49 protein-coding genes and 8 tRNA genes (2 of these 57 running past the window's edge) are annotated in these 56,676 nt (G+C 73.0%); 19 read left to right on the top strand and 38 right to left on the bottom strand.

What is annotated here, in order from left to right; all coding sequences use genetic code 11:
* Together BLU95_RS30730 and ppk2 are read right to left on the bottom strand one after the other, a co-directional pair.
* Positions 1-1,324, bottom strand: the 5' portion of a protein-coding gene (locus BLU95_RS30730; RefSeq protein ID WP_231977898.1) for a replication-associated recombination protein A. Its footprint begins 236 nt before the window's first position; only the first 1,324 of its 1,560 coding nucleotides appear in the window; it begins with the start codon at positions 1,322-1,324; its stop codon lies off the left edge, out of view.
* 58 nt (positions 1,325-1,382) lie between these two features.
* Entirely contained in the window at positions 1,383-2,168 is a 786-nt protein-coding gene (gene ppk2, locus BLU95_RS30725) for a polyphosphate kinase 2 (RefSeq protein ID WP_093865245.1), read from the bottom strand.
* A 336-nt stretch (positions 2,169-2,504) separates the two neighbouring features.
* Here ppk2 and BLU95_RS30720 point away from each other — a divergent pair, with 336 nt between their 5' ends.
* Positions 2,505-3,467, top strand: a complete 963-nt coding sequence (locus BLU95_RS30720; RefSeq protein ID WP_093862840.1) for a LysR family transcriptional regulator — start codon at positions 2,505-2,507, stop codon at positions 3,465-3,467.
* Here BLU95_RS30720 and BLU95_RS30715 read toward each other — a convergent pair.
* The 4 genes from BLU95_RS30715 to BLU95_RS30700 all read right to left on the bottom strand — a co-directional run bounded on the left by BLU95_RS30715 (position 3,464) and on the right by BLU95_RS30700 (position 7,841).
* On the bottom strand, positions 3,464-3,970 hold the full coding sequence (locus BLU95_RS30715) for a GNAT family N-acetyltransferase (RefSeq protein WP_502689753.1): 507 nt from the start codon (positions 3,968-3,970) through the stop codon (positions 3,464-3,466). The genes BLU95_RS30720 and BLU95_RS30715 overlap by 4 nt on opposite strands.
* Before the next feature lie 102 nt (positions 3,971-4,072).
* Entirely contained in the window at positions 4,073-5,863 is a 1,791-nt protein-coding gene (gene aspS, locus BLU95_RS30710; protein WP_093862838.1) for an aspartate--tRNA ligase, read from the bottom strand.
* Positions 5,860-7,122 carry a histidine--tRNA ligase gene (gene hisS / locus BLU95_RS30705; RefSeq protein ID WP_093862837.1) on the bottom strand — a complete coding sequence of 421 codons (1,263 nt, stop codon included), beginning with the start codon at positions 7,120-7,122 and terminating at the stop codon, positions 5,860-5,862. Before hisS ends, aspS begins: the two co-directional genes overlap by 4 nt.
* An 11-nt stretch (positions 7,123-7,133) precedes the next feature.
* Positions 7,134-7,841, bottom strand: a complete 708-nt coding sequence (locus BLU95_RS30700; RefSeq protein WP_093862836.1) for an MBL fold metallo-hydrolase — start codon at positions 7,839-7,841, stop codon at positions 7,134-7,136.
* Positions 7,842-8,120: 279 nt separating this feature from the next.
* On the opposite strand from BLU95_RS30700, the gene BLU95_RS30695 reads away from it, so the two are divergent.
* From BLU95_RS30695 to BLU95_RS42535, 4 genes are all read left to right on the top strand, one after another.
* Entirely contained in the window at positions 8,121-8,954 is an 834-nt protein-coding gene (locus tag BLU95_RS30695) for a peptidylprolyl isomerase (protein WP_093862835.1), read from the top strand.
* Between the two features lie 265 nt (positions 8,955-9,219).
* On the top strand, positions 9,220-10,449 hold the full coding sequence (locus BLU95_RS30690) for a DUF349 domain-containing protein (RefSeq protein WP_093862834.1): 1,230 nt from the start codon (positions 9,220-9,222) through the stop codon (positions 10,447-10,449).
* Positions 10,450-10,910: 461 nt separating this feature from the next.
* Positions 10,911-11,225 carry a ricin-type beta-trefoil lectin domain protein gene (locus BLU95_RS30685; protein ID WP_093862833.1) on the top strand — a complete coding sequence of 105 codons (315 nt, stop codon included), beginning with the start codon at positions 10,911-10,913 and terminating at the stop codon, positions 11,223-11,225.
* Between the two features lie 75 nt (positions 11,226-11,300).
* Positions 11,301-12,275: a hypothetical protein gene (locus BLU95_RS42535; protein WP_159425044.1), complete on the top strand. Its 975-nt coding sequence runs from the start codon at positions 11,301-11,303 to the stop codon at positions 12,273-12,275.
* A 51-nt stretch (positions 12,276-12,326) separates the two neighbouring features.
* Here the strand turns inward: BLU95_RS42535 and BLU95_RS30680 are convergent, their stop codons facing one another.
* The 16 genes from BLU95_RS30680 to pgsA form a co-directional block, all read right to left on the bottom strand.
* Entirely contained in the window at positions 12,327-14,768 is a 2,442-nt protein-coding gene (locus tag BLU95_RS30680; RefSeq protein ID WP_173862169.1) for a RelA/SpoT family protein, read from the bottom strand.
* 228 nt (positions 14,769-14,996) lie between these two features.
* A complete protein-coding gene (locus tag BLU95_RS30675; protein WP_093862832.1) occupies positions 14,997-15,581 on the bottom strand; it encodes an adenine phosphoribosyltransferase in 585 nt (194 codons plus the stop codon).
* A 25-nt stretch (positions 15,582-15,606) separates the two neighbouring features.
* A complete protein-coding gene (gene secF / locus BLU95_RS30670) occupies positions 15,607-16,707 on the bottom strand; it encodes a protein translocase subunit SecF (RefSeq protein ID WP_093862831.1) in 1,101 nt (366 codons plus the stop codon).
* 4 nt (positions 16,708-16,711) lie between these two features.
* Positions 16,712-18,556: a protein translocase subunit SecD gene (gene secD, locus BLU95_RS30665; protein WP_400746564.1), complete on the bottom strand. Its 1,845-nt coding sequence runs from the start codon at positions 18,554-18,556 to the stop codon at positions 16,712-16,714.
* Positions 18,557-18,701: 145 nt separating this feature from the next.
* Positions 18,702-19,124, bottom strand: a complete 423-nt coding sequence (gene yajC, locus BLU95_RS30660) for a preprotein translocase subunit YajC (protein ID WP_093862830.1) — start codon at positions 19,122-19,124, stop codon at positions 18,702-18,704.
* 259 nt (positions 19,125-19,383) lie between these two features.
* A complete protein-coding gene (gene ruvB / locus BLU95_RS30655; protein WP_093862829.1) occupies positions 19,384-20,475 on the bottom strand; it encodes a Holliday junction branch migration DNA helicase RuvB in 1,092 nt (363 codons plus the stop codon).
* 87 nt (positions 20,476-20,562) lie between these two features.
* Positions 20,563-21,174, bottom strand: a complete 612-nt coding sequence (gene ruvA / locus BLU95_RS30650; protein ID WP_093862828.1) for a Holliday junction branch migration protein RuvA — start codon at positions 21,172-21,174, stop codon at positions 20,563-20,565.
* Positions 21,171-21,725 carry a crossover junction endodeoxyribonuclease RuvC gene (gene ruvC, locus BLU95_RS30645; protein ID WP_093862827.1) on the bottom strand — a complete coding sequence of 185 codons (555 nt, stop codon included), beginning with the start codon at positions 21,723-21,725 and terminating at the stop codon, positions 21,171-21,173. The genes ruvA and ruvC overlap by 4 nt, the downstream gene beginning before the upstream one ends.
* Before the next feature lie 119 nt (positions 21,726-21,844).
* Entirely contained in the window at positions 21,845-22,603 is a 759-nt protein-coding gene (locus BLU95_RS30640; protein ID WP_093862826.1) for a YebC/PmpR family DNA-binding transcriptional regulator, read from the bottom strand.
* Positions 22,604-22,695: 92 nt separating this feature from the next.
* A complete protein-coding gene (pdxT, locus tag BLU95_RS30635; RefSeq protein ID WP_093862825.1) occupies positions 22,696-23,313 on the bottom strand; it encodes a pyridoxal 5'-phosphate synthase glutaminase subunit PdxT in 618 nt (205 codons plus the stop codon).
* 88 nt (positions 23,314-23,401) lie between these two features.
* Positions 23,402-24,313, bottom strand: coding sequence for a pyridoxal 5'-phosphate synthase lyase subunit PdxS (pdxS, locus tag BLU95_RS30630; RefSeq protein ID WP_030300161.1), 912 nt, complete (start codon positions 24,311-24,313; stop codon positions 23,402-23,404).
* Between the two features lie 235 nt (positions 24,314-24,548).
* Positions 24,549-25,049 (bottom strand): hypothetical protein, encoded by a 501-nt coding sequence (locus BLU95_RS30625; protein WP_045938307.1) that lies wholly within the window; start codon positions 25,047-25,049, stop codon positions 24,549-24,551.
* 74 nt (positions 25,050-25,123) lie between these two features.
* Positions 25,124-25,492 (bottom strand): 5-carboxymethyl-2-hydroxymuconate Delta-isomerase, encoded by a 369-nt coding sequence (locus tag BLU95_RS30620; RefSeq protein WP_093862824.1) that lies wholly within the window; start codon positions 25,490-25,492, stop codon positions 25,124-25,126.
* A 144-nt stretch (positions 25,493-25,636) separates the two neighbouring features.
* Positions 25,637-26,821 carry a glycosyltransferase family 4 protein gene (locus BLU95_RS30615; RefSeq protein WP_093862823.1) on the bottom strand — a complete coding sequence of 395 codons (1,185 nt, stop codon included), beginning with the start codon at positions 26,819-26,821 and terminating at the stop codon, positions 25,637-25,639.
* 142 nt (positions 26,822-26,963) lie between these two features.
* On the bottom strand, positions 26,964-27,989 hold the full coding sequence (locus BLU95_RS30610) for a phosphatidylinositol mannoside acyltransferase (protein ID WP_093862822.1): 1,026 nt from the start codon (positions 27,987-27,989) through the stop codon (positions 26,964-26,966).
* Between the two features lie 16 nt (positions 27,990-28,005).
* The gene (pgsA, locus tag BLU95_RS30605; protein ID WP_030396022.1) at positions 28,006-28,653 is read right to left on the bottom strand and encodes a phosphatidylinositol phosphate synthase; all 648 of its coding nucleotides are present in this window, start codon (positions 28,651-28,653) and stop codon (positions 28,006-28,008) included.
* A 225-nt stretch (positions 28,654-28,878) separates the two neighbouring features.
* On the opposite strand from pgsA, the gene BLU95_RS30600 reads away from it, so the two are divergent.
* Entirely contained in the window at positions 28,879-30,936 is a 2,058-nt protein-coding gene (locus BLU95_RS30600) for an elongation factor G-like protein EF-G2 (protein WP_093862821.1), read from the top strand.
* Positions 30,937-30,981: 45 nt separating this feature from the next.
* Here BLU95_RS30600 and BLU95_RS30595 read toward each other — a convergent pair whose 3' ends face one another.
* Positions 30,982-31,407 carry a thiol-disulfide oxidoreductase DCC family protein gene (locus BLU95_RS30595; RefSeq protein WP_093865242.1) on the bottom strand — a complete coding sequence of 142 codons (426 nt, stop codon included), beginning with the start codon at positions 31,405-31,407 and terminating at the stop codon, positions 30,982-30,984.
* A gap of 186 nt (positions 31,408-31,593) precedes the next feature.
* Between BLU95_RS30595 and BLU95_RS30590 the strand changes: the two genes are divergently transcribed.
* Complete coding sequence (locus BLU95_RS30590; RefSeq protein ID WP_093862820.1) at positions 31,594-33,237, top strand: AbeC-like domain-containing protein; 1,644 nt, start codon at positions 31,594-31,596, stop codon at positions 33,235-33,237.
* Between the two features lie 78 nt (positions 33,238-33,315).
* On the opposite strand, the gene BLU95_RS30585 is transcribed toward BLU95_RS30590, so the two are convergent.
* From BLU95_RS30585 to BLU95_RS30570, 4 genes are all read right to left on the bottom strand, one after another.
* Positions 33,316-33,876 carry an HIT family protein gene (locus BLU95_RS30585; protein WP_093862819.1) on the bottom strand — a complete coding sequence of 187 codons (561 nt, stop codon included), beginning with the start codon at positions 33,874-33,876 and terminating at the stop codon, positions 33,316-33,318.
* Positions 33,877-33,948: 72 nt separating this feature from the next.
* Positions 33,949-35,928, bottom strand: a complete 1,980-nt coding sequence (gene thrS, locus BLU95_RS30580; RefSeq protein ID WP_093862818.1) for a threonine--tRNA ligase — start codon at positions 35,926-35,928, stop codon at positions 33,949-33,951.
* Between the two features lie 99 nt (positions 35,929-36,027).
* Positions 36,028-37,215, bottom strand: a complete 1,188-nt coding sequence (locus tag BLU95_RS30575) for a hypothetical protein (RefSeq protein ID WP_159425043.1) — start codon at positions 37,213-37,215, stop codon at positions 36,028-36,030.
* A gap of 32 nt (positions 37,216-37,247) precedes the next feature.
* Complete coding sequence (locus tag BLU95_RS30570) at positions 37,248-37,802, bottom strand: DUF4365 domain-containing protein (protein ID WP_053646753.1); 555 nt, start codon at positions 37,800-37,802, stop codon at positions 37,248-37,250.
* Between the two features lie 154 nt (positions 37,803-37,956).
* On the opposite strand from BLU95_RS30570, the gene BLU95_RS30565 reads away from it, so the two are divergent.
* The gene (locus BLU95_RS30565) at positions 37,957-38,724 is read left to right on the top strand and encodes an exonuclease domain-containing protein (protein ID WP_093862817.1); all 768 of its coding nucleotides are present in this window, start codon (positions 37,957-37,959) and stop codon (positions 38,722-38,724) included.
* A 121-nt stretch (positions 38,725-38,845) separates the two neighbouring features.
* On the opposite strand, the gene BLU95_RS30560 is transcribed toward BLU95_RS30565, so the two are convergent.
* The 3 genes from BLU95_RS30560 to BLU95_RS30550 all read right to left on the bottom strand — a co-directional run bounded on the left by BLU95_RS30560 (position 38,846) and on the right by BLU95_RS30550 (position 39,853).
* Positions 38,846-38,917 (bottom strand) — tRNA-Val (locus BLU95_RS30560).
* Positions 38,918-39,125: 208 nt separating this feature from the next.
* Positions 39,126-39,197: transfer RNA gene (locus BLU95_RS30555), tRNA-Val, on the bottom strand.
* Positions 39,198-39,319: 122 nt separating this feature from the next.
* Positions 39,320-39,853, bottom strand: coding sequence for a TIGR02611 family protein (locus BLU95_RS30550; protein WP_093862816.1), 534 nt, complete (start codon positions 39,851-39,853; stop codon positions 39,320-39,322).
* Between the two features lie 194 nt (positions 39,854-40,047).
* On the opposite strand from BLU95_RS30550, the gene BLU95_RS30545 reads away from it, so the two are divergent.
* Both BLU95_RS30545 and BLU95_RS30540 read left to right on the top strand, forming a co-directional pair.
* Positions 40,048-40,461 (top strand): SsgA family sporulation/cell division regulator, encoded by a 414-nt coding sequence (locus BLU95_RS30545; RefSeq protein ID WP_030056266.1) that lies wholly within the window; start codon positions 40,048-40,050, stop codon positions 40,459-40,461.
* 574 nt (positions 40,462-41,035) lie between these two features.
* Positions 41,036-41,605 (top strand): CGNR zinc finger domain-containing protein, encoded by a 570-nt coding sequence (locus BLU95_RS30540; RefSeq protein WP_093862815.1) that lies wholly within the window; start codon positions 41,036-41,038, stop codon positions 41,603-41,605.
* 48 nt (positions 41,606-41,653) lie between these two features.
* Here BLU95_RS30540 and BLU95_RS30535 read toward each other — a convergent pair whose 3' ends face one another.
* Complete coding sequence (locus BLU95_RS30535; protein ID WP_093862814.1) at positions 41,654-42,175, bottom strand: hypothetical protein; 522 nt, start codon at positions 42,173-42,175, stop codon at positions 41,654-41,656.
* 212 nt (positions 42,176-42,387) lie between these two features.
* Between BLU95_RS30535 and BLU95_RS30530 the strand changes: the two genes are divergently transcribed.
* Positions 42,388-42,897 (top strand): DsbA family protein, encoded by a 510-nt coding sequence (locus tag BLU95_RS30530; protein WP_093862813.1) that lies wholly within the window; start codon positions 42,388-42,390, stop codon positions 42,895-42,897.
* 66 nt (positions 42,898-42,963) lie between these two features.
* On the opposite strand, the gene BLU95_RS30525 is transcribed toward BLU95_RS30530, so the two are convergent.
* From BLU95_RS30525 to BLU95_RS30515, 3 genes are all read right to left on the bottom strand, one after another.
* On the bottom strand, positions 42,964-43,806 hold the full coding sequence (locus BLU95_RS30525; RefSeq protein WP_093862812.1) for a GNAT family N-acetyltransferase: 843 nt from the start codon (positions 43,804-43,806) through the stop codon (positions 42,964-42,966).
* A gap of 115 nt (positions 43,807-43,921) precedes the next feature.
* Positions 43,922-44,752 (bottom strand): aminotransferase class IV, encoded by an 831-nt coding sequence (locus BLU95_RS30520; protein ID WP_093862811.1) that lies wholly within the window; start codon positions 44,750-44,752, stop codon positions 43,922-43,924.
* A 74-nt stretch (positions 44,753-44,826) separates the two neighbouring features.
* Positions 44,827-45,888 carry a chorismate-binding protein gene (locus BLU95_RS30515; RefSeq protein WP_093862810.1) on the bottom strand — a complete coding sequence of 354 codons (1,062 nt, stop codon included), beginning with the start codon at positions 45,886-45,888 and terminating at the stop codon, positions 44,827-44,829.
* A gap of 301 nt (positions 45,889-46,189) precedes the next feature.
* On the opposite strand from BLU95_RS30515, the gene BLU95_RS30510 reads away from it, so the two are divergent.
* The 6 genes from BLU95_RS30510 to BLU95_RS30485 all read left to right on the top strand — a co-directional run bounded on the left by BLU95_RS30510 (position 46,190) and on the right by BLU95_RS30485 (position 46,809).
* Positions 46,190-46,262, top strand: a tRNA-Gly gene (locus BLU95_RS30510).
* Between the two features lie 40 nt (positions 46,263-46,302).
* A tRNA-Cys gene (locus BLU95_RS30505) sits at positions 46,303-46,376 on the top strand.
* Positions 46,377-46,409: 33 nt separating this feature from the next.
* Positions 46,410-46,484, top strand: a tRNA-Val gene (locus BLU95_RS30500).
* Between the two features lie 28 nt (positions 46,485-46,512).
* Positions 46,513-46,584, top strand: a tRNA-Val gene (locus BLU95_RS30495).
* Positions 46,585-46,624: 40 nt separating this feature from the next.
* A tRNA-Val gene (locus BLU95_RS30490) sits at positions 46,625-46,696 on the top strand.
* Positions 46,697-46,737: 41 nt separating this feature from the next.
* Positions 46,738-46,809 (top strand) — tRNA-Val (locus BLU95_RS30485).
* A 256-nt stretch (positions 46,810-47,065) separates the two neighbouring features.
* Here the strand turns inward: BLU95_RS30485 and BLU95_RS30480 are convergent.
* On the bottom strand, positions 47,066-47,266 hold the full coding sequence (locus BLU95_RS30480) for a hypothetical protein (protein ID WP_093862809.1): 201 nt from the start codon (positions 47,264-47,266) through the stop codon (positions 47,066-47,068).
* Between the two features lie 438 nt (positions 47,267-47,704).
* Between BLU95_RS30480 and BLU95_RS45875 the strand changes: the two genes are divergently transcribed.
* Positions 47,705-49,849, top strand: a complete 2,145-nt coding sequence (locus tag BLU95_RS45875; RefSeq protein WP_093862808.1) for a serine/threonine-protein kinase — start codon at positions 47,705-47,707, stop codon at positions 49,847-49,849.
* Positions 49,850-49,985: 136 nt separating this feature from the next.
* Here BLU95_RS45875 and BLU95_RS30470 read toward each other — a convergent pair whose 3' ends face one another.
* Complete coding sequence (locus BLU95_RS30470; protein ID WP_093862807.1) at positions 49,986-50,795, bottom strand: TrmH family RNA methyltransferase; 810 nt, start codon at positions 50,793-50,795, stop codon at positions 49,986-49,988.
* A gap of 98 nt (positions 50,796-50,893) precedes the next feature.
* Here BLU95_RS30470 and BLU95_RS30465 point away from each other — a divergent pair, with 98 nt between their 5' ends.
* Positions 50,894-53,668, top strand: a complete 2,775-nt coding sequence (locus BLU95_RS30465) for a SpoIIE family protein phosphatase (RefSeq protein ID WP_093862806.1) — start codon at positions 50,894-50,896, stop codon at positions 53,666-53,668.
* Between the two features lie 318 nt (positions 53,669-53,986).
* Here the strand turns inward: BLU95_RS30465 and cobA are convergent, their stop codons facing one another.
* The gene (cobA, locus tag BLU95_RS30460; RefSeq protein ID WP_093862805.1) at positions 53,987-55,231 is read right to left on the bottom strand and encodes a uroporphyrinogen-III C-methyltransferase; all 1,245 of its coding nucleotides are present in this window, start codon (positions 55,229-55,231) and stop codon (positions 53,987-53,989) included.
* A 100-nt stretch (positions 55,232-55,331) separates the two neighbouring features.
* Positions 55,332-56,676 carry the 3' end of a nicotinate-nucleotide--dimethylbenzimidazole phosphoribosyltransferase gene (gene cobT / locus BLU95_RS30455; protein WP_093862804.1) on the bottom strand. 2,498 nt of this gene lie beyond the right edge of the window, so only the last 1,345 of its 3,843 coding nucleotides appear in the window; the start codon falls outside the window, past its right edge; its stop codon occupies positions 55,332-55,334.

The following is a 56,676-nucleotide window of genomic DNA, read 5'->3' as shown; positions in this document are numbered from 1 at the left end:
TCCACTCCACGACGTCCGCGTACCGCGCCTCCCCGCCGCGCCGGGTCGGCCGGTAGTACGCCCGCCCGTGCACCGCGTCCGGCGCGTACTGCTGGCTCGCGATGCCCTCCGGCAGGTCGTGCGGGTACTGGTAGCCCTTGCCGTGCCCCAGCTTGCCCGCGCCCCCGTAGTGCGCGTCCCGCAGATGCGGCGGCACCGGCCCGGCGAGGCCCTGCCGGACGTCCGCGAGCGCCGCGTCGATCGCCAGGTAGGCGGCGTTGGACTTGGGCGCCAGGGCGAGCGCGATGGCCGCCTGGGAGAGGATGATCCGCGCCTCCGGGAAGCCGATCAGCGCCACCGCCTGGGCCGCCGCCACCGCCGTCGGCAGCGCCGTGGGATCGGCCAGGCCGATGTCCTCGCTCGCCGAGATCATCAGCCGGCGGGCGATGAAGCGAGGGTCCTCCCCCGCCTCGATCATCCGGGCCAGGTAGTGCAGCGTGGCGTCGACGTCACTGCCGCGGATCGACTTGATCAGCGCGCTGGCCACGTCGTAGTGCTGGTCGCCGTCCCGGTCGTAGCGGACGGCGGCCTGGTTGACGGCGGTCTCGGTGCTGGCGAGGGTGATCTCCGCCTCCCCCTGCTCCAGCGCCGCCCCGGCCGCCGCCTCCAGCGTGGTGAGCGCCTTGCGGGCGTCGCCGCCGGCCAGCCGGACCAGGTGGTCCTCGGCCTCCGCGGCCAGCTCCACCGCGCCGCCCAGACCGCGCTCGTCCACGACCGCGCGGCGCAGCAGCGCCCGGACGTCGTCGTCGGTCAGCGACTCCAGGGTGAGCAGCAGCGAGCGGGAGAGCAGCGGGGAGATCACCGAGAAGTACGGGTTCTCCGTGGTCGCGGCGATCAGGGTCACCCAGCGGTTCTCCACCGCCGGGAGCAGGGAGTCCTGCTGGGCCTTGGAGAAGCGGTGGATCTCGTCGAGGAAGAGCACCGTCTCCCGGCCGGTCATGCCGACCGCGCGCCGGGCGCCGTCGATGACCGCGCGGACCTCCTTGACCCCGGCGGTGATCGCGGACAGCTCGACGAAGCGGCCCTCGACGGCCTGGCTGATGACGTGCGCGAGCGTGGTCTTCCCGGTGCCGGGCGGGCCCCAGAGGATCACCGAACTGGTCGCCGCCGGGCCGCGCGACCCCGACACCAGCCGGCGCAGCGGGGAGCCGTCCTTGAGCAGTTTCCGCTGCCCGGCCACCTCGTCGACGGTGCGCGGGCGCATCCGCACGGCGAGCGGGGCCCGGCCGGGCTCCTTGGCCTGGCGTTCCTCGGCGGCGGCGGTGAAGAGGTCCGGTTCGTCCACACCGGAAGCCTATGCGAGGCCTCCGACAGCCCGCCCCGGCCACGGCTGCCGGAGGGCGCTACCCGTCGAGCCGGGCCGCGTGGTCCGGCACGTACTTCTGGAGGTCCCGCGGCGGCCGCCGGTAGCCCTGCGAGGCCGGGCGCTCCGGCAGCTCGATCGGCCGCGGGCCCACCTCGCGGTACGGGACGGTGGAGAGCAGGTGGGCGATCATGTTGATCCGGGCCCGCCGCTTGTCGTCGCTCTCCACCACGTGCCAGGGCGACTCCGGGGTGTCGGTGTGCAGGAACATCTCGTCCTTGGCCCGCGAGTAGTCCTCCCAGCGGGTGATCGACTCGACGTCCATCGGCGAGAGCTTCCAGCGCTTCATCGGGTCCGCCAGCCGGTCCCGGAAGCGGCGCTCCTGCTCGGTGTCGCTGACCGAGAACCAGTACTTGCGCAGCAGCAGGCCGGACTCGGCGAGCATCCGCTCGAAGATCGGGGCCTGGTGCAGGAACTGCCAGTACTCCTCCTCGCCGCAGAAGCCCATCACCCGCTCGACCCCGGCGCGGTTGTACCAGCTGCGGTCGAACAGCACGATCTCCCCGGCGGCCGGCAGGTGCTCGACGTAGCGCTGGAAGTACCACTGGGTGCGCTGGCGCTCGGTCGGCGCGGGCAGTGCGGCGACCCTGGCGATCCGCGGGTTCAGATACTCCGTCACCCGCTTGATCGCGCCGCCCTTGCCGGCCGCGTCGCGCCCCTCGAACACCACCACCAGCCGGGCGCCCTCGGCACGCACCCATTCCTGGAGCTTCACCAGCTCGTGCTGGAGCCGGAGCAGTTCGCGCTCGTACGGCTTCCTCGCCAGCCGCCCGACCGGACCCTCCGGCCGGTCCGGACCGGCCGGCCCGTCCTGGGCGGCGCCGCCCCTCCCGGGGCCGCTCTGCTCGTGCTCGGCCTTGGCTGCCACCTGGGCGCCTCCGTTCGGCGGGGTGCTGATGATCCCTCACCGTACGTCCTGGGGCCGGTTCCCGCAGGTCCCGGCCGGGCCGCGGCGGCACCCCGGGAGTGTTCCGGCCCGGCACCGGCGGCCCCCTGAACCGTCGCTGCCGGGCTCCCCCGTCGACCGGCCCGAGGACCGAACGACCCACGATGACCCAGACCTGCCGAACGGGTCCAATTCCCGGTTCCATAACCTAGGGGCATGGATGTCGACACCCGTCTGCTGCGCGGCTTCGCCGCGGTCTGCGAGGAGGGGCAGCTGACCGCGGCGGCGGCCCGGCTGCTGGTCTCCCAGCCGGCGCTGACCAAGCGGATCCGGCAGCTGGAGACCCTGCTCGGGGTCGAGCTGTTCGAACGCTCGCGGCACGGTATGACCCCGACCCGGGCCGGTCTGGCGCTGGCCGCGCACACCGACGCGCTGATGGCCGGCTGGGAGGAGGCGCTTCGCGCCACCCGGGCGGCCGCGGCCGAGCACGGCTCGACGCTCCGGGTGGGCTTCGAGGGCGGCATCATCAACCTGATGACCCGGCGCACGGTCGCGGACTTCGCCCGCCGGATGCCGGGCTGGCAGGTGGAGCTGAGGCAGAACAACTGGTTCGACCCGACCTCCGGGCTGGCCACCGGCGAGATCGACCTCACCCTCTGGCACGCGCCGCCCTCACTGGCCCGGCGCTACGGCGTGGCCGTGCTGGGCGAGGAGCCGCGCTGCGCGGCGCTGCCGGCCGGACACCGGCTGGCCGGCCGTGCGGTGATCGACTTCGAGGAGCTGCTCGACGAGCCCTTCGTGGCGATCCCGCACGAGTCCGGGCACTGGCGGGACTACTGGCTGGCGGTCCGGGAGCGGGGCGGGCGACCGGTGCGGATCGGCGCGGTGGCGCACAACACCGACGAGTGGCTGGCCGCGGTGGTGTGCGGCCAGGGCGTCGGCTTCGCCCCGGAGACCATGAGCCGGCTGGCACCGCGCGAGGATGTCGCGTACCGGCCGGTGCGGGGGTTGAGCCCGTGCCAGGTCGGGCTGTACTGGCCCAAGGACCGGACGCCGACACCTGCCATGGCCGCGTTCGTGCGCAGCTGCCGGGCCACGGTGGGTCTCGGGAACCGGATCGACGAGCGAGGGGCTCGGGACGCGCCCCGGGGCGCCCCGGAGGGCCCCGGAACGCCCTAGACGGCCTCGAAGGGCTCCGGGTAACGGCACAGGCCCCTCGGGGAGCCGTCGTACCCGGGCAGGGCGAGCGTCTGGAAGTACCCCTCGGGCACCTCGAACGGGCCGCTCACTTCGTGCCGCTGGGCCGGGATGAAGCCGAAACGGCCGTAGTAGTCCGGGTCGCCGAGCACGACGACGAGCTTCTCGCCGGCCTCCTCGGCGGCCGCCAGCGCGGCCCGGACCACCAGCTCGCCGACGCCCTTGCGCTGCCACTCGGGCGCGACGGCGACCGGCGCGAGCGCCAGCCCGCTGCCCTCGCCGACCCGCAGCCGGGAGAGCAGCGCGTGGCCGACGACCAGCCCGGTGTCGTCGACGGCGACCACCGACAGCTCCGGCAGCCAGGCCCGGTCGCGGCGCAGCGCGTCGACCAGGTCGGCCTCGTCGGGGCCGGGGAAGGCCGCCATGTGGACTCGTCTGGTGGCCGGAGCGTCCTCGGGACACTCGATTCTGGTACTGACCTTCACAGGGGATCCCTCTCTCTGTCGCACGCCGTTGTGGACCGGCCCCGGACAGCACGGTTGCTGTCCGGGGCCGTGAAAGGTTAGCCGACTCCGGCCGACGTACTGTCAGGCCTTCGGCTGCGCCTCGGACTTGGCGTCCTCGCGGACCTTCGGCTGGGCGTCCACGCCGGCCTCGCGGCGCTGCGCCGGGGTGATCGGGGTGGGAGCACCGGTCAGCGGGTCGCCACCGGTGGACGTCTTCGGGAAGGCGATGACGTCACGGATGGTGTCGTACCCGCCGAGCAGGGTGACGATCCGGTCGAGGCCGAAGGCGACGCCACCGTGCGGCGGCGGGCCGTAGTTGAAGGCGTCCAGCAGGAAGCCGAACTGCGAGGCGGCCTCCTCCTCGGAGAGCCCGATCGCGTCGAACGCCCGCTTCTGCACGTCCCGCTGGTGGATACGGATCGAACCGCCGCCCAGCTCCGAGCCGTTGAGCACGAGGTCGTAGGCGTTGGACAGGGCGCTGCCCGGGTCGGTGTCGAAGGTCGCCAGCGACTCGGCGGTGGGGGCGGTGAAGGGGTGGTGCACCGCGTGCCAGCCCTGGAAGGCGCCCTTGTCGTCCTCGATCGGCTCGAACATCGGGAAGTCGACGACCCAGAGGAAGGCCCACTGGGACTCGTCGATGAGCTCGCAGCGGCGGCCGATCTCCAGTCGGGCGGCGCCGAGCAGCTCCTGCGAGGGGCGCTCCTTGCCGGCCGCGAAGAAGACCGCGTCGCCGTTCTTGGCACCGGCGGCGGCGGCGAGGCCGGCCAGGTGCTCCTCGGAGAGGTTCTTGGCGACCGGGCCGCGCAGCTCGCCGGTCTCGGCGTCGATGAGCACGTAGGCGAGGCCCTTGGCGCCGCGCGCCTTGGCCCAGTCCTGCCAGGCGTCGAGCTGCTTGCGCGGCTGCGAGGCACCGCCGGGCATGACCACGGCGCCGACGTACGGGGCCTGGAAGACCCGGAACTCGGTGCCGCGGAAGTACTCGGTGAGGTCGGTGAGTTCCTGGCCGAAGCGGACGTCCGGCTTGTCCGAGCCGTAGCGGCCCATGGCGTCGGCGTAGGTCATCCGCGGCAGCGGGTTCGGGACCTCGTAGCCGTGGACCTCGCGCCAGATCGAGCCGATGATCTTCTCGCCGAGGGCCAGGATGTCCTCCTGGTCGACGAAGGAGGCCTCGATGTCGAGCTGGGTGAACTCCGGCTGGCGGTCGGCGCGGAAGTCCTCGTCGCGGAAGCAGCGGGCGATCTGGTAGTAGCGCTCCATGCCGGCCACCATCAGCAGCTGCTTGAACAGCTGGGGCGACTGCGGCAGGGCGTACCAGTGACCGGGCTGGAGGCGCACCGGGACCAGGAAGTCGCGGGCGCCCTCGGGGGTGGAGCGGGTGAGGTACGGCGTCTCGATGTCGAGGTAGTCGTTGTCCTCCATCACCCGGCGGATGATGTTGTTGACCTTGGAGCGCAGGCGCAGGCCCTTGGCCGGGCCCTCGCGGCGCAGGTCGAGGTAGCGGTAGCGGAGGCGGACCTCCTCGTTGACCGTGCCGGGCTCGTACTCGGCGACCGGGAACGGCAGCGGCGCGGCCTCGGAGAGGACCTCGATCCCGCTGACCACGACCTCGACGGCGCCGGTCGGGATGTCGGGGTTCTCGTTGCCCTCGGGGCGGACCCGGACGTCGCCGACCACCTTGACGCAGTACTCGGCGCGCAGGCCGTGCACCGAGTCGAGGTCGCGGACCACGATCTGCACGGTGCCGGAGGCGTCGCGCAGGTCGATGAAGGCGACGCCGCCGTGGTCGCGGCGGCGGGCGACCCAGCCGGCCAGGGTGACGGTGGTGCCTGCGTGCTCCGGGCGGAGCGTGCCCGCGTCGTGCGTGCGGATCACAGCTGCTTCTCCTTCAGGGTGGTGACGAGTGCGTCGAGGGCGACCGGGTTCTGCTCGCCGGTGGTGAGGTCCTTGAGCTGGACGACCCCCTCGGCGAGGTCCCGGTCGCCGGCGACGAGGGCGAAGCGGGCGCCGGATCGGTCGGCGGACTTCATGGCGTTCTTGATGCTCTTGACGCCGAAGGCGAGGTCGGTGGCGACGCCGGCCCGGCGCAGCTCGACCACCTTGGCGAACAGGACGTTCTTGGCCTCCTCGCCGAGCGCGACGGCGTAGACGGAGGTGGCGGCCGGCAGGTCGAGGGCGACGCCCTCGGCCTCCAGGGCCAGGAAGGTGCGGTCCACGCCGAGCGCCCAGCCGACCGAGGGCAGCGCGGGGCCGCCGATCATCTCGGACAGGCCGTCGTAGCGGCCGCCGCCGCCGATGGCGGACTGGGCGCCGAGGCCGTTGTGCACGAACTCGAAGGTGGTGCGGGTGTAGTAGTCCAGCCCGCGGACCAGCTTGGGGACGTCGACGAAGGCCACGCCGTTGGCGGTGAGCAGCTCGCGGACCTTCTCGTCGTAGGCCTTGCAGTCCTCGCAGAGGTAGTCGCGCAGCATCGGGGCGCCGACGAGCTGGGCCTGCACGGACTCGCGCTTGTCGTCGAGCACGCGCAGCGGGTTGATCTCCGCGCGGCGGCGGGTGTCCTCGTCGAGGTCCAGCCCGGCCAGGAACTCGATCAGGGCGGCGCGGTAGACCGGGCGGCACTGCTTGTCGCCGAGGCTGTTGAGCAGCAGCGAGTAGTCGCTCAGGCCGAGCGCGCGGAAGGCGTCGTCGGCGAGGACGATCAGCTCGGCGTCCAGCGCCGGGTCCTCCGCGCCGATCGCCTCGGCGCCGACCTGCGAGAACTGGCGGTAGCGGCCCTTCTGGGCGCGCTCGTAGCGGTAGTACGAGCCGGAGTACCAGAGCTTGACCGGCAGGTTGCCCTGCTTGTGCAGGTTGGCCTGGAGCGCGGCGCGCAGCACCGAGGCGGTGCCCTCGGGGCGCAGCGCGAGCTCGTCGCCGCCCTTGGTGGTGAGGGTGTACATCTCCTTGGAGACGATGTCGGTGGACTCGCCGACACCGCGGGAGAACAGCTTGACGTCCTCGAAGACCGGGGTCTCGATGTACCCGTAGCCGGCCCGGCGGGCGGGGGCGGCGATGGCCTCGCGGATCGCCAGGAAGGTCGCGGAGCTGGGCGGCAGCAGGTCGTAGGTGCCCTTGGGGGCGGTGAAGGTGCTCAACTTCTCTTCCGTCACATTCCTCGTCGCGGGAAAGCCGGGGCGCCGTCCGCCCCCGCTGCCTGTCGGAGGTAGGGGTTGGTGGCGCGCTCGCGGCCGATGGTGGTCTGTCCGCCGTGGCCGGAGAGGACCACGGTGGCGTCGTCGAGGGGCAGGCACACCCGGGCCAGCGAGCGCATGATCGCCTCGCTGTCCCCGCCCGGGAGGTCCGTCCGCCCTATGGAGCCGGCGAAGAGCAGGTCGCCCGAGAAGAGCACCGGGGGAAGGTCCTCGGCGCCGGGCGTCCGGAACGTCACCGACCCCCCGGTATGGCCGGGGGCGTGGTCGACGGTGAGCGAGAGGCCCGCGAGCTCCAGCACGCTGCCGTCGGTCAGCTCGCGGACGTCGTCCGGCTCGCCGACGGTGAGCTCGCCCATCAGCTGGGTGCCCAGGGAGCGGCCGAGCGCCCGCTCGGGGTCGCTCATCATGTAGCGGTCCTCGGGATGGATCCAGGCCGGGACGCCCTTGGCGCCGCAGACCGGGACCACGGAGGCGACGTGGTCGATGTGGCCGTGGGTGAGCAGCACCGCGACCGGCTTCAGCCGGTGCTCGCGGACGAGTTCCTCGACACCGGCGGCGGCCTGGTGGCCGGGATCGACGATGACGCACTCCTCGCCCGGTCCCGGCGCGACCAGGTAGCAGTTGGTGCCCCAGGCTCCAGCGGGGAATCCGGCGATGAACACGCTCGTCCTTCGGTGTCGGTCTCGGGCTCTGGGGCTTCGGCCGCCGCGGTGGCTTCGGCTGCTGCTACAAGCTGTGATTGCAGGGGCAGCCTACCGGCGGTCCGGGTCCGGTTGCGAACCAGATCCGGGTGACAGGTTCACTTCGACCTGACAGGTTCACCCCGTTCTTACGGTCGCGGTCCCTACACTTGGCCGCCGATGGGTGCGATGATCCGCATCGGCATCGCACACACGACGCCCACACATCAGCGACCAGCACATCCGTAGGAGACAGAGCCGGTGGTCAGCAGCGAACAGCGGCGGCGGCAGCTCGCCCGGGACAAGTACGAACGCCAGGCGGAGCGCCGGGCCGCCGCGGCGGCCGCGCGCAAGCGCCGCAACAGCGTGCTCGGCGCGGCGTTGGCGGTGGTCGTGCTGGCCGGCGGCGGCACCCTGTTCGCGACCGGCGCCTTCGACTCGGACGACAAGAAGAAGAGCGACCCCGCCGCCCAGGCCGCGCCCACCCCGACCGAGCCCTCGGTCCCGACCCGCAAGGCCGTCGACGGCTGCGTCGAGGCCGCCCCGGGCAGCCCGAACGGCAAGCAGTGGCAGGCCGAGCCGGCCATGACCGTGGACGCCAAGGCCACCTACACCGCGACGCTGGACAGCAACTGCGGCAAGGTGACGCTGGCGCTGGACGCCGCCAAGGCCCCGCACACGGTCAACTCCTTCGCCTTCCTGGCCGGCGAGCAGTACTTCGACCACACCAAGTGCCACCGCCTCACCACCGACGGCATCTTCGTGCTGCAGTGCGGCGACCCGACCGCCAGCGCGACCGCCCCCGGCGGCACCGGCGGCCCGGGCTACAAGTTCGCCGACGAGAACCTCACCGGCGCTACCTACCCGGCCGGCACCGTGGCGATGGCCAACTCCGGCCCCGGCACCAACGGCAGCCAGTTCTTCCTGGTCTACAAGGACACCCAGCTGCCGCCGAACTACACCCCCTTCGGCAAGATCACCGGCGGTCTGGACGTGCTCCAGAAGATCGCCGCCGCGGGCACCCTGGAGGGCGGCACGGACGGCCACCCGATGGCCGACGTCACCCTCAACTCGGTGACGGCCGCCAAGGGTTGATCCGCCCCGGGACCGGCCCGGCGGCGCCCCCGCGGCCCGCCGGGCGGTCCCGGCCCCGAAATCGCCCGGCCCGGATGCGGACAGCACCGGGCCTGGTCGCCTATGTTGGCGTTGTATAGGGTGCCCAGACCCGCCGGCCGTCACCCTCGGCAAGCAGGACACGGCGGACGGGGACGGCGGACTCATCGGTCCGCCGCACATCAACTGTGGACGACGGACGCCTGCCGCCCCGGCGGTGGGCGCGACGTCATGTGGAGGACGCGCTATGAGCAGCGACCCGTGGGGCCGTGTCGACGAGCAGGGCACGGTCTACGTCAGGACCGCGGACGGCGAACGCGTCGTCGGCTCCTGGCAGGCCGGCTCGCCCGAGGAGGCGCTCGCCTACTTCGAGCGCAAGTACCAGGGCATCGAGGTGGAGATCGGCCTGCTGGAGAAGCGGGTGCGCACCACCGACCTGGCCGCCAAGGACGCCCAGGCCGCGCTGGAGCACCTGCGCGAGCAGGTCACCGAGGCGCACGCGGTGGGCGACCTGGCCGCGCTGGCCAAGCGCCTGGACACGCTGACCGGCGAGATCGACAGCCGCCGCGAGGAGCGCAAGGCCGCCCGCGCCAAGGCCCAGGACGAGACCCGCACCGCCAAGGAGGCGCTGGTCGCCGAGGCCGAGCAGCTCGCCGAGTCCACCCAGTGGCGGGAGGCCGGCGACCGGCTGCGCGCCCTGGTGGACACCTGGAAGGCCCTGCCCCGGCTGGACCGCAAGAGCGACGACGAGCTGTGGCACCGCTTCTCGCACGCCCGCTCGGTCTTCTCCAAGCACCGCAAGTCGCACTTCGCGTCGCTGGACGCCGAGCGCGAGCAGGCCCGGCTCACCAAGGAGCAGCTGGTCGGCGAGGCCGAGGCGCTCTCCTCGTCCACCGACTGGGGCGACACCGCGGCCGCCTACCGCGACCTGATGGCGCGCTGGAAGGCCGCCGGGCGCGCCCAGCGCGACATCGAGGACGAGCTGTGGGCGCGGTTCCGCGGCGCCCAGGACGTCTTCTTCCAGGCGCGTTCCGCGGTCTTCAGCGAGCGTGACGCCGAGCAGGTGGCCAACCAGAAGCTCAAGGAGGCGCTGGCGGCCGAGGCCGAGACCATCCTGCCGATCACCGATCTCAAGGCCGCCAAGGCGGCGCTGCGCGAGATCAACGAGCGCTGGGAGGCCATCGGCCACGTGCCGCGGGACGTCCGCCCGAAGCTGGACGGCCGGCTGAACACGGTCGAGCGGGCGATCCGCGAGGCCGAGGACAGCGAGTGGAAGCGCTCCAACCCGGAGGCCAAGGCCCGCGCGGCCGGCATGGTCGGCCTGTTCCAGGCCAAGGCCGACAAGCTGCGCGCCGACCTCGACAAGGCCCGCGCGGCCGGCAACGCCTCTCGGACCGCGAAGCTGGAGTCCGAGCTGGCCGGCGTCGAGGAGCTGCTGCAGCAGGCCCACCGCAGCCAGGAGGAGTTCAGCGGCTGATCCGCCAGGCTCCACAGAAAAACGGCATGGCCATTCGGCCATGCCGTTTTTTCGTGCGATCACAAGTTCAAGCCGAAGGGCAGCAATCAGTTTTCACTCCCTTCACTCCCGACGCATATGTTCAATTCAAACTCCAAAAAATATCAATCCAGTCGGACATCGGGTGAAATGTCGCCTATTTTTCGAAAAACAAAAGTCGGTAGCGCCCGCACGAACTGTTGTGATAGAAATCAACTGCCACCGCGGACCAGGCGGCGGCCGCCCCACTAGTGAAACTCTAGAGAGGGAGAATTATGGCTCGCAATCGCACAGCAAAAGCCCTGGTAGTTACCGCAATCTCCGCAACACTCTTCGCAACGAGCAGTGGAGTCTCCTCTGCGAGCGAAAGTCAGAACGGTTCGGTCACTTGGAAGAACAAGCGGACCAAGCTTTACCTCGAGTGGGGCCGCAACACCCAGCAGGTGTGGACGGACAGCGGAAACGGGGTCCTCTCCCGCTGGTACGACGAGCAGACGAACGACGGCAGCTATGTGGAGCGAGGCGCCATCCGGACCTGCCTCACCAACTACAACGACCTGGTCTACACCGAGCCGTGCGACGGAGACGCCTCCGCGAACGCTTCGAACTGGTACCAGCGTTGGTACGAGATCAGCACGCCGACCGGATGGAAGCTGCAGAACCGGATGACCGGCCGCATCCTGGACTCCAATGAGTACGGCCAGGTGTACACCCTCGGCGACTTCGGGGACTCCGATCTGAACCAGCGCTGGGAGTAGCACCTGTGGCGGGCGATTCGGAACGGCCGAGTCGCCCGCCAGCATCTGCACTTCCCACACGCGATCGAGGGACAAATGCGCTCGTTCAAACAGGGGTTCGGCATCATTGCCGCAGTGGGTGCCTTGCTCGTCGCCGGGTGCGGATCGGCCGACAGCGGGAAGGCGAGCACTGGTGCCGAGCATGCCGAGACGCCGGTCACCCCACCACTCCTGTCCGCGCCGGCCCGGGACTTGGATCAGCCGTTCAGTTTCAACGCCGGCGGCGCCGTCATCCGACCCGACGGATCCGTGGAACTCCCATTGGACCAGTACGATGCCTGGGAGGCGCAGCGGCTCACCGCACGCGCGCGATCCGTCCTCGCCGACCAGTGCCTGCGAGCCAAGGGCCTGGAACTCCCCGACGTCCTCCGCAATCGAACGGACTTCGCGTCGCCACCCGCCACGACCCTCTACGGCGTCATCAGTTTCGATATCGCCCGAATCTACGGGTACCGCCAACCGCCGAACTCCGTGGAGCAGGAAAATCCAGCACAAGGATCTTCGCCGAATATTTCCCCCGAGGTCGCTGCAGAATATTTCGAGGATCGCGCACGAGGAAAATCAGGATGCATCGGTGAGGCCAGGGAAAAGCTCGACGAGACTCGCCCCAGAGAAGCCTATCTATTCGTTCAGCGGCTCCGAGGGCGCTCCCAGGAGGAGGCCAGGCAGGACCAACGAGTAAAGGAGGCCACCGCTCGGTGGAGCTCCTGCATGAAGGCATCGGGACTCGCCTACAACAACCCTCTTGAGCCTGCGCATGACAAGTCCCTCTTGGGCAAAGGTCTTCCCCTGCCTTCAGGCGCAGCGCTGCCGCCGCCGTCGCCCGAGGAGGTGACGGCGGCCGTCACCGACATCCGGTGCAAGCGACAAACGCAATACCTGGAGACAGTCACACTCGTTACTGCGGCTTACCAGGGCGAACTCATACGAAGCAACCAGCGGGCACTGGATGATGGTCAGATCCAGTGGGAAGCCCAGTCCCAACGGGCACAAGCGGTTCTTGCTCATTGAACGGGTGGGGCCCAGCCCCCGGAGGACGGGCCCCACCCGTAGCGCCGCCTGCTACTTGCGGGCCGAGGTGACGCGGTAGACGTCGTAGACGCCCTCGACGCCGCGGACCGCCTTGAGGACGTGGCCGAGGTGCTTGGGGTCGCCCATCTCGAAGGTGAACCGGCTCATCGCCACCCGGTCGCGGGAGGTCTGCACCGCCGCCGACAGGATGTTGACGTGCTGGTCCGACAGCACCCGGGTGACGTCCGAGAGCAGCCGGGAGCGGTCCAGCGCCTCGACCTGGATCGCCACCAGGAACACCGAGGACTGGGTGGCCGCCCACTCGACGTCGATCATCCGCTCGGGCTGCTGGCTGAGCGCCTCGACGTTGACGCAGTCGGCGCGGTGCACCGAGACGCCGTTGCCGCGGGTGATGAAGCCCACGATGCCGTCGCCCGGGACCGGGGTGCAGCAGCGCGACAGCTTCACCCAGACGTCCTCGACGCCCTTGACGATCACACCGGGGTCGCCCTTGGCCCGGCGGCGCACCGCGCGCCGGTTGTCGTGCGTCGGCGTGGCCGTCTCGGCGAGGTCCTCGGTGGCGCCCTCCTCGCCGCCCAGCGCCTGCACCAGCTTCTGGACGATGTTCTGCGCCGCGACATGGCCCTCGCCGATCGCCGCGTACAGCGAGGAGATGTCGGGGTAGCGCATCTCGTGGGCCAGGGTGACCAGCGAGTCCCCGGTGAGGATCCGCTGGATCGGCAGGCCCTGCTTGCGCATCGCCCGGACGATCGCCTCCTTGCCCTGCTCGATCGCCTCCTCGCGGCGCTCCTTGGAGAACCAGGCCCGGATCTTGTTGCGGGCCCGCGGCGACTTGACGAAGCCCAGCCAGTCCCGGGACGGTCCGGCGTTCTCCGCCTTGGAGGTGAACACCTCGACGGTGTCGCCGTTCTCCAGGGTCGACTCCAGCGGCACCAGCCGCCCGTTCACCCGGGCCCCTATGGTGCGGTAGCCCACCTCGGTGTGCACCGCGAACGCGAAGTCCACCGGGGTGGCGCCAGCCGGGAGCGCTATCACGTCGCCCTTGGGCGTGAAGACGAAGACCTCGTTGCTGGCCAGGTCGAAGCGGAGCGACTCGAGGAACTCGCCCGGGTCGGCGGTCTCCTTCTGCCAGTCCAGCAGCTGCCGCAGCCAGGCCATCTCGTTGACGGCGCCGGCCTTGTCGTCCTTGCGGGTCTGGGTCGGGGTGTCGGTGCGCACCTTGGAGGCGCCGGCCACCGCCCGCTGCTTGTACTTCCAGTGCGCGGCGATGCCGTACTCGGCCCGGCGGTGCATGTCGAAGGTGCGGATCTGCAGCTCGACCGGCTTGCCCCCGGGACCGATCACCGTGGTGTGCAGCGACTGGTACATGTTGAACTTGGGCATCGCGATGTAGTCCTTGAACCGCCCCGGCACCGGGTTCCACCGCGCGTGGATGGTGCCCAGCGCCGCGTAGCAGTCGCGGACGGTGTCGACCAGGACCCGGATGCCCACCAGGTCGTAGATCTCGGCGAAGTCCCGGCCCCGGACGATCATCTTCTGGTAGACCGAGTAGTAGTGCTTCGGCCGGCCGGTGACGGAGGCGGTGATCCGGGCGCCGCGCAGGTCGCCCTGGACCTGGTCGATGACGGTCGCCAGGTACTCGTCCCGCTTGGGCGCGCGCTCGGCGACCAGCCGGACGATCTCGTCGTACATCTTGGGGTAGAGGATCGCGAAGGCGAGGTCCTCCAGCTCCCACTTGATGGTGTTCATGCCCAGCCGGTGCGCCAGCGGGGCGTAGATCTCCAGCGTCTCGCGGGCCTTCTTCTCCTGCTTCTCTCGCTTGAGGTAACGCATGGTGCGCATGTTGTGCAGCCGGTCGGCCAGCTTGATCACCAGGACCCGCGGGTCCTTGGCCATCGCGACGACCATCTTGCGGACCGTCTCGGCCTGCGCGGCCTCGCCGAACTTGACCCGGTCCAGCTTGGTGACGCCGTCGACCAGCAGGGCCACCGAGTCGCCGAAGTCCTTGCGCAGGGTCTCCAGGCCGTAGTCGGTGTCCTCGACGGTGTCGTGCAGCAGCCCGGCCATCAGGGTCGGGGCGTCCATGCCCAGCTCGGCCAGGATGGTGGCGACCGCCAACGGGTGGGTGATGTAGGGGTCGCCGCTCTTGCGCTTCTGCCCGCGGTGCCACTTCTCGGCGACCGCGTACGCCTTCTCGATGTCCCGCAGCAGCGCCGGATCGGCCTTGGGGTCGTTGGCCCGGATGGAGCGGAACAGCGGCTCCAGCACCGGGTTGAGGACGCTGGAACGCTGGCCGCCGAGGCGGGCGAGGCGGGCGCGCATGCCACCGGTGGTGGAGGCCCGGCCGCCGCCCGGCGCGGGCGGGCGGGACGGGGTCGGCGCCGGGCGTGCCGGGGTGGCCCCCGAGGGCGTGGGCCGGTTCTCGGGGGCGGCCGCAGCGGCCTTGGGCACAACCTCGTCGGGCAAGGACACTCCTCGGGGCGCTCGGCCGGCCCCCCGCGGGCGCCGTGCGGCACTCGGACCGCGCCTCGCACAACCGGGAGGGGATGAACCTTCATGGTACCGAGCCCGGCGCCGGGCCGTTCGGTCGGCCGGGCCCCGCACACGGACCGGACACACGCCGGACACGGGGACGGGCGGCGGCCGGATGATTCCGACCGCCGCCCGTCCGGGTCGTGCGTCCTCAGACCGTCGCCGGCGTCAGACCATGACCAGCGTCTCCAGCGGAGCGCCGCCCAGGTGCGGGGCGAGCCGCTCGCGCCCGCCGAGGAAGCCCAGCTCCATCAGCACCACGACGCCGGCCAGCTCGGCCCCGGCCTCCCGGACCAGGTCCAGCGAGGCACCGATCGTCCCGCCGGTGGCCAGCACGTCGTCCACCACCAGCACCCGCTCACCGGGCTTGAAGGCGTCGCACTGCACCTCCAGCGTCGCCGAGCCGTACTCCAGCTCGTAGGAGCGCCGGAACACCTCGCCGGGCAGCTTGCCCTGCTTGCGGATCGGCACGAAGCCGAGCCCGGCGGCGAAGGCCGCCGGGGCCGCCAGCACGAACCCACGGGCCTCCAGGCCGACCACCTTGGTCGCCCCGAGCTCCCGCGCCCGGTCCGCCAGCGCCCGGGTGAGCGCCGCGAAGGCCTCGGCGTCGGCGAGCAGCGGCGCGATGTCCTTGAACAGCACGCCCGGCTTCGGGTAGTCGGGGACGTCCCGGATCCGGCTGGTGAGCAGCGCGGAAAGGGGGCCCCTCCTGCCCGGCGGCGGGCAAGGAGGGACGGTGTCGGCGGTGGTCACGAAGGGTCCTTACGGTCGGCGGGGATCAGCGCTTGGTGGACGGACGGCCCTTGGCACGCGTGGTGCCGGCCGCCCGGCCGCGCTGACCGACCATACCCGCCGGCAGGTCCTCGTCCGCGATCTCCTCGCCGTCCCCGGCCTCCGCCGCCGCGGCGGCCTTGGCCTCGGCCGCCCGGCGCTGGGCGACCCGCTTGGCGAGGGCCTTCATCTCCGGCTGCTCCTCCTTGAGCTGCGCGAGCAGCGGGGTGGCGACGCAGATGGAGGAGTAGGCACCGGCGGCGAGACCGATGAACAGGGCCAGCGAGATGTCGTTCAGGGTGCCGGCCCCGAGCAGACCGCCACCGATGAACAGCAGCGCCGCCACCGGGAGCAGGGCGACCACCGTGGTGTTGAGCGAGCGGACCAGGGTCTGGTTGAGGCCCGCGTTGGCCGCCTCGCTGTAGGTGAGCTTGTTCTGCTTGGTGAGGTCCTTGGCGTTCTCCTTCACGGTGTCGAAGACGACGACCGTGTCGTAGAGCGAGTAGCCGAGGATGGTCAGGAAGCCGATCACGGTGCCCGGGGTGACCTCGAAGCCGACCAGGGCGTAGACGCCGATGGTGATCAGGAGGTCGTGGATGAGGGCGACCAGGGCGGCCACCGCCATCCGCCACTCGAAGGCGATCGCCAGGTAGATCGTCACCAGGATCATGAAGATCACGAGGCCGGTGATCGCCTTGTTGGAGATCTGCTCGCCCCAGCTGGGGCCGATCACCTGGGCGCCGATCTCCTCGACCGGTACGTCGATGGCCTTGGAGAGCTTGCCGGTGAACTCCGAGGAGGTGGTCTTGTCCTCCGACGAGACCTGGATCCGGATCTTGCCGTTGTCGGTCGACTGCACCAGCGGGTGCGAGGACACGATCTTGTCCACGGCGTCCTGGGCCTGCGACACCGTGAGCCCGGGCTTGGTCACGGTGTAGACCGAACCGCCCTTGAACTCGATGCCCAGGTGCAGGCCCATCGCCAGGCCGATCGCGGCGACCAGCACGATCACACCGGAGATGCTGTACCAGAGCTTGCGGCGGCCGACGAAGTCGAAGCTGACCTCGCCCTGGTAGAGCTTGTGGCCCAGATTGGAGAAGCGCGACACGGTGTCAGGCCCCCTTCACGGCGGCGGAGGACGAAGGGTTGCGACGACGGGTGCTGCGCAGCGGCGGACGGGCGCCCAGCCGCTTCGGGTCCAGGCCGGACCACGGGTGGCCGTCGGAGAAGAACTTCCGGCGGGCCAGCAGCGTGATCAGCGGCTTGGTGAAGAGGAAGATCACCACGACGTCGAGCGCCGTGGTCAGGCCCAGCGTGAACGCGAAGCCCTGCACCTTGCCGACCGAGACCACGTAGAGCACGGCGGCACAGAGGAAGGAGACGAAGTCCGAGACCAGGATGGTGCGCCGGGCGCGCGGCCAGGCCCGCTGGACGGCCGGGCGCAGCAGCGCGCCCTCGCGGACCTCGTCGCGGATGCGCTCGAAGTACACGATGAAGGAGTCCGCGGTGATACCGATCGCGACGATGGCGCCGCAGACCGCGGGCAGGTTCAGCGCGAAGCCGATCCCGCCGCCGAGCAGGCTCATGATCGAGTAGGTCAGGGCCGCCGAGACGAGCAGACCGGCGATCGAGACCAGGCCGAGGCCGCGGTAGTAGACCAGCGAGTACAGGACCACCAGGATCATGCCGATCAGACCGGCGATCAGGCCGGCCTTCAGCTGGTCGCCGCCGAGCTGCGGGGAGACGGTGGTGACGTCGCTGGTGGTGAACTCCAGCGGCAGGGCGCCGAAGCTCAGCACGTTGGCGAGGCTCTGCGCCTCGTCCTGGGTGAAGCTGCCGGAGATCACGGCCGAGCCGCCGGGGATGGCGCTGCGGACGTACGGGTGGGAGACGACCTGGCCGTCCAGCACGATGGCGAACTGGTTGGTCGGGTCCGGCTGGGTGGCCAGCTGGCCGGTGACGGCGGTGAAGGCGTCGGTGCCCTTGCCGTCGAACTGCAGCTGGACCTGCCAGCCGCCGCCCTGCTGGGTGTCGATGGTCGCCTGGGCCTTGGAGACGTTCTTGCCCTCGACCGCGACGGGGCCGAGCGCGAGCTTGTAGAACAGGCCCCGCTCGTCCTTCTGCGTGCAGGCGACGGCCGGCGCGCCGTCGGCGCCCTGGTAGTTCTTGTTCCGCTGGTCCGGCTTGCTGCAGTCCAGTGCGGCGAACTGCGCGGCCAGCTCCGGCGGCACGGTGCCCGAGGTCATCGCCGCGGAGAGGTCCGGGTTGGCCGGGGGCGTGGCGGCGGCCGACGGCGTGCCGGTCGCGGCGGCCGGGGCGGCGCTCGGGGTGGCGGAGGCGGCGGCACCGGTGGTGGCGACCGGCGACGGGGTGTTGTCGGCCGCGAGGGCCTCGCCGGCCGGACGGCCCTGCTTGGTGGCGCTCGCGCTCGGCGTGCCGGTACCGGCCGCGGTGGCGGCGGCGCTCGGGGCGGCGGTGCCGGTCCCGGTCGCGGCGGGGGTGGCGGCCGGGGTGCCGGTCGCGCCCGCCGACGGGGTCGCGGTCGGGGCCGGGGCCTGGACGCCGCTCGGGGCGAGGGCGAGGACCGGGCGGAAGAACAGCTTCGCGGTGGTGCCGACCTGGTCGGCCGCGGTCTGCTTGTCCCCGCCCTTGGGGATGTTCACGATGATGTTGCGGTCACCCTGGGTCTGCACCTCCGCCTCGGAGACGCCCATCCCGTTGACCCGCTGCTCGATGATCCCGGTGGCGACGTCCATGTTGGACTTGTTGATCGCCTTGGGGTCGCTCGACTTCGCACTCAGCGTGATGCTGGTGCCGCCGGCGAGGTCGATCCCGAGGCGGGGCTTGGTGTTGCCCGTCCCGAACATGAGGGCGACCAGTCCGACGGTGACGACCAGGATGAGGGCCAGCGCCCGCCCTGGGTAGCCGTCGCGCGGGCGCGACTTGGGTGTTGCCACCTTGCTCGTTTCTCCCTGTCCATGCCACTTCCCCCCACCGGACCCCGCCCGGCTCGTGGCTGGACGGGGTGTGGCGGAACTGCGGCCCTGAGTCCTGTGGGCTCGCGGCGTGACGCCGCGCGACCGGGCGGGTTGCCCGGCCGTACTACTTGCTCGCGGGAGCGCCGCCCTCGGCCTCGGCCTTCGCGTCGCCCTTGGCGGCGTCGTCCTTGGTGAACGACAGCGGCTCGGCGGCGGCCGGCTCGATCTCGGCGTCCACCGCGTCCACGGCCTCGACCGGCTCGTCCTCGGCGGGGCGGCCGTTGATGATCGCGTCGTAGTCCGCGGGGTCCATGACCGCCGCGACGGCGCTCTTGGTGAAGTGGCTGACCACGCCCGGCGCGATCTCCAGCTCGACGGTCTCCTCGTTGACCGCCTTCACCTTCGCGTACAGACCGCCGATGGTCCGGACCCCCGCCCCGGGCTCCAGCGCCGTCTGCATCTGCTGCATCTGCGACTGGCGCTTCTTCTGCGACCGGAACATGAGCACGATCGCGAGGATCGGGAGGAGAAGGATGATGAGGTTCACTGCAGCCAGGGTCCTTTACGGGCCGCCGGCCGGCGGCCTGTGTGGTATTGGTCGTCCTCTCGGGCGAGAGGGGCGGTCCGGCGGAGTCTAGGCGACCCCGAACTGATCGGACAACGCCAAGCATCGCATCCTGCCGCCGAAAGTGGCGAGCCTCCGCCTGCACAGTTTCCCGGGACTTCTCCCCCGGATCCCCGCGCAACCCCGACCGCGGGCGCACACGCTCCGCATACGCTCCGCCCTCACCCGTTCGGCCTCCCGCTCAGTCCTCGGGGGTCCGGGGCCCGTCGGGGGCGAAGAGTTCGGGCTGGGCGGGCACCGCGCCGCGGCCCGGCCGGTCCGGCGGGACCAGGCCGAGGTGCTGCCAGGCCGCGGCGGTGGCGATCCGCCCGCGCGGGGTGCGGGCCAGCAGTCCCTCGCGGACCAGGAACGGTTCGGCGACCTCCTCGACCGTCTCGGCCTCCTCGCCGACCGCGACCGCCAGCGTGGACAGCCCGACCGGTCCGCCGCCGAAGAGCCGCAGCAGCGCGCCCAGCACCGCGCGGTCCAGGCGGTCCAGACCACGGGCGTCCACCTCGTAGACCTCCAGCGCCCGGCCGGCGATCTCGGCGGTCACCACGCCGTCGTGCCGCACCTGCGCGTAGTCGCGGACCCGGCGCAGCAGCCGGTTGGCGATCCGCGGCGTCCCCCGGGAGCGGCCGGCGATCTCGGCCGCACCGGCCGGGTCGATCTCCACGTCCAGCAGCGCGGCCGAGCGGTGCACCACCCGCTGCAGCTCGGCCGGGGCGTAGAACTCCATGTGACCGGTGAAGCCGAACCGGTCCCGCAGCGGCGGCGGCAGCAGCCCGGCCCGGGTGGTGGCGCCGACCAGGGTGAACGGCGGCAGCTCCAGCGGGATGGCGGTCGCCCCCGGCCCCTTGCCGACGATCACGTCGACCCGGAAGTCCTCCATCGCCATGTAGAGCATCTCCTCGGCGGGCCGGGACATCCGGTGGATCTCGTCGAGGAAGAGCACCTCCCCCTCGGCGAGCGAGGAGAGGATCGCCGCGAGGTCCCCCGCGTGCTGGATGGCCGGCCCGGAGGTGATCCGGATCGGGGCGCCCAGCTCGGCCGCGATGATCATCGACAGGGTGGTCTTGCCGAGCCCGGGCGGCCCGCTGAGCAGCACGTGGTCCGGCGCGGAGCCGCGCCGGCGGGCGGCCTGGAGCACCAGCGACAGCTGCTCGCGCACCCGTTCCTGACCGATGAACTCGTCCAGCAGCTTGGGGCGCAGCGCCGCCTCGACGGCCTGGTCCTCACCGTCGGCGGCGGCGGTCACCAGCCGGTCGGCGGGCTCGGAGTCGTACGGGCTCATCGGAGGGGGCTCCCACATGGTGTCGGCGGAGTGACGGGTCGTCGGTCGGCCTCGGCGCGAAAGTCGGCCTCAGCCCGGAAGTCGGCTTCAGCGCGAACGGTTGAGGCCGCGCAGCGCGAGCCGCAGCAGCGCTCCGACGTCCGGCGTCGACTGCGCCTCCGCCTCCGGGGTGACGGCGGCGACCGCCTCGTCCGCCTCCCGGGGCGCGTACCCGAGGCCGACCAGCGCGGAGTGCAGCTGCTCGCCCCACGGCGCCGGACCGGTCGCGACCGGCTTCTGCGCCGGGACCGCGCCGTGCGGCGCGCCCAGCTTGTCCTTGTACTCCAGCAGCAGCTTGGCCGCCTTGGCCTTGCCGATGCCGGGCACCGCCACCAGCGCCTTCTCGTCGCCGCTCGCCACCGCGGCCCGCAGCGCGTCCGGGCTGTGCACCCCGAGCACGGCCTGCGCCAGCTTCGGGCCGACGCCGGGCGCGGCCTGGAGGATCTCGAAGACGGCGCGCTCGTCGTCGTCGGCGAAGCCGAACAGGGTCAGCGAGTCCTCCCTGACCACCAGCGAGGTGGCCAGCCGGGCCGGCTCGCCCAGCCGCAGGCCGGCCAGGGTGGCGGGCGTGCACTGCACCGCCATGCCGACGCCGCCGACCTCCACCACCGCGAGGCCGGCGGAGATCGCCGCCACTGGTCCTTGCACGAAGGCGATCATCGGGGGGTTCCTCTCGGGCCGGGCGGGGAGGTGGTACGGGCGGCCGCCTTGATCGCGGCCTCCAGGCGGTTGGTGGCGCCGCCGCGCCAGATGTGGCAGATGGCCAGCGCCAGTGCGTCGGCGGCGTCGGCCGGCTTCGGCGGCGCGTCGAGCCGCAGCAGCCGCTGCACCATCGCCGTGACCTGGGCCTTGTCGGCCCGGCCGGAGCCGGTGACAGCGGCCTTGACCTCGCTGGGGGTGTGCAGGGTGACCGGTATGCCGCGCCGGGTGGCGCAGAGCATGGCGACCGCGCTGGCCTGCGCGGTGCCCATCACGGTGCGGACGTTGTGCTGGGCGAAGACCCGCTCGACGGCCACCAGCTCGGGCCGGTGCTCGTCCAGCCAGGCCTCGATGCCCTGCTCGACCAGCAGCAGCCGCGGCCCGATCTCCGCCTCGGCGGGGGTGCGCACCACCCCGACCCCGACCATCCGCAGCGGCCGGCCCGGCGCTCCCTCGACCACGCCGATCCCGCACCTGGTCAGCCCCGGATCGACCCCCAGCACCCGGACCAAGGCTCCCCCTTCGTCATGACGTCCTCCGACCTGCGAAGGCTACCGTCCACCACCGACAGCGCCACCGACGACACCGGCCCGGCGGTCCTGGGGACCGCCGGGCCGGAAGGGGGGCACGATCACTCGGAGTCGAGCTGCGCGCCGACCTCGTCGCTGATGTCGAAGTTGGCGAAGACGTTCTGCACGTCGTCGCTGTCCTCCAGGGCGTCGATCAGCTTGAAGATCTTGCGGGCGCCGTCGACGTCCAGCTCGACCTGCATGCTCGGGACGAAGTTGGCGTCGGCCGAGTCGTAGTCGACGCCGGCGTCCACCAGCGCGGTGCGCACGGGGACCATGTCGCCCGGCTCGGAGACGATCTCGAACGCCTCGCCGAGGTCGTTGACCTCCTCGGCACCGTGGTCGAGGACGATCTCGAGGAGCTTCTCCTCGTCCACGCCGTCCGCCTTCGGGACGATCACGACACCGCGGCGGTTGAACAGGTACGAGACCGAGCCCGGGTCGGCCATCGAGCCGCCGTTGCGGGTCATCGCCACGCGCACGTCGGAGGCGGCGCGGTTGCGGTTGTCGGTGAGGCACTCGATGAGCACCGCGACACCGTTCGGGCCGTAGCCCTCGTACATGATCGTCTGGTAGTCGGCCCCGCCGGCCTCCAGGCCACCACCGCGCTTGACGGCGCGGTTGATGTTGTCGATCGGGACCGACGCCTTCTTCGCCTTCTGCACGGCGTCGTACAGCGTCGGGTTGCCGCCCAGGTCCGGACCGCCGGTGCGCGCCGCCACCTCGATGTTCTTGATCATCTTGGCGAAGAGCTTGCCGCGCTTGGCGTCGATCACGGCCTTCTTGTGCTTGGTGGTAGCCCACTTAGAGTGGCCGGACATCGCCAGCTCCTTTACGTCGCCAATGGGAAATGAACAGATGAGATCTTACCGGTGCGGTCGGTCCTCACCCGCACACGGTCGTTCGCGCACCGTCACGCGGCGGCGAGGTGCTCCTCGACCATCCGCACGAAGTACGCGTGCACCCGGTGGTCGCCGGTGAGCTCGGGGTGGAACGAGGTGGCCAGCAGGTTGCCCTGACGCACCGCGACGATCCGGCTCTCCGGGCCGTCGGCGGCCGGCAGCTCGGCCAGCACCCGCACGCCCGCGCCGACCGCCTCCACCCACGGGGCCCGGATGAACACCCCGTGCACGGGCGCCTCGTCCAGACCCGTGAAGGCGACACCCGACTCGAAGGACTCGTTCTGGCGGCCGAAGGCGTTGCGGCGCACGGTCATGTCGATGCCGCCCACCGTCTCCTGGTCCTCGCGCCCGTCCAGGATCTTGTCGGCCAGCATGATCATTCCGGCGCAGGTCCCGTAGACCGGCATCCCCGCCGCCACCCGCTCGCGCAGCGGGCCCATCACGCCGAACAGCAGCGCCAGCTTGGACATCGTGGTGGACTCCCCGCCGGGGATCACCAGCGCGTCGACCTCGGCCAGCTCCTCCACCCGGCGCACCGGACGGGCCAGCGCGTCGGCCTCGGCCAGCGCGATCAGGTGCTCACGGACGTCGCCCTGCAGGGCGAGGACGCCGATGACTGGAGTGGACACTTCTCGTACCTCTTGACTCTCGAACGGACGACGCGCAGCGGCCCGCCGCGCCGATGATCACACCGTGCGGCGGGCCGTGGGAGGCGTATTACCAGCCGCGGTTGGCGTAGCGCTCGGTCTCCGGCAGGGTGTCGCAGTTGATGCCGACCATGGCCTCGCCCAGGTTGCGGGAGGCGTCGGCGATGATCTTCGGGTCGTCGAAGAACGTGGTGGCCTTGACGATCGCGGCGGCACGCTTCGCGGGGTCGCCCGACTTGAAGATGCCGGAGCCGACGAAGACGCCCTCGGCACCCAGCTGGCGCATCAGCGCGGCGTCGGCCGGGGTGGCCACACCACCGGCGGAGAACAGCACGACCGGCAGCTTGCCGAGCTCGGCGACCTCCTTGACGAGCTCGTACGGGGCGCGCAGCTCCTTGGCGGCGGCGTACAGCTCGTTGTTGTCGAAGCCGCGCAGCTTGGCGATCTCGTTCTTGATCTGGCGCAGGTGGCGGACCGCCTCGACGACGTTGCCGGTGCCGGCCTCGCCCTTCGAGCGGATCATGGCCGCACCCTCGGCGATGCGGCGCAGCGCCTCGCCCAGGTTGGTGGCACCGCAGACGAAGGGCGTGGTGAACGCGAACTTGTCGGAGTGGTTGACCTCGTCGGCCGGGGTCAGCACCTCGGACTCGTCGATGTAGTCGACACCCAGCGACTGGAGGACCTGGGCCTCGACGAAGTGGCCGATCCGGGACTTCGCCATGACCGGGATCGAGACCGCGGCGATGATCTCCTCGATCATGTTCGGGTCCGACATGCGGGCCACGCCGCCGTCCTTGCGGATGTCGGCCGGCACGCGCTCCAGGGCCATGACGGCCACAGCGCCGGCGTCCTCGGCGATCTTCGCCTGCTCGGCGTTGACCACGTCCATGATCACACCGCCCTTGAGCTGCTCGGCCATGCCGCGCTTGACCCGGGCGGTACCGATCTGCGGCTGGTCTGCGGTGGTGGGGGTGGTGGACACGTGAGACCTCACTCGAAGATGAACCAGTGCTATCGCCCTATGGTAGGCGGAAGAAACGGCCCCTCCATGCGCCACCAAGTCCAGCGTGCGTGACGGGATACGACAAACAGGCCGGATCCGGACCCACCCGCCGCAGCGGGTGGGACGCGTTCCGCCCGGCCGTGCCGGACTTGTCCCGACCGGTCCCGCCGCACTCGTCACCCGGTCCCCGCCGCGCGCCCCGCGCCGGCGCGCCCTACGCCGGCGCACCCTCCGGAGTGAGCGCCGACGGCGGCGCGTCGTCCATCTCGAACGCCATCGGGAACGGCGCCCGGCCCGCCAGCCGGAAGTACCGCACCAGCCGGTGCTCCCGCACCGCCCGCGCCGCCCGCACCGCGTCGTTGTGGAACCGCCGCGCCATCGGCACCCGACGCACGGCCGCCGTCAGGTCCCGCACCGCCTCCTCGCCGCCCGGCTCGGCCACCAGCACCGCCACCTGCTCCGGCTCCGCGAACACCGCCCGCAGCGCCAGGCTCAGCTGGCTCTCGGCCACCTCGCGCTGCTCGTCCTCCGCCTGCCGGGCCGCGTGCGCCGCGTCCAGCAGCAGCAGCGACGCCGCCGGGTCCAGCAGCGAGGACGTCGCCAGCTCCATCGCCACCGACGCCCGGCGGACCAACTGCGCGTCCAGCGCCGCCCGGGCGGCGTCGATCCGGGCGTGCAGCCGGTCCAGCCTCCCGGCCGTCCAACTCAGGTACATCCCGAACAGCACCACGGCCACGCCGGCCCAGATCCACGTAGTCACGGGGCGCTACGCTACCGGGTGCTTCCGGTTCACCCCTCGACCACCGTGTTCCGGTACGCCTCGCGGTCGATGTCGCGCACGTCCACCGCGAGCTGCAGCCGCTCCCCCGGCACCGGCTCCACCCGCTCGGCCAGCAGCGCCAGCACCGCGTCGGTGAGCGCCGCCTTCGCCTCCGGGGTCCGCCCCGGGAAGATCTGGAACTGCACGAACACCTGCGCCTCGGCCCGCTCGCCGAAGCCCACCACGACCTCCGGGTCGGTCTGCCGGAAGACCGTCTTGCAGCCCTCGGGCTTGGCACCGATGGTGTCCACCGCGAGCCGGTTGATCGCCAGCCCCAGCTCACGGCGGTCGAAGGAGTCGGCCAGGCTCGGCGAGTAGTCGACGGAGATCTGCGGCATCGGGGCCTCCGGAAGCACGGGGTCGGAACAGCGGACGGAACAGCGGGAGGGGACAGCGGGTCGGGACGGGCGCCGGGACCGCCGACGTCGCACCGCACGTCCGGCGGGACGACCGTCCGACCCTATCCGCGCCCCGCCGCCGGCTCAGTCCCGGGCCAGCCCGAACCGGCCACGCCGGCCGCTGCGCTCGTCCTCCTCGACCACCGCCGCCGCACCCGCCGTCACCGTCTCGTAGACGGCCAGGATGTCCGCGCCCACGGTCGACCAGTCGAACCGCCGCACGTGCCGCGACGCCGCCTTCCGCAGTTCCTCCAGCCGCCCCGGGTCCCCCAGCAGCCGCAGCGCCGTCCGCGCCAGCGCGTCCGCGTCCTCCACCGGGAACAGCTCGCCCGCGTCCCCGCCGTCCAGCACCTGCTTGAACGCGTCCAGATCGCTCGCCAGCACCGGCGCTCCCGCCGACATCGCCTCGACCAGGATGATCCCGAAGCTCTCGCCGCCGGTGTTCGGCGCCACGTACAGGTCCACGCTGCGCAGCAGCCGGGCCTTGTCCCGGTCGCTCACCATGCCGAGGAACTCCACCTGGGCGCGGACCTCCGGCGCCAGCCCGGCGACCGCCTCCTCCTCGTCGCCCTTGCCCGCGACCAGCAGCCGCACCCCGGGGCGCTCCGCCAGGATCCGCGGCAGCGCCGCCAGCAGCGTCGGCAGCCCCTTGCGCGGCTCGTTGATCCGCCCGATGAAGCCGATCGTCCCCGGGCCGCCGGCCGCCGCCCCGCCGGTCCAGCGGGCGTCCGGCTCGGCCTCCGCGAAGAAGCCCACGTCCACGCCGTTCGGGATCACCACCGCGTCCCCGCCCAGGTGCTCCACCAGGGTGCGCCGCGCGTACTCGCTCACCGCGATCCGGGCCCGCATCTTCTCCAGGCCCGGCTGGAGGATCGGCGAGGCCGCGATCATCGCCCGCGAGCGCGGGTTCGAGGTGTGGAAGGTGCCCACCATCGGCCCCGAGGCCGACCAGGCCGCCAGCATCGACAGGCTCGGCGAGGCCGGCTCGTGCACGTGCAGGATGTCGAACCGGCCGTCGTGCAGCCACCGCCGCACCCTCGCCGCCGACAGGATCCCGAAGCTCAGCCGCGCCACCGAGCCGTTGTACGGCACCGCCACCGCCCGCCCCGCCGAGACCACGTACGGCGGCAGCGCCTCGTCGTCCTCGGCCGGCGCCAGCACCGACACCGCGTGGCCCAGGCCGATCAGGTGCTCGGCGAGGTCCCGGATGTGGAACTGCACGCCACCGGGGACGTCCCAGTCGTACGGGCAGACGATGCCGATCTTCACGGGTCTCCTCGAAAGTCCTGCGGACGGTACGGGCGGTGCGGGCGGTACGTGCGGCGCGGGCGGCACCGCCGGTCCGGTACGGGCGGTACGGGCGGCACCGCCGGTCCGGGCGGCGGGTACGGAGCGGACGGCGGGTCCGGCCTCAGGCCCCCGACGCCCCCGGTGCCTCGGCCGCCTCGGCCGCCGGGTTCGCGACGACCGGACGCGCGGCCACCGGGTCGGCGGCCACCGGGCCCGCCGGGCGGGCCGGCCCCGACTCCACCGTCTCACGGACCGGGAGGTCGGCCAGCCAGAAGCGCTGCAGCATGTGCCAGTCCTCCGGGTGCTCCCGGATCGCGTCCTCCCAGACGTCCGCCATCGCCTGCGTCATCACCCGGGTCTTCTCCGCCCGGTCGCCCTCCGCCGGCACCGGCACCTCCGGATGGATCCGGCCCCGCAGGATCCGGCCCTCGTACCAGAGCGAGACCGGCATCAGCGCCGCCCCGGTGCGCTGGGCCAGCGCCGCCGGACCGGCCGGCATCCGCGTCGCCTCACCGAAGAACGACACCCCGATACCCGCCTCCGAGAGGTCGCGGTCCCCCACCAGGCAGACCAGCTTCCCCGCCCGCAGCCGGCGCGCCAGCGTGCCCACCACGTTCACCGAGCCGCCGGTCAGCGGGAGCACCTCCATGCCCAGGCTCTCCCGGAACGCCACGAACCGGTCGAACAGCCGCTCCGGCTTCAACCGCTCCGCCACCGTCGTGAACGGATACCCCAGCGAGGCCACCCAGGCACCCGCGAGGTCCCAGTTGCCCATGTGCGGCAGCGCTATCACCGCGCCCCGCCCCGACTCCAGCGCCTCCCGCAGCTGCTCGAAACCGTCCACCCGGACGTCCCGCAGCACCCGCGCGCGACCCCAGACCGGCAGCCGGAACGACTCCTGCCAGTACCGCATGTACGAACGCATCCCGGCCCGCGACAGCTCCCGCAGCCGGGCCTCGTCCGCGTCCGGGCACACCCGCAGCAGGTTCGCCTCCAGCTGCAGCACCCGCTTGCCGCGCCGCCGCCACGCCGAGTCCGCCAGCCGGTCGAACAGCGCCCGCGCCGCCGGCTCGGGCAGATGCCTCAGCACCGCCCAGCCCGCCGCGTACGCCGAGTACACCAGCCGGTCCACCACTCGTTCCTTCATCGCGGCACCGCCCCCTTCAGCTCCCGGCCGACGCCCGGTCCGCCTCGAACGCCTCGCGGCGCACCGTCACCATCCGCTGGACCACCGTCACCAGGCTGCCGGCCGCCACCAGCCACAGCGCCACCGGCAGCAGCCACTCGACGTACGGCACACCGAACGTCGCCAGACCCGCCACACCGGCCGCCACCAGGCTGATCACCAGCCGCTCGGCCCGCTCCACCAGCCCCGACACGTCGCACGGCAGCCCCTGGCTCTCGGCCCGGGCCTTGGTGTACGACACCACCAGCCCGCTCGCCAGACAGAACACCGCCACCGCGCACAGCAGGTCGTTGTCGCCCTTGCCCGCGTACCACATGGCCAGGCCGCCGAAGATCGCGGCGTCCGCGACCCGGTCCAGCGTCGAGTCGAGGAACGCCCCCCACTTGCTCGTCCGCCCCAGCTGCCGCGCCATGTTCCCGTCCACCAGGTCCGAGAAGATGAACAGCGTGATCGTGATGGTGCCCCAGAAGAACTCCCCGCGCGGGAAGAACACCAGCGCGCCCGCCACCGAACCGGCCGTACCGACCAGCGTCACGGTGTCCGGGCTCACACCCAACCGGATCAGGAACGCGGCGAACGGGGTCAGGACACGTGTGAAGAAGGCACGCGCGTATTTGTTGAGCATGGCCTTCCCGACCGCTCCGATCTGCCTGGTACCCGCCTGCGGCGGAGAATGCGGCAGACGACCCGACGGATCAGCCCGCCCGGCGCACCCATCGTAGCCACGCCCGCCGACACTCCCCGCCCACCGACCGCTCGCGCGCCCGCCGACGCCTTCGTACCGCGCCCGCCGACGCCTTCGACCCTAGACTTTCACCGACAGCCCCCGGCGCGACGGGAGGAGACCCCGATGCCCGACCGCAGCACCGCCCGGGCCGGCCAGGCCCCCGCCGTCACCGGACCGCGCGACCTGCGCAACGTCGCCCTCGTCGGCTGCGCCGGCGTCGGCAAGACCACCCTCGCCGAATCACTGGCCCTCGCCGCCGGCGCCCTCGGCCGGGCCGGCAAGGTCGCCGACGGCACCACCGTCTCCGACCACGAACCCGTCGAGCACCAGCAGCAGCGCTCCGTCCAGCTCTCCGTGCTCCCGCTCGAATGGCGCGGCGTCAAGATCAACCTGATCGACCCGCCCGGCCACCCCGACTTCGCCGCCGACCTGAGCGCCGCCCTGCACACCGCCGACGCCGCCGTCTTCGTGGTCTCCGCCACCGACCCGGTGACCGCGCCCACCCGCGCCCTGTGGCGCCGGTGCGCCGCCGAGAACATCCCCCGCGCGATCGCCGTCGCCAAACTCGACATCGCCCGCGGCAGCCTCGACGAGATCCTCACCGCCTGCCACGACGCCTTCGGCCTGGGCCCCGACACCCTCCGGCCGCTCTTCCTCCCGGTCCACCACGACGGCCGCCCCGACGGCAGCGTCGACCTCCTCACCGGCCACACCTACGGCAGCGCCGACCCCCTCCCCGACACCGGGCCCGCCCGCGAGAGCCTCGTCGAAGCCATCTCCGGCCAGGACGACACCCTCATGGAGCAGTACCTGGCCGGCGACCCCCTCGACACCGACGCCCTCGAAGCGGGCCTGCGCCGCGAGGTCCTCGGCTGCGCCCTCCACCCCGCCGTCCCCACCAGCGAGCACGGCCTCGGCGCCACCGAACTCCTCGACCTCATCACCAGCGCCTTCCCCGACCCCACCGAACGCACCCGCCCCGGCCCCGCCTGCGACCCCGACGCCCCCCTCGCCGCCCAGGTCGTCCGCGTCACCGGGGACGCCTACGTCGGCCGCGTCAGCCTGCTGCGCGTCTGGGCCGGAACCCTGCGCCCGGACACCCGCATCCGCCTCACCGGCCCCCACCACCCCGCCGACCAGGACGGCGAGGAACGCGTCACCGCCCTCACCAGCCCCTTCGGCAAACTCCAGCGGGCCGTCCCGCACGCCGTCGCCGGCGACCTCGTCTGCGTCGCCAAACTCGGCACCGCCCGCTCCGGCGACACCGTCCAGGAACCCGGCCACCCGGTCGAACTCGACACCTGGCCGCTCCCCGACCCGCTGCTGCCGATCGCCGTCGAGGCCCACAGCAAGGCCGACGACGACAAGCTCTCCCAGGCCCTCGCCCGGCTCGCCGCCGAGGACCCGGCCCTGCGCCTCGAACAGAACCCCGACACCCACCAGCTCGTCCTCTGGTGCACCGGCGAGGCCCACGCCGAGACCCTCCTCGACCGCCTCCGCAACCGCCACGGCGTGCACGTCGACACCGTCGCCCACAAGGTCGCCCTGCGGGAGACCTTCGGCACCGCCGCGGCCGGCCACGGACGCCTCGTCAAACAGTCCGGCGGCCACGGCCAGTACGCCATCTGCGAGCTGGAGGTCGAACCCCTCCCCGCCGGCGCCGGCTTCGAGTTCCAGGAACACGTCGTCGGCGGCGCCGTCCCCAAGCACTTCATCCCCTCCGTCGAGAAGGGCGTCCGCGCCCAGCTCGCCAAGGGCGTCGCCACCGGCCACCCGCTCGTCGACGTCCGGGTCACCCTCACCGACGGCAAGGCGCACTCCGTCGACTCCTCCGACTCCGCCTTCCAGAACGCCGCCGCCCTCGCCCTGCGCGACGCCGCCGAACACGCCGTCATCCGGCTCCTCGAACCCGTCGCCGCCGTCCGCGTCCTGCTGCCCGACGACTACCTCGGCGCCGTCCTCGGCGACCTCTCCGCCCGCCGCGGCCGCGTCCTCGGCACCGAGACCGCCGGCCCCGGCCTCACCCTGCTGCGCGCCGAGGTCCCCGAACTCGAACTCGCCCGCTACCCCGTCGACCTGCGCTCGCTCACCCACGGCACCGCCGAGTTCAGCCGCTCCCACCTGCGCCACGAACCCATGCCCGCCGCCCTCGCCGCCCGCTTCACCGACCAGGACGACTGAACCCCCGGCGGCCCCTGCCGCCGGGTCCCCTCAGGCGCCGGGCCGTCAGCGCCGCGGCAGCGCGCAGGCCGCCGTCCCGCCCGGCATCCGGTGCCGGTGACGCGCCACCCAGCGGTACACCAGGCCCGCCACCGGCCGCACCGGCGCCAGCGCCAGCACCCCGCCCAGGTACGCCCACACCCCGCCCGAACGCATCAGCAGCCGCGCCACCGCCTGCGCCCCGCCGTACACCCGTCCGGCCGGCGTCACCCAGAGCACCTCGCGCTCCGCGCGCTCCCACGACACCTCGCCGCGCCCCCCGGCCGACGCGTCCAGCCCCGCCAGGTCCGCGAACTGGAACGGCACCGCCTCCCAGCCGCCCGACGCCAGGGTCTGCCGGAGGAAACGCTCCGCCCAGGTCGCACACGTCGTGCAGAACGCGCAGTCCCCGTCGAAGACCAGAACCGGATCCGTCAGCGCATCGCTCTCCATGCCGCCCATCGTGCCCCATCCCTCCCGGCCGGAGGGTCCCGGGGCGCGTCGAACAGCCGAAACGTGGGCATCATGCCCCACGGGCCCGGCGTGGCCCGTTCGTGACGCCAGTTCAGACGATCATCCGCGCGCCGGTACCCCGGCGCGGTACCCTGCCGCAGGACAAGGGGAGGAGGGGACGCCACCGTGACCACACTCGACATGACCCCGGGTGCGCAGATACCCCGGACCGACGCCGGCCCGCAGACCGCCGGCACCCAGGCGCTCTCCTCGGCCGCGTACCGCGACGCCGAACTCACCGGCGACGCCGGGAAACTCGACGGGGCCAATGCCAAGAAGGGCCGTTTCGCCCTCTTCAGGCCCAACTTCGGCGAGGCCTTCAGCAAGGCGCTCATCTCCCGTGCCCTCGGCGGCGACCGCAAGCCCCTGGTGCCCGCCTTCGGCGTCGACACCCGCCAGGTCGTCGAGCACTGCCTCGCCGCCGAGGAGATCCGCCGCGGCCGCGACCGGCAGCTGTCCACCGTCTCCGTCGTCACCGGCCTGCTCTTCCTGCCCGGCACCCTGATCTGGCTCGGCGCCTTCCAGCTCCGCGCCTGGCTCAAGCGCGACAACCCCAAGAACGCCGGCGTGTACGGGGGCGTCGTCCTCTTCCTCGCCGCCGCCGTCGCCGTCCTGCTCGCGATCAGGCCCCCGGCCGGCGGCATCCTCGGCCTCTACCTGCGCATCGTCATGCTGGCCCCGGTCGTCGGCTGGTACCTCGCCAAGCGCATCGTCGTGCGCACCGCCCTCGACCTGCGCGCGCGCTGGCTGCAACTCGTCGAGGGCAACGCCGTCGCCGCGACCGTCCCGATGGCCGTCCCCCGCGACGACCTCGACAAGAAGGCCGCCGACCTGCGCGCCAAGCTCGGCCGGCTGGAGTCCGAGCAGGAGACCAACGTCCATCACTACGCCGGGCCCAAGGGCATCCTCGGCGCCGGCCGCCGCTGGGGCGAGTGGAAGCTCATCGACACCCTGCGCCCCGCCGAGGGCCAGATCGACTTCCGCCAGTTCCACCCCTGGGACCTCGTCCGCAAGATCTCCGGCCACCTCAAGGCCCTCGGCATCAGCGAGGTCGCCAACAGCGGCATCCCCGACGTCCGGATCAAGCAGTGGGTGGTCTTCGAGGTCGGCGAGAACGCCGACGAGATCAGCCGCCCCGGCAGCGCCGACATGGACGGCGACCACATGCGCGACTTCGCCGTCCAGGCCATCGCCGACAAGCAGACGTTCGGCGGCGGCCCCCGGCACTACCTCGCCACCCAGTTCATCACCCACGACGGCAAGCTCGTGCTGACCTTCACCGTCACCGTCGCCCTGCTCGCCAACACCCTCAACGTCACCGTCGCGGCCTTCGCGCTCGGCCCGATCAACGGCTACTTCTTCGACAAGCCCAAGGACAAGGAGAAGTCGGTCGCCAAGACCGTGCGGTTCTGGGAGGAGCGCACGGTCAAGCTCCCGCTGATCGACAACGACGAGGTCGTCCGGCAGGCCGTCCGCGCCCCCTTCTACCGGATGCCGAGCCTGCTGTCCTGGCTCGGCGGCGGCCTCGGCCTGCCCGAACCCTTCGGCCTGCGGCACATCTGGGCCGGCCAGCCCTGGGACACCCGCACCATGGCCGACAACGCGCTCAACGTCTCGCACCCGGTGATCGGCGCCGTCCACACCGCGACGATGGAGTTCCTCGCCGAGCACGACCTCGACACCGAACGCGCCTTCAAGGGCCGCGCGGCCGGTCTCAAGGCCGAGGCCCAGGGCAGCCGGCCGTTCAAGGTCGACCGCTACGACGCCTGACCGGGCCGCCGCCCCGCCGCACGAGGAGGGCCCCCGCCGACCCGGAACGGTCGACGGGGGCCCTCCTCGCTGTGCGCGTCAGTCCTGGGGCCAGGCCTCGGCCAGCATCTTCCGGGTGTCCGCCAGCAGTTGCGGCAGCACCTTGGTGTGACCGACCACCGGCATGAAGTTGGTGTCCCCGCCCCAGCGCGGCACCACGTGCTGGTGCAGGTGCGCGGCGATACCGGCCCCCGCCGCCGCACCCTGGTTCATCCCGATGTTGAAGCCGTGCGCGCCCGAGGCCGCGCGCAGCGCCGTCATCGCCTTCTTGGTGAACACCGCCAGCTCGGCCGTCTCCGCCTCGTCCAGCTCGGTGTAGTCCGCCGCGTGCCGGTACGGGACCACCATCAGGTGCCCGCCGTTGTACGGGTACAGGTTGAGCACCGCGTACACCGCGTTCCCGCGCGCGACGACCAGCCCGTCCTCGTCGCTGAGCGCCGGGATCGAGCAGAACGGACAGCCGTCGTCCGGAGCCGGGCCGGTGGGCTTGTTCTCGCCCTGGATGTAGGCCATCCGATGGGGGGTCCACAGGCGGCGGAAGCCGTCCGGCTCCCCGACGCCCCGCTGCAGTTCCGGCTCAGTCGTCATGCTGATCAGCATATTCGCCCACCCCCGCTCGCGAAGCGCGCGGGGCGGACTCCCGAAGGAGCCCGCCCCGCGCACACGAACGGGTCAGACCTGGATCCGGCGCTCCACCGCGTCCACGATCTCGGCGACCGCGTCGGCCAGCGGGACGCCGTTCTTCTGCTCGCCGTTGCGGTAGCGGAAGGAGACCGCGCCCGCCTCGACGTCGTCGTTGCCGGCGATCAGCATGAACGGCACCTTGCTGCGCTGGGCGTTGCGGATCTTCTTCTGCATCCGGTCGTCCGAGGTGTCCACCTCGACCCGGATCCCGCGCTTCTTCAGCTCGGCCGCGACCTCCAGCAGGTACGGCACGTGCTCGTCGGTGATCGGGATGCCGGTCACGGTGACCGGGGCCAGCCACGGCGGCATGGCACCGGCGTAGTGCTCCAGCAGCACCGCGAAGAAGCGCTCGATCGAGCCGAACAGCGCCCGGTGGATCATGACGGGCCGCTGACGCGAGCCGTCCGCCGCCGTGTACTCGAGATCGAAACGGACCGGCAAGTTGAAGTCGAGCTGGATCGTACTCATCTGCCAGGTCCGGCCGATGGCGTCCCGCGCCTGCACCGAGATCTTCGGACCGTAGAAGGCCGCGCCGCCCGGGTCCGGCACCAGCGGCAGACCCTGCTTCTCGGCCACCGCGGCCAGGACGGCGGTGGCCTCCTCCCACGCGTCGTCGCTGCCGACGAACTTCTCCGGGTCCTTGGTGGACAGCTCCAGGTAGAAGTCGGTCAGACCGTAGTCGCGCAGCAGGTTGAGCACGAAGGTGAGGGTCGAGTCGAGCTCGTCCGCCATCTGCTCGCGGGTGCAGTAGATGTGCGCGTCGTCCTGGGTGAAACCGCGGGCGCGGGTCAGGCCGTGCACCACACCGGACTTCTCGTACCGGTACACGGTGCCGAACTCGAACAGGCGCAGCGGCAGTTCACGGTACGAACGGCCGCGCGCGTCGAAGATCAGGTTGTGCATCGGGCAGTTCATCGGCTTGAGGTAGTAGTCCACGCCCTCGTCGAGCTGCATGGGCGGGTACATACCGTCCGCGTACCAGTCCAGGTGGCCGCTCTTCTCGAACAGCTTCCCCTTGGTGGCGTGCGGGGTGTAGACGAACTCGTAGCCCTCCTCCTCGTGCCGGCGGCGCGAGTAGTCCTCCATGGCGCGGCGGATGATGCCGCCCTTGGGGTGGAAGACGGCGAGGCCGGAGCCGATCTCCTCGGGGATGGAGAAGAGGTCGAGCTCGTTGCCGAGCTTGCGGTGGTCGCGCTTGGCGGCCTCCTCCAGGAACTCCAGGTGCGCCTTGAGCTCGTCCTTGCTCGGCCAGGCGGTCCCGTAGAGCCTCTGCAGCATCGGGTTCTTCTCGCTGCCGCGCCAGTAGGCGGCGGCCGAGCGCATGATCTTGAACGCCGGGATCATCCGGGTGCTGGGCAGGTGCGGGCCGCGGCAGAGGTCGCCCCAGCACAGCTCGCCGCTCTTGGCGTCCAGGTTGTCGTAGATGGTGAGCTCGCCGGCGCCGACCTCGACGTCGGCGCCCTCGCCGGCGGTCGCGGCGGAGCCCTTGAGGCCGATCAGCTCCAGCTTGTACGGCTCGCCGGCCAGCTCCTCGCGGGCCGCCTCGTCGGTGACGACGCGGCGCGAGAACTTCTGCCCGCGCTTGATGATCTCCTGCATCCGCTTCTCGATGGCCTTGAGGTCATCGGGGTGGAACGGCTTCTCGACGTCGAAGTCGTAGTAGAAGCCGTCCTTGACCGGCGGGCCGATGCCGAGCTTGGCCTCCGGGAAGAGCTGCTGCACGGCCTGGGCCATCACGTGCGCGGTGGAGTGGCGCAGGATGTCGAGGCCGTCGGGGCTGCCGATCACGACCGGCTCGACCTCGTCGCCGTCCTGGACCGCGTAGGCGAGGTCCTTGAGCTGGCCGGCGACCTTGGCGGCGATGATCGAGCGATCGTCCGCGAAGAGCTCGGCGGCCGTCGTGCCCGTGGTCACCACGCGCTCTTCCCGATCGGGTTCGCGGTTGATGATTACCCGGACGTCCGTCACCGGTCTCTCCTGACGTGCTGGATTCAGAGGACGCAGCACAACGCTGCGCCTCACGATGGTACCGAGAGCGGTGACCCCACCGTCACCTCCGTACCCCTCCTATGCCTCCCGCCCCTCCCCCAGGGTCTTGAGCAGCCGGTCGCGTTCGGCGTCCTCCAGTCCGCAGGGCTCCGGGCCGGAGGGCCGGGTGAGGCGGCGGAAGCCGCCGCGGCGTTCCAGGCGGCCGCTGATCCGCACCGGGGTGCCGGCCAGATGGGCCTCGGCGGCGAGCCGGTAGGCGGCGGCGGGCAGCCGGACCTTGACCTCGTCGACCTCGGCGCCGCCGAGCACCCGCAGCCGGACGCTGCCGGCCCCGGCCGGGTCGGCCCGCTTGAGCCGGACCACGAGGCCGACCAGGGTGACGGCGACGGCGGGTTCGAGGCGTTCGAGCAGGTCGGCGGCCTCGGCCAGGGCGGGCAGGTCGCCGGGCGAGAACTCGACGACCGTCCGGCGGTCGCCGAACCCGCCCGGGGCGCCGGCGGCGGCCGACCAGGCGACGGTGAACCGGCTCGCGGTCGCGCCGCGCACGAGGTCCTGGACCGCGTCGACCAGCTCGCGGCTGACCCCGGACTGGACGGCGTTCTCGAAGGCCTCGGCGCCGCCGCTGACCCGGCGGTAGTCGACGGCGTCGCGCAGCGCCTCCAGGGCGCGGACCAGGGTGGTGATCGCCGCCCGGCCCTCGGGGGCCGGGCTGTGGGCGGTGAGCCCCGGGCCGTCGGCGACGACCAGGACCCGGTCCAGGAAGTCGCCGGCCCAGCTGTCCAGTCGGGCGCCGAAGTAGGCGGCGCGGGTGCGCCCCGCCTTGGCTCCGGCGGCGAGCATGGCGCGGGCGGCCCGCCGGAGCCGTTCGGTCTCCTCCCAGGGCGCGGTGCCGGGGGCGGCGGCGCCGGGCGGGCCGGCCGGGTCGCGCTGCCAGTGCAGTTCGTCGCCGGGGACGGCGAGGGCGAGCAGGATGGCCCGGGCGGAGGGACTGGCGGAGCGGGACAGCGCGGTGACGGCGTCGGTGAGCAGCTCGACCGCGTCGTCGAAGCCGTCGCCGGCCGGGACGATCAGGCTGACGCCGGGGTCGGTGCCCTCGGGGGGTGTCCAGCGCCCGTAGCGGGCGGAGGGTCCGCCGCGGCGGACCCAGCCGTGCTGGGCGAGCAGGACGGCGAGCACCGCGGGGTCGACGGCGGCCGGATCGGGCAGCGGCCCGGTCTGCGGCGGTCCGCCGGGCGCGGGGCGCAACGGCCCGTGGGGCAGTGTCATGGAGCGGCTCCTCCCGGCCGGGGGCCGGGCCGTCACGGGCTGCCGCCCGCTCCGACCCTGGCCATGATGTCGCACAGGGCGCGGTCGTCGAAGACCTTCGCGGTGGGGACGCGGACGTTGGTGCGGCGCTGCCCGGTGACGGGGTGGCCGGCCAGGTTGACCCAGTAGCAGCAGTGCCGCAGCTCCAGCGCGTCGGGCCGGGCGGCGAGCCAGCGGTCCACCCGGCGGGGCAGCAGCATGACGACGAGGATCCGGGGCACCGCGACCCGGGGCCGGGCGAGCTTGCGCAGGTGGTCGTTGTCCAGGGTGAAGGAGAAGAAGGCGCCGCGCGGATCGGGCGCGATCTGCTGGGTGGCCTTCAGCTGGATCTTGACGGTGACCTCGTCGTCGACCTCGTGGCTGCGCGAGCCGTGGCTGACCTGCCAGTCGATGCCGTTGTCCGGGAACGGCTGCGAGAGCGAGCAGCCGGCCGCGGCGACGACCGCGTGCAGATAGCCGACCTGCAGGGTCTCCATGCAGGCCGTCACCGCCAGATCGCCCCGCAGGACGGCCGCCGCCTCCTCGGGCTGCGGCTGCGTCAGCGCCATGACCGTCCGTCCCTCCCCCGTCCCCCCGGGCCGGTCCGGATTCGAACGCGGCACCCGTGGGCAGGGTGCCCGGCCGGTGTCCCGCCAAACGGTTGAGCAGGCGTCAGGGGCGGGTATCAACGGGGCGGGAACACGCTGTTTTCGAGGGGCAGTCATGCAGCAGCACTGGTTCACCGGCCCGCTCGCCTCCTTCGACACCGAGACCACCGGCGTGGACGTCGAGTCCGATCGCATCGTCTCGGCCGCCCTGGTCGTCCAACCCGCCCCGGGCGCGGCCCCGGTGGCGACCACCTGGCTCGCCGATCCCGGCGTGCCGATACCCGACGGGGCCCGCGCGGTGCACGGGATAGACGACGCCAGGGTGCGGGCGTTCGGGCGCCCGGCCGGGGTGGTGGTGGCCGAGGTGGCCGCCGCGCTGGCCGAACAGGCCCGCGCCGGGCGGCCGGTGGTGGTGATGAACGCGCCGTACGACCTGACGCTGCTGGACCGCGAGCTGCGCCGGCACCGGGGGACGTCGCTGGCCGAGGCGACCGGTCCGGCGGCGCTGCTGGTGCTGGACCCGCGGGTGCTGGACAAGCACGTGGACCGCTACCGCCGGGGCCGGCGGACGCTGACGGACCTCTGCGCGCACTACGGGGTCGAGCTGACCGGGGCGCACGAGGCGGCCGCGGACGCGACGGCGGCGCTGGAGCTGGTGCGGGCGGTCGGCGCCCGGTACCCGGGGGCGCTGGGCGGGCTGACGGTGGGCGAGCTGCACCTGCGGCAGGCGGTCTGGCACGCCGCGCAGGCCCGGGGACTGCAGGCCTGGTTCGACCGGTCGGGGGCGGACGAGCGGGTGGACCTGTCCTGGCCGATGCGCCCGGCCCGGTGCGGTTGCGGGCGGCGGCTGTCGCCGGAGCACGAGTGCGAGGTGGCCGCGTAGGGCGCGTCCGGCGGGTCCGCCCGGTGCCCGGTGCCGGTGGCCGCCCGGCACGGCCCGACCCGACGCGCACGAACGCCGCAGGCCCCGACCGGAATCCGGTCGGGGCCTGCGTGCTGTCCGGTGGGCGATACTGGGATCGAACCAGTGACCCCTTCGGTGTGAACGAAGTGCTCTCCCGCTGAGCTAATCGCCCGGGCAACGAGAAGAACTGTAGCACCATTCGGGGGGTGCCGTACAACTCGTTCGGGGAGTGCGGCCCGACGCTCCCCCAGAACTCCCGCGCGGTGCGGAAGATGACTGCGCCTCAGGACATTCCCCGACACCGTTCACCGGATTGCGGGAAATACATGTGAGGCCCAACCGATAATCGGCTGGGCCTCACATATCACAATGCATTCCGGTGGGCGATACTGGGATCGAACCAGTGACCCCTTCGGTGTGAACGAAGTGCTCTCCCGCTGAGCTAATCGCCCGGGTGCAGGGAAAACATTACCGCATCCCGGAGGGTGGTCCGAACGCGCTCCCCGGCGGCCCGGCCACCGCCCCCGGCGACACCCTCACCCGGACGGCCCCGCCCGGCGGGCGGGCGGACGGCTCAGTCCTCGTGGATCTTCCAGGGCATGACCAACCCGTACTTCCACAGGTACCAGCCGCCGAGCGCGGCGATCACCGCCACGCCGATCGCGGTGAGCGTCAGATTGCGCCGCCGGACCTTCGGGTCCAGGGCCTTCTGGGCCGCCTCGGCCACCTTGCGGCGGGTCCAGCGCAGGGCCAGCTGGGCCCAGACGAACTCGGTCGCCCAGATGCCCATGCCCAGGAAGATCACCACCCAGCCCGGGCCGGGCAGCGGCAGCATGATCACGCCCAGCACCACGACCGCCAGGCCGACCAGGAAGACCGCGACCTGCCAGCTCAGGTGCAGCGGGCGGGAGCGGCGGATGAAGTGCGGGGCTCGCGAGCCGAGCGGCCTGCCCCCGTCCGCGGCCGCCTCCGCCGGCCCCTCGGCGCCGGAGCCCCCGCCCCTGTCGTCCGCCCCCGTCGGCGCCCCCGTGTCGTCCGGCACGATCACATCCCCCGTTCCGGTGTTCCCGCCCGCGTCACCGCGTGCCTTGTCGCTTCGCACAGTCATGCCAGGAAACTAACCGAGAAGGGCTCCGGTAATCGCGTGGAGGCCGGTCTGTGGCGATTCCGCAATGCGCCGTAAGGGGTACGACTCGCGCCCGAATCGGGACAGAGGGGTTTACATCGGTCTTGGAGGTGGGATGGTCCGTTCGCCGACGTGCGATTCCCCGAGCGCACACTGAGCGAAAGGCCATGGCGCTTATGAACACCACGGTCAGCTGCGAGCTGCACCTGCGCCTCATCGTGTCCAGCGAGTCCTCACTGCCCGTCCCCGCGGGCCTGCGCTACGACACCGCCGACCCCTATGCCGTGCACGCCACGTTCCACACCGGCGCCGACGAGACCGTCGAGTGGGTGTTCGCCCGAGATCTCCTTGCGGAGGGGCTGCACCGACCCACCGGTACCGGCGACGTCAGGGTCTGGCCGTCGCGCAGTCACGGGCAAGGGGTGGTCTGCATCGCCCTGAGCTCTCCGGAAGGAGAAGCCCTGCTGGAAGCCCCGGCCCGGGCGCTTGAGTCTTTCCTCAAGCGGACGGACGCCGCCGTGCCACCCGGCACCGAACACCGTCACTTCGACCTCGACCGGGAGCTGTCCCACATCCTCGCCGAAAGCTGACCGACCGGAGGCGGTCACGCCCCGCTGTCGGCGGGGTCGTCACCCCTGCCGTCACCGCAGCCGTCCTACTCGGGGGCACGGCAGCAGACTCAGCCGCGCACGTCGCGGTCTCGGGGCCGGTGACGAAACGGTTCACCCCGACCGGGGTGGGCCCGCAGCACCGCACGCGCCCGGCACCGGAGCCGGCCATCCCACGGGTGGCCGGCCTCGCTGTCGGGCGCGACCGTTTGCCCGGCGCTCCCGGGCCGGTCCCGGCGCTCCCCGGCCGCTCCCCGGCCGCTCCCCCACCGCTGCGGCCGCCGGTGCCGCCGCCGGTCGTCCCGTGCCGCATCCGCCGCCCGCGCCGGCGCCCGCAGCCACAGCCGGGCCCCGGGACGCGGACCCGATTGCCCGGGAGTCCGCCCCGGCGGGCACCGCCCGCCCCGGCCACCGGAGAAAACTCCGTACAGACCTACGGAATCCGTACGCGTCTTCGAAGCAAGCCACCGCCGGACCCCTCGCCGCCCCGGTAAGGTCTGGGAATGACCCGTAGTCGCGGGGTGCCCACGGCCCCCTCCGCACGAGGAGCCTCCACGTGCTGATCACCCATGACACCGAGTGCGCCCTGAGCATCCTCGTCGAGCTGCTCAACACCGCACCCGAGGTGTGCGGCACCGAGCTGCTGCCCGACACCGCGGCGCTCGACGCCTTCGTGGTCCGGCAGGAGATCAGCGAGATCGACTCCCTCACCGAGGACGACCTGCGCCAGGTGCACGAGCTGCGCTCCCGGCTGCGCGAGGTCTTCGGCACCGAGTCCACCGAAGAGGCCGCCGAGCAGGTGAACGCCCTGGTCGCGGCCGCCGGGACGACACCCCGGCTGACCAACCACGACCACCACGGGTGGCACATCCACTACTTCGCGCCGCACGCCGCCCTCGGTGACCACCTGGCCGCCGAGCTGGGCATGGCGCTGGCCTTCATCCTCACCGCGGGCGAGCGCGAGCGGCTGCGCCGCTGCGAGGCGCCGGACTGCGCGCGGGTCTTCGTGGACCTCTCGCGCAACCGCTCGCGCCGCTACTGCGACAGCCGGACCTGCGGGAACCGGCTGCACGTCGCCGCCTACCGGGCCCGCCAGCGCTCGGCGGAAGCGGTGCCCTCGGCCTGAGCGGCCGCGGGCCCGGGGCCCGGGCGGCGGCAGCGCGGCACGGGGCGCTCAGAGGCCGCGCCGGCGCAGGATCTCCTCGATGTCGGCGAACTCGTCCAGTCCGCTGTCGCCCTTGGCGGGCTTGCCCGGCTTCCCGGCCCTGCCCTGCTCGGCCCGGGCGGCCTCCTCGGCACGCTTCGGGGCCGGCCCGGCGGCCGGGGTGCCGGCGGCGGGGGCCACGGCAGGCCTGGCCGGTGCGGGTCCGGCGGCCGCCGGACGCGACTCGCTCCCCCCGGCCACGGCCCCGCGACGGCCCGCCCAGCGGGTGGCGGCCAGCAGACCGGCCGAGACGCCCAGCAGCACGATGCCGGTCCACACCCGGGGATCGAACACGAGCTTGGTCGCCCAGTCGGCCAGTTCGTCGCCGATCGTCCGCGCCACCGGGAACAGACCGGTCAGATAGAGGCCCAGCGGCAGCAGCGCGACGGCGAACCAGCGGGTCGCGGACAGGAAGCGCCGACGGTAGGCCCGCAGGCCCGCCACGGCCACCCCGGCCGCGGTGAGCGCGACACTGACCGCCGCCGTCAGCACGGCCGCCGCCGCTCGCCCGCCGCCGCCGCGCCGCGGGGCCCGGTCCGGCCCGCGGCGCCGGGGGCCGTCCTGCTGGTCGGGGCCTTCGCGGCCGTCGCCGCCGCCCCGTCGGTCGGAGTCGTCATCCCGTCGGACCTCCCGTCGCTCCCGGTCTGGCCGGGCCCGGCCGCCGGCTGTCCTGGCGCGGGCCCCACAGGTGGAACACTGGAGGCATGATCGAAGGTTCCCTCCCCCGTCTCGAGTTCTGGTGCGAACTCCAGTGCACGGACTGCCGCACCGCCCTGGACGACGTCCGCGAGCTGCGCGCCCGCTACGGCGACGCGCTGCCGATCGAGCTGCGGCACTTCCCGCTGGAGAAGCACAAGCACGCCTACGCCGCCGCCGAGGCCGCCGAGGAGGCGTTCGCCCAGGGCCTGGGCTGGCCCTTCGTCGAGGCCCTGCTCGCCCGGGTCGAGGACCTCTCCGCGCGCGGCACCGAGGTGCTGCTCGAGGTCGCCCGCGAGGTCGGGGTCGACCCCGAGGAGGTGGACACCGCGCTGGTGGACGGCCGCCACATGCTCACCGTCGACGCCGACCAGGCCGAGGGCCGGGCGATCGGTGTGAAGGGCACGCCGACCTATGTGATCGCCGGGCAGCGGTTCGACGGCGGCCAGAGCCAGGACGGCCTGCTGGAGCGCCTCGTCGCCGCCGTCGACGCCGCCGCGGCCCCCCGCAAGGCCTGACCCGCACCTCCTGACCCGCGCACCGCCCGCTTCGGGGCGGCCGACCCGCGCCGACGGCCCGGCGGCTCACAGCAGCTGCTTGCCGTAGACCCGGTTGGTGACCCGGTAGCCGAGCGAGTCGTACAGCCGGACCGCGACCTCGTTGCCGCTGAAGACGTTCAGCCCGAGGTCGCGGACCCCGGCCGCCAGGCACTCCCGCTCCGCGAGCCGCATCAGCGTCCGCCCGTGCCCGTACCCCCGGTGGGCGTCCGCCACCTCCACCACCATCACCCAGCCGAGCGGCGCGCCGTCCGGCAGCTCACGGACCCGCAGCGCCAGCCAGAGCGAACCCAGCGGCTCATCCCCCGCCCCGTGCAGCCGGCGCAGCGCCACCCCCGGCGTGCCGGCCCCCTGCGGCAGCAGCTTCAGATGGTCGGCCTCGGCCTTGGCGCGGGCCTGCTCCTCGCCCAGCCCGGAGGCCAGCAGATCACGCACGTAGCCCGCCTTCGCCCCGGCCAGCCAGGCCGGGAACGCGGCGTCGTCGATCGGGCGGGCGGCGACACCCGCCGGCAGCGCGGGCGGCCCGTCCAGCCGCTTGATCATGTTGCGCATCCGCTCGGTGTAACCGAGCGTCACCGCGAGCGAGCGGGCGATCCGCGCGGTCTCCGGGATGTCCGCGTCCACCCGGACGCAGCCCCAGCCCCGCAGCACCTCCTCGGCGGCCAGCGCGGCGATCGTCCCCCGGCCCCGGCCCCGGCCGCTGCGCACCTCCAACTCGGCTATCTCGCCCCAGAGTCGGCCGCCCCGGGGGACGGCCGTGGTGCGCAGCCCGCCGACCGGGCGGCCGTTGACGCAGATCTGCCAGCGTCTGGTCCGGCCGCCCGCGGCGGTGGGGGTCTCCTGGCTCTCGGGGCGCAGCGTGATGGTCATGTCCCGCTCCCTTCCCCGCCGTCCGGCTGTTCTACCGGGCGGGGCCGCTCGGGCGTGCCCGGCCGGTTCCGGGCGCGCCCGTACCTCCGTGCACGGATCCCGGCGGTCCGGGCCGTCAGGGGTCGAGGTCGTCGCCGCTGTGCCGAGCGAAGGCCGCCATGGCCCCGAGGGTGACCGGGCCGGGGCCGGGGAGCTCCCGGTCGTCGACCCGGGTGACGGCCTGGACGTCACGCAGGGAGGAGGTGAGGAAGACCTCCTCGGCCTCCTGGAGGGCGTCCAGCGGCAGGTCCGCCTCCTCGGCGCCGCACCAGTCGACGACGAGCTGCCGGGTGATGCCGGCCAGGCAGCCGGAGGCGAGCGGCGGGGTGAGCAGCCGGCCGTCGAGGACGACGAAGACGTTGGAGCCGGTGCCTTCGCAGAGCCGGCCGGCGGTGTTGGCGAGCAGCGCCTCGGAGGCGCCGACGCGGTGGGCGGCGGCGAGGGCGACGACGTTCTCGGCGTAGGAGGTGGTCTTGAGCCCGGCGACGGCGCTGTGCTCGTTGCGGCGCCAGGGGACGACCGCGACGGCGGTGGTGTCGGGGCGGCGGGCGGCGGTGCCGAGGGAGACCACCAGGGTGGGGGCGCCGTCGCCGCGTTCGGAGCCGAGCGGCGCCCTGCCTCCGGTGTAGGTGAGGCGGAGCCGGCCGAGGGGCATCGGGTTGGCGGCGAGGACGGCGGCGCAGGCCTTGCGGACCAGGTCGTGGTCGGGGTCGGGCAGTCCGAGGCCGCGGGCGGAGCGGGTGAGCCGGTCGAGGTGGCGGGTGATCGCGAACGGCCGGCCGTCGACGGCCTTCATGGTCTCGAACACGCCGTCACCGGTGGTGAGTCCGTGGTCGAGGACGGACAGGGCCGGGTCCGCGGAGTCGACGAGGGTGCCGTTGACCCAGCTGGTGGTCGGGTGCTGCATCGCGGGGGGCTCCTCGCGGGACGGGCACGGGCCGGCCGGGTCCGGGTGGCGGCCGGTCCGTGCCCGTGTCGGGTTCAGTCGGTGTCGGAGTACGTCTCGGCACCCGACGCTATCGCGACCAGGCGGGCCGCCTTGAGTTCGGTTTCCGCCCATTCCCGTTCGGGGTCGGAGTCCCAGGTGATGCCGGCGCCGGTGCCGAAGCGCAGTTCGGGTGCCGCCGGATCGGTCCGGTCGATCCAGAACGTACGGATGCCGACGGCGAGTTCGGCCTCGCCGCGGTCGGCGTCGACCCAGCCGACGGCGCCGCAGTAGGGGCCGCGCGGCGCGGTCTCCAGGGCCTCGATGATCCGCAGGGCGCTGGACTTGGGGGCACCGGTGACGGATCCGGGCGGGAAGGTGGCGGAGAACAGCGCGGGCCAGCCGGCGTCCTCGCGCAGGGTGCCCTCGACGGTGGAGACCAGGTGGACCAGGCCTGGATGCTTCTCGACCGCGCACAGGTCGGGCACGGTGACGCTGCCGGTGGCGCAGACCCGGCCGAGGTCGTTGCGGACCAGGTCGACGATCATCACGTTCTCGGCGTGGTCCTTGTCGAGCAGGTCGTGCTCGGTGCGGCCGGTGCCCTTGATCGGGCCGGAGGCGACGGTGCGGCCGGTGCGGCGCAGATAGAGCTCGGGCGAGGCGGTGGCGATCTCCACGCCGTGAGCGGGCAGACGGATCGTTCCGGCGTAGGGGGCCGGGTTGCCGTGGGCGAGCAGGCCGGTGAGGGCGTCGATGTCGGAGCGGTCCGGGTCGGGCAGCGGAGCGGAGAGCACCCGGCAGAGGTTGGCCTGGTAGACCTCGCCGGCGGCGATGTGCTCGCGGATCCGGCGGACGCCCTCGGTGTAGGCGGCGCGGTCGAGCGAGCTGCGCCAGCTGCCGGCGGCCGGGCCGAGCCAGCCGGTGCCGGAGGGCACGGCCGGGGCCGGGCGGACGTCGTCGAAGCGGGCGCAGGTGAGCCGGCCCTCGAAGTCGTGGGCCACGGCCCACCAGCCGGTGGAGTCCAGCGCGGCCGGGTCCGAGGTGAGGTCGCGCAGTCCGGTGGCGACGCGGCCGCCGAAGCGGGCGAGGGGCTGCTGGGGGGCGGGGTGGCCGGACACGGTTCTCCTGCACAGGGCTTTGCGAGCTTGCGGTGCCTGAAGTGTAGGTCGAGGGGCGTGAGCAGAGTCGGGCGTCGCGCGGGCGTACGCCGGGTGACCTGCGGGTGTCACTCAGGGTGTTCCGTCGCCCGCGGTGGGTCCGTCCGGGGCGGTCGGCCCCGGGGCGGCCCGGGGGCGCCGGGCGGGGACCCCGGGGGCACGCTGCGGGAACGGATTTTTAGCTGGCCCGGGAATCCGCTAGAGTTCAACACGTCGCCAGGGAGCGCAGCCGGGAAAACCGGTGAAGATCCCCGGGAGACAGGCGGACGTGGCTCAGTTGGTAGAGCATCACCTTGCCAAGGTGAGGGTCGCGAGTTCGAATCTCGTCGTCCGCTCGACGAAGGACAGTGTAAGATCGTCTTTCGAGTGTTGCCTGGTGGAGTGGCCGAGAGGCGAGGCAACGGCCTGCAAAGCCGTGTACACGGGTTCAAATCCCGTCTCCACCTCCAAGAGGAACGCCCGGCTTGCCGGGTGTCCTCCCCGCGCGATTAGCTCAGCGGGAGAGCACTACCTTGACACGGTAGGGGTCACTGGTTCAATCCCAGTATCGCGCACCACGCCCGGTTCCACCGAGGCATCAGCCCCGCGCGATTAGCTCAGCGGGAGAGCACCACCTTGACACGGTGGGGGTCACTGGTTCAATCCCAGTATCGCGCACGTCGGATCCTCCGGGATCTGCTGCGGAAGCACCGCACCAGCGCGATTAGCTCAGCGGGAGAGCACTACCTTGACACGGTAGGGGTCACTGGTTCAATCCCAGTATCGCGCACGTCGGGCCCTTCGGGGCCTGCTGCACAAACGCCTTACCAGGCGCGATTAGCTCAGCGGGAGAGCACTACCTTGACACGGTAGGGGTCACTGGTTCAATCCCAGTATCGCGCACAGTGACGGCCGGGGCCGCGACTCGAACGAGTCGCGGCCCCGGCCGTTTTCGGCGTTCGGCGCCGGAAGGCCTTGCGGTCTGCGCGACGGGAAGAGCCGCGTACGGTCGCCCTCACCGACGTCCGTACGCGGCATCTCCGCCTGCCGGGGCGCTCTGCGCGCCGCACTCGCCCGTCCGCGAGTTGTCGCGGCGGCGGCCTCCCCGGCGGCACCGGCTCCCCGTCCCCAGGGGATCAGTGCCAGCTTGTGGTGCGCGTCAGTGGCCGATCAACTCGGCCACCGCCTGCGCCTGGTTCGCCATCTGCTCCCAGCCTCCGAACAGGACGGCCAGCAGCACCGCACAGGGCAGTGCCATGGCCACCGCCACCGCCGGGTGCCTGGTGGGCTCCGCGGCCTGCGGCTGAGTGAAGGCCGGCCGACGGCGGCGGGAGGTGGATCCCGTGTGCTGCGCTGCCATGCCCTGACTCCTGATTCGTGAGCTCGGCCGGTGGTGGACGGCGGAACGGTGGTGCACGAGGACGCGGTGGACGGCTTACCTCGGGGGACGAGCTCCCCGTCCACCGCTGAGAACAACGGTATGGCGCGGAGGGGTTGGCGGACGTCATGCCGTCGTACTGTTCTCCGGGCCTCCCGGAGGATGACGACCGGACCTGAGGCCTACTACCGCAGGCGGAGACGTCCGCCGCGGCTCCCCCGGGGGAACCCTGAGAGGGGACCCCGAGAAACGATTCGGCACCGCCCCGCCGACTGTCAGTCCAAGATCCGACAATCGGACGGTGGCTTCAGGTGTTGCGTATCAGCACACCGCAGCGGGCAGTCCGTAAGCTGTGCCGGACAGCAACTGACGACGCCCCACTCGACGGGGCCTCACCGACAGTCTGACGGGGAAACGGGAATGACGATGATGCGGCTGAGGCGTGAGGACCCCCGCATCGTCGGGCCGTACCGGCTGCACCGGCGGCTCGGGGCCGGCGGCATGGGCGTGGTCTACCTCGGCTCCGACCGCCGGGGGCAGCGGGTCGCACTCAAACTGATCCGGGCGGAACTCGCCGAGGACGTCGAGTTCCGCACCCGCTTCGCCCGCGAGATCGCCGCCGCGTCCAGGATCAGGGGCGGCTGCACCGCCCGCGTCATGGGCTCCGACATCGAGGCCGACCGGCCCTGGCTGGCCACCGCGTACGTCCCCGGGCCCTCGCTGTACAAGCGGGTCGGCGACGAAGGTCCGCTGGGCTGGCCCGAGGTCGCCCGGATCGGGGCGGCGCTGGCCGACGGGCTGGTCAAGGTGCACGAGGCGGGCGTCGTCCACCGGGACCTCAAGCCCTCCAACATCCTGCTGTCGCCGCGCGGGCCGCGGATCATCGACTTCGGCATCGCCTGGTCGCGCGGGGCCAGCACGCTCACCCACGTCGGCACCGCCGTCGGCTCCCCCGGCTTCCTCGCCCCCGAGCAGGTCCGGGGGGTCGCCGTCACGCCCGCGACCGACGTCTTCGCCTTCGGCGCGACACTCGCCTACGCGCTCACCGGCGACACCCCGTTCGGGTCCGGGGCCTCCTCCGAGGTCATGCTCTACCGCGTCGTGCACGAGGAGCCGGACCTCACGGCGGTGCCGCCGCAGCTGGCGCCGCTGATCCGGGCCTGCCTGGCCAAGGAACCCGCCGAACGGCCCGGCGCGGCCGCACTGCACGAACGGCTGAGCGAACTCGCCGTACGGGGTGCGGGGGCGGCCGGGTCGGGCGGACCGTTCGGCCGGGGCCGCGCGGCCGGGGCGCGGGGCGACGCGCCCGTCCGGGACGACCCGGACGGGCGGGCCGGGGCCGCGTCCGGAGCGGCGGCCGCGCCCGCCGAGGGACGGCACGGGCCGGGCGCCGCGGACCGGCCCGCCGCAGCACGCCAGGCCCAGGCAGCCCCGGCGGGACCACCGGCCGGCGCACCGCGCGGCGTCCCGGCCCCCGGTCGGGCACCCGACCCGGCGGCGGCCCGGGCCCGGGCCGGTGGCATCGGCCGGACCGGTGGGGCGCCCGGCGGTGCGGTGCGGCGGGCCCCCGGCCCCGGACAGGACAGCAGCCAGGCCGTCACGGCCCCGCTCCCCCGGCCCGAGTCGGTCCAGGCGACCCGGCCGATGCGCGAACGGCAGGCCACGCCGCCGCCCGGACGCGCACGGGTCCAGGGGCCCGGCCGGCCCCGCGACCGGCAGCACACCCCGGTGCCGGGCGGGCGGCCGGGCACGGCCCGGCGGCGACTGCTGCGGCAGCGGCTGGTGGTGTTCGTGACGGTGACCGTCGGAGTGGCGCTGGCCATCGCGGCCGCCCAGGGGTGCGAGAACCGCGACAACCAGGGGCTGCGGCCGTCCGTGAGCTCGTCCGTCACGCAGGACACGACGGGTGCCCCCGGGCCCGCTGCCGGGGCGGCGGGGGCGGCCGGCGCGGGGGAACAGGCGAACGGCGCGACGCCCCCGGCCGCAGCGGGACTCTCGGCGGACGGCATCGCGCCGTCGACCGGCCCGCTGGCGGCCGCGGCCCACGGCGCCCCGGCGGCCGGGGACGCCGCGCTGGCACCCGCCCAGGGCGCCGGACCGACGGTCGACTGGCCGAACCGCTCCTACACCGACCCGGCGGGCGGACCCGCGATCGCCCTGCGGGACGGCCGCTCGGCGGGCCCGGGACCACAGGTCGTGCTCAGCGCCGTACTCCCGGCGCGCTACAAGGGCGGGCCGGCCGCGCTGGTCGTCCTGCGGCGCTCGGAGGGGTCGGTGCCGGTCGACCTGGTGCAGCTCTTCTCGTTCAGCGGCGACACCCCGGTGGCCCTGACCTCGCGCTCCTCGGCGGCGGATCCGCAGGCCGCCGCGACCTGGCGGCTGGACAACGGCGCGCTGGTCCGCGAGGAGCGGGTCGCCCGGACGGGCGCCGTCACCTCCACGCGGTACACGCTGCGGGCGGACGGCACCCTGGACGAGTCCTGGCCCGGCTCGGCCACCACCACCCCGGCGGTCACCCCGCCCCCGGCCGCCGCCCCGGCACCGCCCACGGCCCCGACGGGCTGACGCACGCGCCCTCGGCGTCCGGCCCCGGTGGGCGGCGCAGCGGCAGCGACCGGCGCGGGAAGTCGGAGCGGCCGACTTCCCGCGCGGCCGGACCGGCCGACCTTCCGCCGGTCGAGGGCGTGGTCAGCGGGCGTGGTCAGCGGGCGGCGGTGACGGCGTAGAAGGCCACGGCCGCGGCGGCGCCGACGTTCAGGGAGTCGATGCCGTGGGCCATCGGGATGCGGACCGCGTGGTCGGCTGCGGACAGGGCCTGGCGGGTGAGGCCGTCACCCTCGGCCCCGAGCATCAGGGCCGTCCTCGCCCGGCCCTCGTGGACCAGCGAGGCCAGGTCCACGGCCGTCTCGGCCGGCGTCAGCGCGAGCAGCTCGAAGCCGGCGGCGCGCACCGTCTCCAGGGCGGCCGGCCAGGGCTCCAGCCGCGCGTACGGGACGGCGAAGACCCCACCCATCGACACCTTGACCGCGCGGCGGTACAGCGGGTCGGCGCAGTCCGGCGACAGCAGCACCGCGTCCATGCCGAGGGCCGCCGCACTGCGGAAGATCGCGCCGAGATTGGTGTGGTCGACCAGACCCTCCAGCACCGCCACCCGGCGGGCGCCCGCCAGCAGGTCCGCGGCGTCCGGCAGCGGCCGCCGTTCCATCGAGGCGAGCGCGCCGCGGTGGACGTGGTAACCGGTGACCGCCTCGGCCAGATCGGGTTCGACGACGTGCACCGGGGCGTCGGCCTCGGCGATGACGTCCGCCATCACCTCCAGCCACTTGGGGGTCAGCAGCATCGACCGCATCCGGTAGCCGGCCGCGAGGGCGCGGCGGACGACCTTCTCGCCCTCCGCGATGAACAGGCCCTCGGCGGGTTCGCGGCGGCGGCGGAGTTCGACGTCGGTCAGGCCGGTGTAGTCGGCGAGACGGGGGTCGGCGGGGTCGGTGATGGCGCTGGGTTCGGACACCCTGTGATCCTGCCAAGTCGGGCCGGGGAAGGCCAACCGGCCCAACGCTCGTCGCGGGTGCCCTTGGCCCGTCGGCTCGCGGAGTGCAAATATGACGTATGGCCCGTTTTTCGGGCCGATCCTGGGCTCCGTCGGACCCCGGTGCGACCGGTTCCGCTTCCGGCTCCCGATCCACCGGCACCGCCGCCGGCTCCCCCGGTGGGCGCCCACACGGTCGGCACCAGCACGCTCGCACGGCCCGGCCCAAGCCGGTCCGGGTGCGCTCGGTGGCCGGGCAGGTCTTCGCGTTGCAGGTCGTGGTGGTGCTGTTGCTCGTGGTGGCCGCCGTGGTCGCCCTGGTGGTGCAGTCCCGCAACGACGCCAAGCAGGAGGCCACCACCCGGTCCGTCGCGGTCGCCCAGACCTACGCCAACTCGCCGGGCATCGTCGAGGCGCTGCGCTCCCCCGACCCGAGCGCGATCCTCCAGCCCTCGGCCCAGGCCGCGCGCATCAACGCGGGCGTGGACTTCATCGTCGTGCTCAACAACGAGGGCATCCGCTACACCCACCCGAACCCGGACCGGATCGGCCACAAGTTCGTCGGCGACTACCGGCCCGCGCTGTCCGGGCAGGTCGTGACCGAGGAGGTCACCGGCACGATCGGACCCCTGGTGCAGGCGATCGTGCCGGTGCGGGCGCCGGACGGGCAGATCGTCGGGATGGTGTCGGCGGGCATCACGATCGCCAATGTGAGCAGCGCCAGCGAGCGGCAGCTGCCGGTGGTGCTGGGTGCGGCGGCGGCCGCGCTCGGACTGGCGACCGGCGGGACGGCGCTGATCAGCCGGCGGCTGAAGCGGCAGACCCACGGGCTCGGGCCGACCGAGATGACCCGCATGTACGAGCACCACGCGGCGGTGCTGCACGCGGTGCGCGAGGGCGTGCTGATCCTCGGCGGAGACGGGCGGCTGCTGCTCTGCAACGACGAGGCCCGGCGGCTGCTCGACCTGCCGCCCGACGCCGAGGGGCGTCCGCTCGCCGAGCTGGGCCTGGAGCCGGCGCCGCTGGAGCTGCTGGCGGCCGGGCGGGCGGTCACCGACGAGGTGGTGATGGCCGGCGAGCGGCTGCTCGCAGTGAACGTGCGGCCCACGGACCGGGACGGCGGGCCGCCCGGTTCGGTGGCCACGCTGCGGGACTCCACCGAGCTGCAGGCGCTGACCGGGCGGGCCGAGGTGGCGCAGCGGCGGCTGCGGCTGCTGTACGACGCCGGGGTCACGGTGGGCAGCACCCTGGACGTGACCCGGACGGCGGAGGAGCTGGCCCAGGTGACGGTGGGCCGGTTCGCGGACATCGTCACCGTCGACCTCGCCGAGCAGGTGCTGGAGGGCGACGAGCCGCCGACGGGTCCGGCGCCGCTGCGGATGCGGCGGGCGGCGCTGTCGGCCGCGCGGGACGACCCGCCGTTCTACCCGGTGGGCACGGTGGTGGAGGTCGTGCCGTCGACGCCGCTCGCGGGCGCGCTGAGCAGTGGAGTGCCCGCCGTGGAGCCGCGGCTGGCGGAGGCGCGGGCGTGGCGGGAGCAGGACCCCGAGGGCGCGGAACGGGTGCTCGCCCACGGCGTGCACTCGCTGCTGCGGGTGCCGTTGCGGGCGCGCGGTGTGCTGCTCGGGGTGGCACGGTTCTGGCGGTCGGAACGGGAGGAGCCGTTCGAGGAGGAGGACCTCGCACTGGCGGAGGAGCTGGTCTCGCACGCCGCCGTCTGCATCGACAACGCGCGCCGGTACACCCGGGAGCACGCGATGGCGGTCACCCTGCAGCACAGTCTGCTGCCGCGCAGCCTGCCCGCGCAGAACGCGCTGGAGGTGGCGCACCGGTACCTGCCGGCGCAGGCGGGGGTGGGCGGCGACTGGTTCGACGTGATCCCGCTGCCGGGCGCGCGGGTGGCGATGGTGGTCGGGGACGTGGTCGGGCACGGGCTGCACGCTGCCGCGACGATGGGGCGGCTGCGGACGGCGATCCACAACTTCTCGACGCTGGACCTGCCGCCGGACGAACTGCTGGGGCACCTGGACGAGCTGGTGAACCGGATCGACCAGGAGGAGTCGGCGACCGGCGGGGCGTCGGCGGCCGTCACGGGCGCGACCTGTCTGTATCTGATCTACGACCCGGTGTCGCGGCGCTGCACGCTGGCCAGTGCCGGGCATCCGCCGCCGGCGCTGGTGCGGCCGGACGGGACGGTGGTGTACCCGGAGCTGCCGACCGGGCCGCCGCTGGGGCTCGCGGTGCTGCCGTTCGAGACGGTGGAGCTGGAGGTCGAGGAGGGCAGCCGGCTGGTGCTGTACACGGACGGGCTGGTCGAGGACCGTCAGCGGGACATCGACGAGGGGCTCGAACTGCTGCGGACGGCGCTGAGCAGGCCGGCGCGCACCCCGGAGCAGACCTGTGCGGACGTGCTGGGGGCGCTGCTGCCGGCGCATCCGCAGGACGACATCGCGCTGCTGGTGGCGCGGACCAGGGTGCTGCCGGCGGACCGGGTGGCGCAGTGGGAGGTGCCGGCGGACCCGGCGGCGGTGTCCGGGGTGCGGGCGGCGGTGGCGGAGCGGCTGGAGCAGTGGGGGCTGGACGAGGCGGCGTTCGTCACCGAGCTGATCCTGAGCGAGCTGGTGACCAATGCGATCCGGTACGGCACCGGGCCGATCCGGGTACGGCTGCTCCTCGACCGGTCGCTGATCTGCGAGGTGTCGGACGGGAGCAGTACGTCGCCGCACCTGCGGTACGCGGCCACCACCGACGAGGGCGGGCGCGGGCTCTTCCTGGTCGCGCAGTTCGCCGACCGGTGGGGGACGCGGTACACCGCAACCGGGAAGGTGATCTGGACGGAGCAGCCGTTGGAGTGAGGTGGGGAGGGGTGGCGCGGGGCGGGGTGGGGCGGCCTGTGGCAGTCTGTGGCCCCGCACTTTGCAAAGTGTGACTTTGCAAAGTGCGGGAAACGGCCACCACTACGGCGCTGACCTGCTGTTATGTCCTCCGCACTTTGCAAACAGCTCCTGTTTGCAAAGTGCGGAGGGGAAGAGGACGGGGCGCCAGGGCCGGCCGGGGCCGCCGGAGTGCCGGCACGGGGGCCGGGCCGGACCGGGGCCCTCGGCACGGGGGCCGGGCCGGACCGGGGCCCTCGGCACGGGGGCCGAGCCGGGGCCAGGTGCCGGCCCCGGCCCTCAGGCCTCCGGGGTGGCGAGGACGTTGACGACGTCGCCGACGACGATGACGGCCGGGGGCTTGATCCGCTCGGCCTCGACGGTGGCGGCGACCGTCGCCAGGGTGGCGTCGACCCGGCGCTGGGCGGCGGTGGTGCCCTCCTGGACGACGGCGACCGGGGTGTCCGCCGCCCGCCCGTCCCGGATCAGCCGGGCCGCGATGGCGCCGATCTTGTCGACGGCCATCAGCAGCACCAGGGTGCCGGTCATCCCGGCGAGCGCCTCCCAGTTGGTCAGCGAACGCTCGTCGTCCGGCCCCACGTGGCCCGAGACCACGGTGAACTCGTGGGTCATCCCCCGATGGGTGACCGGCACCCCGACGGCCGCCGGCACACTGATGGAGCTGGAGATGCCCGGCACCACCGTGACCGGCAGCCCGGCCTCCACGCACGCCAGCAGCTCCTCGCCGCCGCGGCCGAACACGTACGGGTCGCCGCCCTTGAGCCGCACCACGAACTTGCCGGCCCTGGCGTGCTCCACCAGCGTCCGGTTGATCGCCTCCTGCGCCATGAAGCGCCCGTACGGGATCTTCGACGCGTCGATGACCTCGACGTGCTCCGGCAGCTCGGCGAGCAGCTCGCGCGGCGCCAGCCGGTCGGCCACCACCACGTCCGCGTCGGCGAGCAGCCGGCGGCCGCGCACCGTGATGAGGTCCGGGTCGCCCGGGCCGCCGCCGACCAGTGCCACCCCCGCCCCCCGGGCCCGGTACTGGCGGGCGGCGAGCGAACCGTCCCGCAGCCCCTGGACGATCGAGTCGCGCAACGCGGCCGAGTGGCGCGGGTCCCCGGTGAGGACGGCCACGGTGGCCCCGGCGTCGCGACCGCTGGCCGGCGTCCACGCGGTGGCGGCGGAGGCGTCGTCGCTGCGGGCGCAGAACACCCGCTCGCGCTCCGCCTCGGCGCTGACGGCGACGTTCACCGCGGGGTCGTCGGTGGCGACCAGCGCGTACCAGGTGTCGGCGAGATCGCCCTCCTGGTAGCGGCGCTCGTGCCAGGTCAGCTCACCGGCGTCGGCCATCGCCTGCACGGCCGGGGTGGTGACCGGCGATATGAGGTGCACGTCGGCGCCGGTCGCGAGCAGCGCGGGCAGCCGCCGCTGGGCGACGTGGCCGCCGCCGACCACCACGACACGGCGGCCGGCCAGCAGCAGGCCGACCGGGTAGGGGGTACGGCCCTCGGTGCTGGGGTGCGGGGTGGGCGCGGTCATCGGCGGTGCTCCTGGATCGGGTGAGGGTGTGCTGGGACACGGCGCCGCTCCGCACACCGGCGCGCCCTCGGGCCGGTGCACGGAGCGGTTCGGACGGACGTCAGGCCTTCTCGGTGACCCCGGCGGAGTCGAAGGTGGCTACATCGTGCATCGCGCGGGCCGCACTCTGCACCAGCGGCAGGGCCAGCAGGGCGCCGGTGCCCTCGCCGAGCCGCAGATCGAGGTCGATCAGCGGACGCAGTCCCAGCTTGGCCAGGGCGGCCTGGTGGCCGGGCTCGGCCGAGCGGTGGCCGGCGATGCAGGCGGCGAGCACCTCGGGCGCGATCGCCTTGGCGACGAGCGCGGCCGAACCGGCGATCACGCCGTCCAGGATCACCGGGGTGCGCAGGCTGGCCGCGCCGAGCAGGAAGCCGGCGAGGGCGGCGTGCTCCAGGCCGCCGACCGCGGCGAGTACGCCGATCGGGTCGGCCGGGTCGGGCTGGTGCAGGGCCAGCGCGGCGCGGACGACCTCGATCTTGCGGGCGTGGGTCGCGTCGTCGATGCCGGTGCCGCGGCCGGTGACCTCGGCCGGGTCGATCCCGGTGAAGACCGAGATCAGGGCGGCCGAGGCGGTGGTGTTGGCGATGCCCATGTCGCCGGTGATCAGGGCCTTGTTGCCGGCCGCGACGAGGTCGCGGGCGGTCTCGATGCCGACCTCGAGGGCCTTGAGGGCCTCCTCGCGGGTCATCGCCGGGCCCTGGGTCATGTCGTCGGTGCCGGGCTTGACCTTGCGCGGCAGCAGGCCGGTGGTGCGGCCCTGCTGGATCGCGTCCGGCAGCTCGGCGGCCACGCCGACGTCGACGACGCAGACCTCGGTGCCGATCTGCTTGGCGAAGGCGTTGACCACCGCTCCCCCGGCCAGGAAGTTGCCCACCATCTGGGCGGTGACCTCCTGCGGCCAGGGGGTGACGCCCTGGGCGTGCACGCCGTGGTCGGCGGCGAAGACCGCGACGCAGGCGGGCTCCGGGATCGGCGGCGGGCACTTCCGGGACAGGCCGCTGAGCTGGGCGGAGATGATCTCCAGCATGCCGAGCGAGCCGGCCGGCTTGGTCATCCGCTTCTGCCGGTCCCAGGCCTCGCCGAGCGCCTTGGCGTCCAGCGGGCGGATGCCGCGCAGGGTCTCGGAGAGCACGCTGTGCGGCTCCTCGCCGGGCAGGGCGCGGTTGCCGTACTGCTCCTCGTGGACGACCCAGGACAGCGGGCGCTTCTTGGCCCAGCCCTGCTGCTGGAGTTCGGGCTCGTCCGGGAAGGCGTCGACGAAGCCGACGCACAAGTAGGCGACGACCTCCAGGTGCTCGGGCAGGCCGAGTTCGCGGACCAGCTCCTCCTCGTCGAAGAAGCTCACCCAGCCGACGCCGAGGCCCTCGGCGCGGGCGGCCAGCCAGAGGTTCTCGACCGCGAGGGCG

Source organism: Streptomyces sp. TLI_053 (assembly GCF_900105395.1).
GTDB lineage: Bacteria > Actinomycetota > Actinomycetes > Streptomycetales > Streptomycetaceae > Kitasatospora.
This window is presented reverse-complemented; position numbering and strand designations above follow the sequence as displayed.

What these genes read in the sequence shown, in the direction of transcription:
- BLU95_RS30720 (WP_093862840.1), top strand. Translation starts at nt 2,505, where the DNA reads ATGGATGTCGACACCCGTCTGCTGCGCGGCTTCGCCGCGGTCTGCGAG.
- BLU95_RS30690 (WP_093862834.1), top strand. Translation starts at nt 9,220, where the DNA reads ATGAGCAGCGACCCGTGGGGCCGTGTCGACGAGCAGGGCACGGTCTAC.
- BLU95_RS42535 (WP_159425044.1), top strand. Translation starts at nt 11,301, where the DNA reads ATGCGCTCGTTCAAACAGGGGTTCGGCATCATTGCCGCAGTGGGTGCC.
- ruvB (WP_093862829.1), bottom strand. Translation starts at nt 20,475, where the DNA reads ATGAGCCCGTACGACTCCGAGCCCGCCGACCGGCTGGTGACCGCCGCC.
- ruvA (WP_093862828.1), bottom strand. Translation starts at nt 21,174, where the DNA reads ATGATCGCCTTCGTGCAAGGACCAGTGGCGGCGATCTCCGCCGGCCTC.
- BLU95_RS30640 (WP_093862826.1), bottom strand. Translation starts at nt 22,603, where the DNA reads ATGTCCGGCCACTCTAAGTGGGCTACCACCAAGCACAAGAAGGCCGTG.
- BLU95_RS30625 (WP_045938307.1), bottom strand. Translation starts at nt 25,049, where the DNA reads ATGTACCTGAGTTGGACGGCCGGGAGGCTGGACCGGCTGCACGCCCGG.
- BLU95_RS30620 (WP_093862824.1), bottom strand. Translation starts at nt 25,492, where the DNA reads ATGCCGCAGATCTCCGTCGACTACTCGCCGAGCCTGGCCGACTCCTTC.
- BLU95_RS30610 (WP_093862822.1), bottom strand. Translation starts at nt 27,989, where the DNA reads ATGAAGGAACGAGTGGTGGACCGGCTGGTGTACTCGGCGTACGCGGCG.
- pgsA (WP_030396022.1), bottom strand. Translation starts at nt 28,653, where the DNA reads ATGCTCAACAAATACGCGCGTGCCTTCTTCACACGTGTCCTGACCCCG.
- BLU95_RS30600 (WP_093862821.1), top strand. Translation starts at nt 28,879, where the DNA reads ATGCCCGACCGCAGCACCGCCCGGGCCGGCCAGGCCCCCGCCGTCACC.
- BLU95_RS30595 (WP_093865242.1), bottom strand. Translation starts at nt 31,407, where the DNA reads ATGGAGAGCGATGCGCTGACGGATCCGGTTCTGGTCTTCGACGGGGAC.
- BLU95_RS30585 (WP_093862819.1), bottom strand. Translation starts at nt 33,876, where the DNA reads ATGCTGATCAGCATGACGACTGAGCCGGAACTGCAGCGGGGCGTCGGG.
- BLU95_RS30575 (WP_159425043.1), bottom strand. Translation starts at nt 37,215, where the DNA reads ATGACACTGCCCCACGGGCCGTTGCGCCCCGCGCCCGGCGGACCGCCG.
- BLU95_RS30570 (WP_053646753.1), bottom strand. Translation starts at nt 37,802, where the DNA reads ATGGCGCTGACGCAGCCGCAGCCCGAGGAGGCGGCGGCCGTCCTGCGG.
- BLU95_RS30565 (WP_093862817.1), top strand. Translation starts at nt 37,957, where the DNA reads ATGCAGCAGCACTGGTTCACCGGCCCGCTCGCCTCCTTCGACACCGAG.
- BLU95_RS30550 (WP_093862816.1), bottom strand. Translation starts at nt 39,853, where the DNA reads ATGACTGTGCGAAGCGACAAGGCACGCGGTGACGCGGGCGGGAACACC.
- BLU95_RS30545 (WP_030056266.1), top strand. Translation starts at nt 40,048, where the DNA reads ATGAACACCACGGTCAGCTGCGAGCTGCACCTGCGCCTCATCGTGTCC.
- BLU95_RS30530 (WP_093862813.1), top strand. Translation starts at nt 42,388, where the DNA reads ATGATCGAAGGTTCCCTCCCCCGTCTCGAGTTCTGGTGCGAACTCCAG.
- BLU95_RS30525 (WP_093862812.1), bottom strand. Translation starts at nt 43,806, where the DNA reads ATGACCATCACGCTGCGCCCCGAGAGCCAGGAGACCCCCACCGCCGCG.
- BLU95_RS30520 (WP_093862811.1), bottom strand. Translation starts at nt 44,752, where the DNA reads ATGCAGCACCCGACCACCAGCTGGGTCAACGGCACCCTCGTCGACTCC.
- BLU95_RS30480 (WP_093862809.1), bottom strand. Translation starts at nt 47,266, where the DNA reads ATGGCAGCGCAGCACACGGGATCCACCTCCCGCCGCCGTCGGCCGGCC.
- BLU95_RS45875 (WP_093862808.1), top strand. Translation starts at nt 47,705, where the DNA reads ATGACGATGATGCGGCTGAGGCGTGAGGACCCCCGCATCGTCGGGCCG.
- BLU95_RS30465 (WP_093862806.1), top strand. Translation starts at nt 50,894, where the DNA reads ATGGCCCGTTTTTCGGGCCGATCCTGGGCTCCGTCGGACCCCGGTGCG.
- cobA (WP_093862805.1), bottom strand. Translation starts at nt 55,231, where the DNA reads ATGACCGCGCCCACCCCGCACCCCAGCACCGAGGGCCGTACCCCCTAC.